General features: G+C 63.2%; 36 protein-coding genes and 1 pseudogene. 23 read left to right on the plus strand and 14 right to left on the minus strand.

The annotated features are described in order from the left end of the window. The first annotated feature begins 215 nt into the window (after nucleotides 1-215). The gene (locus tag IAE39_RS14280; protein ID WP_201203422.1) at nucleotides 216-1,427 is read left to right on the plus strand and encodes a nitrate/nitrite transporter; all 1,212 of its coding nucleotides are present in this window, start codon (nucleotides 216-218) and stop codon (nucleotides 1,425-1,427) included. Nucleotides 1,428-1,436: 9 nt separating this feature from the next. Further along, nucleotides 1,437-3,107 (plus strand): bifunctional protein-serine/threonine kinase/phosphatase, encoded by a 1,671-nt coding sequence (locus IAE39_RS14285; RefSeq protein ID WP_201203423.1) that lies wholly within the window; start codon nucleotides 1,437-1,439, stop codon nucleotides 3,105-3,107. Between the two features lie 283 nt (nucleotides 3,108-3,390). On the opposite strand, the gene IAE39_RS14290 is transcribed toward IAE39_RS14285, so the two are convergent. The 8 genes from IAE39_RS14290 to ppsA all read right to left on the minus strand — a co-directional run bounded on the left by IAE39_RS14290 (nucleotide 3,391) and on the right by ppsA (nucleotide 11,700). Beyond that, nucleotides 3,391-4,425 (minus strand): OmpA family protein, encoded by a 1,035-nt coding sequence (locus IAE39_RS14290; protein ID WP_201203424.1) that lies wholly within the window; start codon nucleotides 4,423-4,425, stop codon nucleotides 3,391-3,393. Nucleotides 4,426-4,536: 111 nt separating this feature from the next. Continuing rightward, nucleotides 4,537-5,103 carry an RNA polymerase sigma factor SigX gene (sigX, locus tag IAE39_RS14295; protein ID WP_016500791.1) on the minus strand — a complete coding sequence of 189 codons (567 nt, stop codon included), beginning with the start codon at nucleotides 5,101-5,103 and terminating at the stop codon, nucleotides 4,537-4,539. A gap of 113 nt (nucleotides 5,104-5,216) precedes the next feature. Further along, nucleotides 5,217-6,041 carry a mechanosensitive ion channel family protein gene (locus tag IAE39_RS14300; RefSeq protein WP_051098801.1) on the minus strand — a complete coding sequence of 275 codons (825 nt, stop codon included), beginning with the start codon at nucleotides 6,039-6,041 and terminating at the stop codon, nucleotides 5,217-5,219. Between the two features lie 2 nt (nucleotides 6,042-6,043). After that, nucleotides 6,044-6,316 (minus strand): hypothetical protein, encoded by a 273-nt coding sequence (locus tag IAE39_RS14305; protein WP_028697557.1) that lies wholly within the window; start codon nucleotides 6,314-6,316, stop codon nucleotides 6,044-6,046. A 204-nt stretch (nucleotides 6,317-6,520) separates the two neighbouring features. Further along, complete coding sequence (locus tag IAE39_RS14310; protein WP_201203426.1) at nucleotides 6,521-7,516, minus strand: zinc transporter ZntB; 996 nt, start codon at nucleotides 7,514-7,516, stop codon at nucleotides 6,521-6,523. 27 nt (nucleotides 7,517-7,543) lie between these two features. Then, on the minus strand, nucleotides 7,544-8,035 hold the full coding sequence (gene rraA, locus IAE39_RS14315; protein ID WP_021785500.1) for a ribonuclease E activity regulator RraA: 492 nt from the start codon (nucleotides 8,033-8,035) through the stop codon (nucleotides 7,544-7,546). 193 nt (nucleotides 8,036-8,228) lie between these two features. Continuing rightward, complete coding sequence (locus IAE39_RS14320) at nucleotides 8,229-9,221, minus strand: alpha/beta fold hydrolase (protein WP_236548576.1); 993 nt, start codon at nucleotides 9,219-9,221, stop codon at nucleotides 8,229-8,231. A 103-nt stretch (nucleotides 9,222-9,324) separates the two neighbouring features. Continuing rightward, nucleotides 9,325-11,700 (minus strand): phosphoenolpyruvate synthase, encoded by a 2,376-nt coding sequence (gene ppsA, locus IAE39_RS14325; RefSeq protein ID WP_201203430.1) that lies wholly within the window; start codon nucleotides 11,698-11,700, stop codon nucleotides 9,325-9,327. Nucleotides 11,701-11,891: 191 nt separating this feature from the next. Between ppsA and ppsR the strand changes: the two genes are divergently transcribed. After that, a complete protein-coding gene (gene ppsR, locus IAE39_RS14330; protein WP_201203432.1) occupies nucleotides 11,892-12,710 on the plus strand; it encodes a posphoenolpyruvate synthetase regulatory kinase/phosphorylase PpsR in 819 nt (272 codons plus the stop codon). 164 nt (nucleotides 12,711-12,874) lie between these two features. On the opposite strand, the gene IAE39_RS14335 is transcribed toward ppsR, so the two are convergent. Then, entirely contained in the window at nucleotides 12,875-17,740 is a 4,866-nt protein-coding gene (locus tag IAE39_RS14335) for an NAD-glutamate dehydrogenase (RefSeq protein ID WP_201203434.1), read from the minus strand. 274 nt (nucleotides 17,741-18,014) lie between these two features. Between IAE39_RS14335 and IAE39_RS14340 the strand changes: the two genes are divergently transcribed. Then, a complete protein-coding gene (locus IAE39_RS14340) occupies nucleotides 18,015-18,368 on the plus strand; it encodes a hypothetical protein (protein ID WP_108481445.1) in 354 nt (117 codons plus the stop codon). A gap of 131 nt (nucleotides 18,369-18,499) precedes the next feature. Here the strand turns inward: IAE39_RS14340 and IAE39_RS14345 are convergent, their stop codons facing one another. Then, nucleotides 18,500-19,405, minus strand: coding sequence for a LysR family transcriptional regulator (locus IAE39_RS14345; RefSeq protein WP_201203436.1), 906 nt, complete (start codon nucleotides 19,403-19,405; stop codon nucleotides 18,500-18,502). 132 nt (nucleotides 19,406-19,537) lie between these two features. Between IAE39_RS14345 and lysA the strand changes: the two genes are divergently transcribed. From lysA to IAE39_RS14400, 11 genes and pseudogenes are all read left to right on the plus strand, one after another. Further along, nucleotides 19,538-20,770 carry a diaminopimelate decarboxylase gene (lysA, locus tag IAE39_RS14350; RefSeq protein WP_201203438.1) on the plus strand — a complete coding sequence of 411 codons (1,233 nt, stop codon included), beginning with the start codon at nucleotides 19,538-19,540 and terminating at the stop codon, nucleotides 20,768-20,770. Between the two features lie 214 nt (nucleotides 20,771-20,984). Further along, nucleotides 20,985-21,485, plus strand: a complete 501-nt coding sequence (locus IAE39_RS14355; protein ID WP_201203440.1) for a sigma-70 family RNA polymerase sigma factor — start codon at nucleotides 20,985-20,987, stop codon at nucleotides 21,483-21,485. A 4-nt stretch (nucleotides 21,486-21,489) separates the two neighbouring features. Further along, a complete protein-coding gene (locus IAE39_RS14360; protein ID WP_201203442.1) occupies nucleotides 21,490-22,425 on the plus strand; it encodes a FecR domain-containing protein in 936 nt (311 codons plus the stop codon). Nucleotides 22,426-22,536: 111 nt separating this feature from the next. Continuing rightward, the gene (locus tag IAE39_RS14365; RefSeq protein ID WP_201203443.1) at nucleotides 22,537-25,053 is read left to right on the plus strand and encodes a TonB-dependent siderophore receptor; all 2,517 of its coding nucleotides are present in this window, start codon (nucleotides 22,537-22,539) and stop codon (nucleotides 25,051-25,053) included. 230 nt (nucleotides 25,054-25,283) lie between these two features. Then, nucleotides 25,284-25,802, plus strand: coding sequence for a sigma-70 family RNA polymerase sigma factor (locus IAE39_RS14370; RefSeq protein WP_201203444.1), 519 nt, complete (start codon nucleotides 25,284-25,286; stop codon nucleotides 25,800-25,802). Next, nucleotides 25,799-26,752 carry a FecR domain-containing protein gene (locus IAE39_RS14375; protein ID WP_201203445.1) on the plus strand — a complete coding sequence of 318 codons (954 nt, stop codon included), beginning with the start codon at nucleotides 25,799-25,801 and terminating at the stop codon, nucleotides 26,750-26,752. The genes IAE39_RS14370 and IAE39_RS14375 overlap by 4 nt, the downstream gene beginning before the upstream one ends. Nucleotides 26,753-26,862: 110 nt before the next feature. Further along, nucleotides 26,863-29,319 carry a TonB-dependent siderophore receptor gene (locus IAE39_RS14380; protein WP_201203450.1) on the plus strand — a complete coding sequence of 819 codons (2,457 nt, stop codon included), beginning with the start codon at nucleotides 26,863-26,865 and terminating at the stop codon, nucleotides 29,317-29,319. A gap of 67 nt (nucleotides 29,320-29,386) precedes the next feature. Further along, nucleotides 29,387-30,523 (plus strand): annotated as a pseudogene (locus tag IAE39_RS14385) (PepSY-associated TM helix domain-containing protein); the annotation flags it as partial. A 624-nt stretch (nucleotides 30,524-31,147) separates the two neighbouring features. After that, nucleotides 31,148-31,813, plus strand: coding sequence for an SMI1/KNR4 family protein (locus IAE39_RS14390; protein ID WP_201203456.1), 666 nt, complete (start codon nucleotides 31,148-31,150; stop codon nucleotides 31,811-31,813). A gap of 3 nt (nucleotides 31,814-31,816) precedes the next feature. Beyond that, nucleotides 31,817-32,305, plus strand: coding sequence for an HIT family protein (locus IAE39_RS14395; protein WP_201203457.1), 489 nt, complete (start codon nucleotides 31,817-31,819; stop codon nucleotides 32,303-32,305). Between the two features lie 194 nt (nucleotides 32,306-32,499). After that, nucleotides 32,500-32,916 carry an NUDIX hydrolase gene (locus tag IAE39_RS14400; protein ID WP_201203458.1) on the plus strand — a complete coding sequence of 139 codons (417 nt, stop codon included), beginning with the start codon at nucleotides 32,500-32,502 and terminating at the stop codon, nucleotides 32,914-32,916. On the opposite strand, the gene IAE39_RS14405 is transcribed toward IAE39_RS14400, so the two are convergent. Next, nucleotides 32,913-33,968 carry an NAD(P)-dependent alcohol dehydrogenase gene (locus IAE39_RS14405; protein WP_201203460.1) on the minus strand — a complete coding sequence of 352 codons (1,056 nt, stop codon included), beginning with the start codon at nucleotides 33,966-33,968 and terminating at the stop codon, nucleotides 32,913-32,915. The two genes, IAE39_RS14400 and IAE39_RS14405, sit on opposite strands and share 4 nt — an antisense overlap. Nucleotides 33,969-34,063: 95 nt before the next feature. Next, nucleotides 34,064-34,987, minus strand: a complete 924-nt coding sequence (locus IAE39_RS14410) for a LysR substrate-binding domain-containing protein (RefSeq protein ID WP_201203469.1) — start codon at nucleotides 34,985-34,987, stop codon at nucleotides 34,064-34,066. A 389-nt stretch (nucleotides 34,988-35,376) separates the two neighbouring features. Between IAE39_RS14410 and IAE39_RS14415 the strand changes: the two genes are divergently transcribed. The 7 genes from IAE39_RS14415 (at nucleotide 35,377) to IAE39_RS14445 (ending at nucleotide 42,410) form a co-directional block, all read left to right on the plus strand. Continuing rightward, nucleotides 35,377-35,820 (plus strand): acetyltransferase, encoded by a 444-nt coding sequence (locus IAE39_RS14415; RefSeq protein ID WP_201203471.1) that lies wholly within the window; start codon nucleotides 35,377-35,379, stop codon nucleotides 35,818-35,820. Nucleotides 35,821-35,839: 19 nt separating this feature from the next. Continuing rightward, complete coding sequence (locus tag IAE39_RS14420) at nucleotides 35,840-36,664, plus strand: AraC family transcriptional regulator (protein WP_201203473.1); 825 nt, start codon at nucleotides 35,840-35,842, stop codon at nucleotides 36,662-36,664. A gap of 72 nt (nucleotides 36,665-36,736) precedes the next feature. Next, nucleotides 36,737-37,117: a cupin domain-containing protein gene (locus tag IAE39_RS14425; RefSeq protein WP_201203475.1), complete on the plus strand. Its 381-nt coding sequence runs from the start codon at nucleotides 36,737-36,739 to the stop codon at nucleotides 37,115-37,117. A 169-nt stretch (nucleotides 37,118-37,286) separates the two neighbouring features. Next, a complete protein-coding gene (locus IAE39_RS14430) occupies nucleotides 37,287-37,997 on the plus strand; it encodes an AraC family transcriptional regulator (RefSeq protein ID WP_201203477.1) in 711 nt (236 codons plus the stop codon). A gap of 103 nt (nucleotides 37,998-38,100) precedes the next feature. Beyond that, entirely contained in the window at nucleotides 38,101-39,519 is a 1,419-nt protein-coding gene (locus tag IAE39_RS14435; protein ID WP_201203479.1) for an efflux transporter outer membrane subunit, read from the plus strand. A gap of 238 nt (nucleotides 39,520-39,757) precedes the next feature. Beyond that, a complete protein-coding gene (locus IAE39_RS14440; protein ID WP_201203481.1) occupies nucleotides 39,758-40,903 on the plus strand; it encodes an HlyD family secretion protein in 1,146 nt (381 codons plus the stop codon). Next, nucleotides 40,893-42,410 (plus strand): DHA2 family efflux MFS transporter permease subunit, encoded by a 1,518-nt coding sequence (locus IAE39_RS14445; protein WP_201203484.1) that lies wholly within the window; start codon nucleotides 40,893-40,895, stop codon nucleotides 42,408-42,410. Before IAE39_RS14440 ends, IAE39_RS14445 begins: the two co-directional genes overlap by 11 nt. Nucleotides 42,411-42,529: 119 nt before the next feature. Here the strand turns inward: IAE39_RS14445 and IAE39_RS14450 are convergent, their stop codons facing one another. Next, nucleotides 42,530-43,831 (minus strand): cation:dicarboxylate symporter family transporter, encoded by a 1,302-nt coding sequence (locus IAE39_RS14450; RefSeq protein WP_201203486.1) that lies wholly within the window; start codon nucleotides 43,829-43,831, stop codon nucleotides 42,530-42,532. A gap of 69 nt (nucleotides 43,832-43,900) precedes the next feature. Continuing rightward, nucleotides 43,901-45,256: a class-II fumarase/aspartase family protein gene (locus tag IAE39_RS14455; protein WP_201203488.1), complete on the minus strand. Its 1,356-nt coding sequence runs from the start codon at nucleotides 45,254-45,256 to the stop codon at nucleotides 43,901-43,903. Between the two features lie 117 nt (nucleotides 45,257-45,373). Between IAE39_RS14455 and IAE39_RS14460 the strand changes: the two genes are divergently transcribed. Continuing rightward, nucleotides 45,374-46,111, plus strand: a complete 738-nt coding sequence (locus IAE39_RS14460; protein ID WP_201203490.1) for a GntR family transcriptional regulator — start codon at nucleotides 45,374-45,376, stop codon at nucleotides 46,109-46,111. The last annotated feature ends 69 nt before the right edge of the window (nucleotides 46,112-46,180 follow it).

Genomic DNA, 46,180 nt, shown 5'->3' on the forward strand with positions numbered 1-46,180 from the left:
GGCTGCTGCGCAGCCCATCGCGACGCAAGGCCGCTCCTACAGGGGACCGCGTCACATGTGAAAGTTGGCCCGGCTCTTGCTGAACTGATTGCACCGGTAGCCAACGGCGGTTGCCCCACTTAATCCCGACAAAGACGTCGCTCTCCCCCTCCACCTTCCGTGGAGCGGGTGGCGGCGTCTTTTTCGTTCCGTTGCTTTGCCGAGTGAGGTGTTCGATGAGTACCAGCTTCTGGAAATCCGGGCATGTGCCCACGCTGTTCGCCGCGTTCCTGTACTTCGACCTCAGCTTCATGGTCTGGTACCTGCTGGGCCCGCTGGCGGTGCAGATTGCCGCCGACCTGCAACTGAGCGCACAACAACGGGGCCTGATGGTGGCGATGCCGATCCTGGCGGGGGCGATCCTGCGCTTTGCCATGGGCGTGCTGGTCGACCGCCTGTCACCCAAAACCGCCGGGCTGATCGGCCAGGTGGTGGTTATCGTTGCACTGGCCGCTGCCTGGCACCTGGGCGTACACAGCTATGAACAAGCGCTGCTGCTGGGCGTATTTCTCGGCTTTGCCGGCGCCTCGTTCGCCGTATCGCTGCCGCTGGCCTCGCAATGGTACCCGCCTCAGCACCAGGGCAAGGCCATGGGCATCGCCGGCGCCGGGAACTCCGGCACGGTGTTCGCCGCCTTGCTGGCGCCGGCACTGGCAGCCGGCTTTGGCTGGAACAATGTGTTCGGCTTCGCGCTGATCCCGCTGACGCTGGCACTTGTGGTGTTCGCCCTGCTGGCGCGCAATGCCCCGCAACGGCCCAAGCCAAAGGCCATGGCCGATTACCTCAAGGCCCTGGGCGACCGCGACAGCTGGTGGTTCATGTTCTTCTACAGCGTCACGTTCGGCGGCTTCATTGGCCTGGCCAGCGCCCTGCCTGGCTACTTCAGCGACCAGTACGGCCTGAGCCCGGTCACCGCCGGTTACTACACCGCAGCCTGCGTGTTCGCCGGCAGCCTGATGCGCCCGATCGGCGGCGCCCTGGCCGACCGCTTTGGCGGCATCCGCACCCTGCTGGGCATGTACAGCGTGGCAGCCATCTGCATTGCCGCAGTCGGCTTCAACCTGCCGTCTGCAGCCGCTGCCCTGGCACTTTTCGTCAGTGCCATGCTCGGCCTGGGGGCCGGTAATGGCGCGGTGTTCCAGCTGGTACCGCAGCGCTTCCGCCAGGAGATCGGCGTAATGACCGGGCTGATCGGCATGGCCGGCGGCATCGGCGGCTTCCTGCTGGCGGCCGGGCTGGGCACCATCAAGCAGCACAGCGGCGATTACCAGCTCGGGCTGTGGCTGTTTGCCAGCCTGGGCCTGCTGGCCTGGTTCGGTCTGCATGGCGTGAAGCAGCGCTGGCGCACCACCTGGGGCTCGGCTGCAGTCACTGCAGCACGGGTCTGAGGCACGCCGATGAGCCTGCAACTGAGCTTCGCCCAAGCCAGCGCCACCGGGCCGCGCACGGAAAACCAGGACGCCATGCGCCTGGTCACCCCGGCGCCGGAGCTGGCCGCCAGCAAAGGCTACCTGTTCGCCCTGGCCGACGGTGTCAGCCAGTGTGCCGACGGTGGCCTGGCGGCGCGGGCCAGCCTGCAGGCGCTGGCGCTTGACTACTACGCCACCCCGGCCACCTGGAGCGTGGCCCAGGCCCTCGACCGCCTGCTGCTGGCGCAGAACCGCTGGCTGCGCGCCCAGGGCAGCGGCCAACCGTTGTTGACCACGCTCAGCGCACTGGTGCTGCGCGGCCGGCGCTTTACCCTGGCCCACGTCGGCGACTGCCGGGTGTACCGCTGGCACGCCGGGCGCCTGCAATGTCTGAGCGAAGACCATGTGTGGGACCAACCGGGCATGCAGCATGTGCTGAAACGCGCATTGGGCTTGGACCAGCACCTGCTGGTGGATTACCTGGAAGGCGAGCTGCAGCCAGGTGAATGCTATCTGCTGCTCAGCGACGGCGTGTGGGCCAGCCTGGGTGACCGGCATATCCAGGCGGTGCTGCGCGAGCAACCGGATCTGCAACTGGCTGCCGACACCCTGGTTGCCAGCGCCCACCTCAATGGCAGCCAGGACAACGCCAGCGCATTGCTGGTGCAGGTCGAGCAACTGGGCACGAGCAACCTCGGCGACACCCTGGCACAACTGCAGCACTGGCCGGTGCCCGAGCCACTGAGGGAAGGCCAGGTGATCGACGGCTGGCAGGTGGAAAAACTGCATGCACACAGCCGCCAGTCCCTGCTGTACCGGGTGCGCGATGAACAAGGCCAGGCATGGTTGCTCAAGACCCTACCACCTGCCCGCGAGCAGGAGCCTGGCGCGGCACAAGGGCTGTTGCTGGAAGAGTGGTTCCTGCGCCGTGTCGCCGGCCGGCACTTCCCCGAGCTGCACGCCTGCAGCCAGCGCCAGCAGTTGTACTACGTGATGCGAGAATACCCCGGCAAAAGCCTGGCGGTGATGCTGGCCGAAAACGGCCCGTTGCCGCTGCCGCAATGGCTGGAAATCGCCCGCCAGTTGCTGCAGGCAGTCGGGGTGTTGCACCGGCGCAACCTGCTGCACCGCGACATCAAGCCAGACAACCTGCACCTGGGCCGCGATGGCCAGTTGCGCGTGCTGGATTTTGGTGTGGCCTACTGCCCTGGCCTGTCCGAAGACCCGCTGCACGACCTGCCTGGCACACCTTCGTATATTGCCCCTGAAGCGTTCGACGGCCACCCGCCCTGCCCGCGCCAGGACCTGTATGCCGTGGGCGTGACGCTGTACCAGCTGCTGACCGGGCACTACCCGTATGGCGAAGTGGAGCCCTTCCAGCGCCCGCGCTTCGGCCAGCCGGTCAACGCCGCGCGCTACCGGCCCGACCTGCCGGAATGGTTGCAGCACAACCTGCAACAGGCGGTGGCCGCCGACCCGGCGCAGCGCTTCGAAACGGCCGAACACTGGTTGCTGCTGATCGAGCGCGGCGACCGCCAGGAACTGCCCGGCCGACCGCGGCCATTGCTGGAGCGCGAGCCGCTGAAGGTGTGGCGCACGATGGCCCTGCTGTCGTTGCTGCTCAACCTGATTCTCCTGCTTAGCCTGCTCAAAGGCTGAATGCAGCTTGTGGGCGAGCAAGCCCTGATGAATGCAAAGTGGTTGGGGAGCAGGTGGTTCAGGAATGGGTGGCAGTAGCTGGATGATGTGCTGCTTGTACTGGCCTCTTCGCGGGTAAACCCGCTCCCACAGGTATTGCACCAGACTCAGCCATGGTGCAGGACCTGTGGGAGCGGGTTTATCGGGGCGCCGAACCGCCGCGAAGAGGCCGGCACAGCCAACACAAATCCCAGGCAAAGAAAAACCCGGCCTAGGCCGGGTTTTTCGTGAAGCTTAAGACCAATTACTTGGACTGAGCTTCAACCTGCGCTTCAACGCGACGGTTAACAGCGCGACCTTCTTCGGTGGCGTTGTCAGCAACCGGACGGGTTTCGCCGTAGCCAACCGAATCAACACGGCTGGATTCTACGCCGTACTGCTGGGTCAGGACTTGCTTGACAGCGTTGGCACGACGCTCGGACAGCTTCTGGTTGTAAGCGTCTGGACCCACGGAGTCAGTGTGACCTTCAACCACGGTGGTGGTTTGTGGGTACTGCTTCATGAAGTCAGCCAGGTTCTTGATGTCGCCGTAGCTGTTTGGCTTGACGACCGACTTGTCGAAGTCGAACTTGACGTCCAGCTCAACACGAACGACTTCGGCAACAGCCGGGCAGCCGTCGGCGTCAACGGTAACGTTGGCCGGGGTGTCTGGGCACTTGTCGACGTTGTCGCACACGCCATCGTTGTCGGAGTCGGAGCAGACTTCAGCAACTGGAGCCGGAGCGGCTGCGGCTTGCTTCGGGCTACCGCCGAAGTTCAGGCCAACACCAACGCTCGGGGCCCACTCGGTGTCGCCCTGGTCGATGTTGTACTGGGCTTCTACGCCGGCACGGGCGTAGAACATGTCGGTGATGTACCACTTGGCGCCAGCGCCAACGTTGGCGAAGGTGGAGTGGTCACGACCGCCACGGCCGGTCTGGCCCAGCGACTGGTGCGAGAAACCAGCGGAAACGTACGGACGGATGGCGTCATACGGGTTGTTGAAGTGGTAAACGGCGTCCAGGGCGGTGTTCGAGCCCTTGATGTTTTTGCCGTCGTCGCCACGAGCGTTGTGCACTTCGTCGTAGCCCAGACGCAGTTCAACGTCGTCGGTCAGGAAGTAACCGATCGAACCGCCGAACAGGTTGCCGTCGTTCTTGAAGTCGCGCTGGCTGTCGAAGAATTCCTTCTTGTAGAAGATTTCAGTCTCGACGGCGCCTTGACCTTGTGCCATAGCGCCAATCGAAGTGGCGGCTACAAGCGAACCAATGGCCAAGCCCAAGGTGTTTTTCAATTTCATCCGTTAAATCCCCATCTGGTGATAGTTAAGCAGTCCCACCACAAACAAGGGGGACAACTCGACGGCAAGTCTAGCAGAACTCGCCGATCCGTTAGAGATATTTGCACGCCACTAAGTTTCATCCAGGCCTGCAAATTTCTCCCGAAGCTTGTCTAGCGCGCGCTTGTAACGCATTTTCGTCGCGCTCAGGCCCATGTGCATGATGTCGGCAATTTCCTGAAATTCCAGTTCTGCGACAAAACGCAGCACCAGGATTTCCCGGTCAATCGGGTTCACATGCACCAGCCATTTGTCCAGCCCGCCTTTTTCTTCCGGCTTCGGGGCCTTGTCTTCGGACGCCTCTTCTATAGGGTCCAGACTCAAGGCATCCATCAACCGGCGTTTACGGCGCTCCTTGCGGTACTGGGTAATGCACTCGTTGTAGGTGATGCTGTAGAGCCAGGTCTTGAACTTGGATTTACCCTCGAAGTTCTTCAGCCCGTACAGCACTTTCAGCATCACTTCCTGACAGACATCATCCGCGTCACGGTCGTTCCCCAGATAACGCGCACAGACGTTGAACAGGGTCCGCTGGTAACGCCGCATGAGCTCCTCATAGGCGCGGGTAACGTGGTACAGCTCCTCATGCGAACGCGCCACCAACTCTTCGTCGGTGAGCTCGCGGGGGTCATAACGCATGGGCGGCGAATGAACTTTATTCAAAACGGATCTGGCCGACAGTCAGGTCAATGTCGCCGCGCGACCCCGTGGGTCGAATTTCGCGGCGGCATACATTAACAGCTTTTGTGCGGTTAGCGGCTATTGACACGCTGCTCAAGCAACTCGCGGTTGGACAGCGACACCAGTTCGCCATCATCGGTCAGCAGTGTAGTCTTCACCGTTCCGATCTCTTCGATCTGCCCTTCAACCTCTCCAATCCGCACCTGCTGGCCGACCTGATACAGCTCGCGCACATAGATGCCGGCCAGGATCTGCCCGGCGATTTCGCGGCTACCCAGGCCCATGGCCAGGGCAACGGCCAGACCAACGGTAATCAGCCCGATCACGATCACGTGGTTCAGCAGGTCGGTTTTCACCTCCAGCTGGCTGATGGCGACCGAGATACTGATGATGATCACCAGGCCCTGGGTGATACGCCCGAGGCCCGCCGAATATTCCAGGCCGATACCTTCGGCAGCACCGCGCACCAGGCCGTTGGCCACCTGCGCCAGCAGCACGCCGGCCAACAGCACCAGTGCTGCGCCGAACACCTTGGGCAGGTACAGGGCGAGCATGTCGAGGGTCGCCGATACCCGCTCCAGGCCCAGCGATTCCGCCGCCGAAACCAGGAAGATGAGCAGCACGAACCAGTAGACGATCTTGCCGATCAGGGTCGAGATCGGCACCTGGATGCCGACCCGGCCGAGCATCTTGGTCAGGCCGGTGCCGGCCATGAGGCGGTCCAGGCCAAACTTGGCCAACAGCTTGGACAACAGCGTGTCGAGCAGCTTGGCCACCACGAAACCGAGCAGCACCACGACCAGCGCGCCGAACAGGTTAGGGATGAAGTTCGCCACTTTGGTCCAAAGGGCGGTCATCGCGGTGACCAGGCTCTGGGTCCAGAGATCGAGTTCCATATTCAATCGGCCTTATCTGCTTTGCTGCCGCTGGCAGCGTTGCGGGAAGAGTGTCGACGCACCGGCGCAACATGCGCCGAGCCATTATTCACGGCGATCAGCAGCGCCTGGCACCAGCGGCCAAGCAGGCTGAACAGATCACCTGCACCCACCTGGCGGTTGGCGGTTTTCAGTACACGACCCAAGCAAGCGGCGTCGTCCCGGTCGTCCCGGTCGTTGCCGGAGGGTGACGCCTTGAGCAGGTCGCGCAGGGATTCTTCAAACGGATCGTGCATGGGCACCTCGCGCAGTGTCAGTCAGAGACGAGATGGCCGGGCAATGGGTCACACATCGCATTGGGACGAATGTTTCAAATTGAGTGCGCGCTGGCTTCTTCGCGGGCACGCCCGCTCCCACAGGGGTCCCACAGGACCTGAAAGCTGTGACGCACCTGTGGGAGCGGGCAAGCCCGCGAAGAGGCCAGTGCAGGCAATACACGCCTATACCCACCGCAACCGCCGGAACAGCCACCACTGCCCCACCGCCAGCCCCAGCACGACGATGCAGGCAAACAGGAAGCCCAAGGGGTTTTCCGCCCCGGGGATGCCGCCGACATTGATGCCCAGCAGCCCGGTGATGAAGCTCATCGGCAAGAAGATGCAGGTAATGATGCCAAAGCGGTACATGGTGCGGTTCATCCGTTCGCTGCGGCGGCGGTCTTCGCTTTCCAGTACCAGCGCAGCGCGCTCACGGGTCAGTTCCAGCTCTTCGAGGTAGCGGATCAAGCTGTTGTTCAATTCGTTCCAGTAATCGGCGTCGGCATTGGCAAACCAGCTCCATTTGCTGCGCGACAACTGGGCGTAGATTTCCCGCTGCGGGGCCAGGAAGCGGCGCAAGCCGGCGGCGCGACGGCGGATCTGCTGCAGGCTGCCGTGCTCCGGGGTATACCGTTCGTCGGATTCGACTTTTTCTTCTTCCAGGTCAACCAGCTCGGCCAGGTCACTGACCAGGCCCTGGACCTTTTCGGTCAGCAGTTCGCCCATCAGCAGCAACAGCTCGGACGCCGATTTCGGCCCCCTGCCCTGCTCCAGTTGCTGGAGAACTTCGTCACTGGCGCGCAACGGCCGCAGGCGCAGCGAGATCACCCGCTGCGCCTCGGCGAAGATACGCACCGAAACCATGTCTTCGGGCTCGGCGCCCGGGTTGAGGTTGACCCCGCGCAGGAACAGCAACAGCTGCTCCTCGGCCATGGGCAGCAGGCGCGGACGGGTGTTTTCTTCCAGCAGCAGCTCGCAGGCGAACTCGCTCAGGCCGCTGTCGTGCAGCAGCCAGGTGCGGGTTTGCGGATGGCTGCGGTCCCAGTGCAGCCACAGGCTCTGCTCCGGTTGCAGTTGCAGGTCGTCCAGTTCGGTACGGGCAATCGAGCGCGCGCCACCTTTGCCATCGAGCACCAGGGCATGCACCAGCCCCCACTGCGCGTTGTCTTCCTCGAACATCAAAGCTCCATCAGCGCGTGCGGCGCATCACTCCGGCATTTTCAGCGGGCTTGGCGAAACCAGTACGCCATTGTTGTCGGCATACACATATTCGCCCGGGCGGAAGGTGACGCCAGCGAAGGTCACGGCCACGTTGAGGTCGCCGATGCCGCGTTTGTCGGTCTTCATCGGGTGGCTGGCCAAGGCCTGCACGCCGACGTCGGTCTGGATCAGCACATCGACGTCACGCACACAGCCGTAGATCACCAGGCCTTCCCAGCCATTTTTGGCAGCCTTTTCGGCGAGCATGTCGCCAAGCAAGGCACGGCGCAGCGAACCACCGCCATCGACCACCAGCACCTTGCCCTTGCCATCGAGTTCGACCTGCTCCTTGACCAGCGAGTTGTCTTCAAAGCACTTGATGGTGACGATCTGGCCGCCGAACGAATCGCGGCCACCGAAGTTGCTGAACATCGGCTCCAGCACTTGAACCAGGTCCGGGTAGGCGTCACACAGGTCGGGCGTTACGTAATGCTGCATGGGAAGCTCCTGTCAGTCACAACGAAAGCGGGTATCGGCCAAGGCTACACCTTGGAGGCCGTTGCAGTCATCCGGGACCGGGTGGTCATAGGTGTTTTGTCTGTGCGGGCCTCTTCGCGGGTAAACCCGCTCCTACACAGATCGTTGTAGGAGCGGGTTTACCCGCGAAGAGGCCCGCACAGGCGCCGCAGAATCAGCTGGCGGGCACAGCTTCCACAGCCACGGTGGACGCATGCACCGGCAACAACGGGTTACGCAGCCAACGCTCCACCAGCGGCCACACCTGCACCTGCGCAGCCTTGCTGACCAGCATGTCGACATGACCGAACGCCTCGAACCCTTCCTCTCGCCCCAGCCGCAGGAACTGCTTGCGCTCGCCCCCCAACTGTTCGAACAACTTGCGACAGGCCCACACCGGGTCCTGGAAGTCGCCCGCGCCAGCCACCGCCAACAGCGGTACATCGACTTCGGCCAACCCCGCCCACCAGTCGTGCTTCTTGTCGCCAAAGCGCCCGAACAAGCCATGCCAGCGCAGGCTTTCAAGGGCCAGGCCAATTGGCTCGTCCTCCGGCCCACGCTTGAACCGCGGCCCGGAAATCTGCCCCCAGCGTTTGAGCACCAGCTTCGCGCCCCAGGCCAGTGGCGGTACTTTCAGCGGCCAGTACACACGGCTGATCTGCGTACCGAAAAGCGCCACACTGGCGACTTGATCCGCCTCGAGAAAGCCACCGCCCAGCGCCGCAGCCAGGGTCGTGCCACCCAACGAGTGGCCAACCCAGTGCGGCGCCTGGCCCGACTGCTCGCGCACGAAGGCATTGATCAGGGGCAGGTCCTCCCGGGCGTAGGCGGCCACGCTGTTGTGCTTCCAGGCCAGGTTGCGCGGCGACAGGCCGTGACCGCGCATTTCAGGGATCCACACATCGAAACCGGCGCGCGCCAGGTAGGCGCCAAGGCCGACGCCTTTGGGCGAATACCAGAACCGCCGGTTGGAAAAACTGCCGTGCAGAAGAATGACCGGCACGCCATGGGGCTGGCTTTGGTCAGCCAGCCCCAGGCGCGTCACGGCCAGCTCGACGCTGGGGTCAGGGCTGTTGCCGGCCTTGATCCGGTACACGTCTTCGCTGAGGTCTCCGCGGCGCTCGGCACTGAGCAGGGCCACGGGAAATAAAGTGCTGCTGCTTTGCATAAGGTTGCTTGGTGCACAAAAAAGGGCGGGATCCATTGCTGGAACTCGCCCTGGAAAAAACCAGGCGGGGGTACGCCAGACGTCCCCCCGCATTTTTACTGCGTCAGGCCGCGCCTTGGCCTTCGGCCAGGAAGAACCAGGTTTCGAGTACCGAGTCCGGGTTCAGCGACACGCTTTCGATGCCCTGCTCCATCAGCCACTTGGCCAGGTCCGGATGGTCCGATGGGCCTTGGCCGCAGATGCCGATGTACTTGCCGGCCTTGTTGCAGGCGGCAATGGCGTTGGCCAGCAGCTTTTTCACCGCAGGATTTCGCTCGTCGAACAGGTGGGCGATGATGCCCGAGTCACGGTCCAGGCCCAGGGTCAGCTGGGTCAGGTCGTTGGAGCCGATCGAGAAGCCGTCGAAGTACTCCAGGAACTCTTCGGCCAGAATGGCGTTGGACGGCAGCTCGCACATCATGATCACACGCAGGCCGTTGTCGCCGCGGGCCAGGCCGTTCTCGGCCAGCAGGTCGACAACCTGGCTGGCTTCGCCCAGGGTGCGCACGAACGGCACCATGATCTCGACGTTGGTCAGGCCCATCTCGTTGCGCACGCGCTTCAGGGCACGGCATTCGAGCTCGAAGCAGTCACGGAACGATTCGCTGATGTAGCGCGAAGCGCCGCGGAAGCCCAGCATCGGGTTTTCTTCTTCCGGCTCGTACAGCTTGCCGCCGATCAGGTTGGCGTACTCGTTGGACTTGAAGTCCGACAGGCGCACGATGACCTTTTTCGGGTAGAAGGCCGCTGCCAGGGTGCTGATGCCTTCGACCAGTTTCTCGACGTAGAAGCCGACCGGGTCGTTGTAGCCGGCAATGCGCTTGTCGACGCTGTCTTTCAGGTCGGCTGGCAGGCCGGCGTAATTCAGCAGCGCCTTGGGGTGCACGCCGATCATGCGGTTGATGATGAATTCCAGGCGCGCCAGGCCAACACCTTCGTTCGGCAACTGGGCAAAGTCGAAGGCGCGGTCCGGGTTGCCGACGTTCATCATGATCTTGAACGGCAGCTCGGGCATGGCATCGACCGAGTTCTGCTTGATGTCGAAGCCCAGTTCACCTTCGAAGATGAAGCCGGTGTCGCCTTCGGCGCAGGACACGGTCACGCCCTGGCCGTCTTTCAGTACCTGGGTGGCGTTGCCGCAACCGACCACGGCCGGGATGCCCAGCTCACGGGCGATGATCGCCGCGTGGCAGGTACGCCCGCCACGGTTGGTGACGATGGCGCTGGCGCGCTTCATGACCGGTTCCCAGTCCGGGTCGGTCATGTCGGACACCAGCACGTCGCCCGGCTGGACCTTGTCCATTTCCGATACGTCGTTGATCACGCGGACCTTGCCGGCGCCGATGCGCTGGCCGATGGCACGGCCTTCGACCAGCACGGTGCCCTTTTCCTTCAGCAGGTAGCGTTCCATGACATTGGCGCTGGAACGGCTCTTCACGGTCTCAGGGCGGGCCTGGACGATGTACAGCTTGCCGTCGTCACCGTCCTTGGCCCACTCGATGTCCATCGGCCGCTGGTAGTGCTGCTCGATGATCATCGCCTGCTTGGCCAGCTCGCTGACCTCGGCATCGCTGAGGCAGAAGCGCGCGCGCTCGGCGCGGTCGACTTCGACGGTCTTGACCGAACGGCCGGCCTTGGCTTCGTCGCCGTAGACCATCTTGATCGCCTTGCTGCCCAGGTTGCGGCGCAGGATGGCCGGGCGGCCGGCCTGCAGGGTGTTCTTGTGCACGTAGAATTCGTCAGGGTTGACCGCACCCTGCACCACGGTTTCGCCCAGGCCATAGGCGCCGGTGATGAACACCACGTCGCGGAAGCCCGACTCGGTGTCGAGGGTGAACATGACGCCGGCGGTGCCGGTTTCCGAGCGTACCATGCGTTGCACGCCGGCAGACAGGGCGACCAGCTTGTGGTCGAAGCCCTGGTGCACGCGGTAGGCGATGGCGCGGTCGTTGAACAGCGAGGCGAACACTTCCTTGGCCGCGCGGATCACGTTATCGACGCCACGGATGTTGAGGAAGGTTTCCTGCTGACCGGCGAACGAGGCGTCCGGCAGGTCTTCGGCGGTAGCCGAGGAGCGCACGGCAACGGCCATGTTGTCGTTGCCGGCGGCCATGGCGGCGAAGGCCGTACGGATTTCCGAATCCAGACGTGCCGGGAATTCGGCTTCCATGACCCACTGGCGGATCTGCGCGCCGGTCTTGGTCAGGGCATTGATGTCATCCACGTCCAGCGCGTCGAGCGCGGCGTGAATCTTGTCGTTCAGGCCACTCTGCTCGAGAAAGTCACGGTACGCCTGCGCCGTGGTGGCAAAGCCGCCCGGCACGGACACCCCGGCACCTGCGAGGTTACTGATCATCTCGCCCAGGGATGCGTTCTTGCCCCCCACATGCTCCACATCATGGACGCCGAGCTTATCGAGGGAAACTACGTACTCTACCAAGGTGATCTCTCCACTAACTGTGTTGGAAAAGCTCAAAAGGCGCCCGCCTGTCTTCTATGACTTGGCCGGGCGTTTGTGGCCTGTACCTGGAAAATAGGCTTTGCAAATGTGGCAGAATGACGACAGCCGCATTCGGCAAACCGAACTTATCATATCCAAGAATCTTCATCAGCTTAAGGCCCAGATCGCAAATGAAACGAACCGCGTTCTTCATCTCCGACGGCACCGGTATCACTGCCGAAACCCTGGGCCAGAGTCTGCTCGCGCAATTCGAGAGCATTCCGTTCAACAAATTCACCCGTCCGTACATCGATTCGCCCGACAAGGCGCGGACCATGGTCCAGCAAATCAACACGGCGGCCGAGCGCGACGGGGTGCGCCCGATCATCTTCGACACCATCGTCAACCAGGACATCCGCGAGATCCTGGCCACGTCCAATGGCTTCATGATCGACATCTTTTCTTCGTTTTTATCCCCGCTCGAGCAGGAATTGACCGCCCATTCGTCGTATTCCGTTGGTAAGTCGCACTCGATTGGCGGCAATTCCAACTACATGGAGCGCATCGAGGCGGTGAACTTCGCCCTGGACAACGACGATGGCGCGCGCACCCACTACTACGACAAAGCCGACCTGATCCTGGTGGGCGTGTCGCGCTGCGGCAAGACCCCAACCTGCCTGTACATGGCCATGCAGTTCGGCATCCGCGCCGCCAACTACCCGCTGACCGAGGACGACATGGAGCGCCTGCAGCTGCCGGCGGTGCTGAAAAAGCACCATAACAAGCTGTTCGGGCTGACCATCGACCCCGACCGGCTGACGGCTATTCGCCACGAGCGCAAGCCCAACAGCCGCTATTCCAGCTTTGCCCAGTGCGAGTTCGAAGTGCGCGAGGTGGAAAGCCTGTTCCGCCGGGAGAACATTCCCAACATCAACTCCACGCATTTTTCGGTGGAGGAGATTTCGGCGAAGATTCTGGTGGAGAAAGGGGTGGAGCGCAGGTTCAAGTAAACCTGCACCGGCCTCTTCGCGGGTAAACCCGCTCCCACAGGTACCTCACAGCACTCACGCCTTGTGATAATCCTGTGGGAGCGGGTTCACCCGCGAAGAGGCCGGTACAGGTGTACAAAAAAGCCCCGGCATCGCTGCCGGGGCTTTTTCATTTCAGCTCAAGCTCAGGACGGCACCACCGCCGCCTGCCCGCTCATGGCCAGGTCGACCAGCTCGCGGTTGGCCACCGCGTACATCGCATAGTCGGTACCGGTGGCATTGCGCAGGTCGTCAAGCATGGCGCGCCAGCGCTCCACCATCACCCGGTGCTGCTCGGCCCACAGCGCCACACGGGCGTCCATGTCTTCCGGGGCATCGGCCATCTGCAGTACCGAGATGGTGATGGCCCGCTGCTGCAGGTCGATGTCATCACGGAACGCTTCGCGGGCCAGCGCCTGCCAGTTGTTTTCCACTGGCAGGTTGCTGATTTCCTGCAGGTACCAGGTCAGGTCCAGCGCGCTGCCCACGGCGAAGAACGCCTTGGCCACCTGCGCCGGGTCATGCCCGGTCACGTCGGCCGCTTCGATGATCGGCAGCAGGGTGTACAGGTGGCTGGTGCCGGCCACCATGCGCGCCAGCAACTCCGGCACACCGGCCTCGACAAAGCCCTGGTAGCGCACCATCCAGCGTTCGCGGGTCGGCCCTTCAAGCAGTTCGTCAAGCTTAAGCCCCAGCTGCGCGATCTTCGGCCCGAAGTGCGCCGTGTCACGCCCGGCATCCTGCTCGTTGCGGCGGCTGCGCAGGAACCAGCGGGTAGCCCGGCGGCCCAGGCGCATCAGCTCGTCCATCAGGGTCAGCTGGATTTCGGCCGGCACCTGGTAGTCGAGCGCCTCGATCTGGCGGAACCAGTGCGGCAGATGGAAGATGTCACGCACGATCACGTAGGCCCCGGCCACATTGGCCGGGCTCATGCCCGTCGACTCTTTCAGGCGCTGGACGAAGGTGATGCCCATGTTGTTGACCAGGTCGTTGGCGATCTGGGTGCTGACGATTTCACGCTTCAGGCGGTGGCGGCGCATGGCCTCGGCGAACTTGCTGACCAGCGACGGCGGGAAGGCGGTTTCCATGTCGCGGGTCAGGTAGTCGTCGTCCGGTACCAACGATTTGAGCAACTGCTCCTTGAGGTCGATCTTGCTGTACGAGATCAGCACCGACAATTCGGCGCGGGTCAGGCCCTGGCCGGCAGCCAGGCGTTCGGCCAGTTGCTCTTCGGAGGGCAGGAACTCGATGGCGCGGTCCAGCTTGCCACGCGCCTCCAGGTCGGCCATCAGGCGCTTGTACTCGGCAATCCGCTCGCGGGCGCGGCGGGCGGCCAGCGACAGCGCCTGGGTCTGCTTGTAGTTATTGCCCAGCACCAGGCCGCCCACTTCATCGGTCATGCTGCCGAGCAGCTGGTTGCGCTGCTTCTCGGTCATGTCGCCACCCTGCACCACTTCGTTGAGCAGGATCTTGATGTTGACCTCGTGGTCGGAGCAGTCCACGCCGCCGGCGTTGTCGATGAAGTCGGTGTTGGTGGCGCCGCCGTTGAGGCCGAACTCCACCCGGCCAAGCTGGGTCATGCCCAGGTTGCCGCCCTCGCCCACCACCTTGCAGCGCAGTTCGTTGCCGTTGACCCGCAGCGCATCGTTGGCCTTGTCGCCGACATCGGCGTGGCTTTCGGTGCTGGCCTTGACGTAGGTACCGATGCCGCCGTTCCACAGCAGGTCTACCGGCGCCTTGAGCAGGGCATTGAGCAGCTCGGTCGGGGTCAGGCGGTCGGCTTCGATAGCGAAGCGTTCTTGCATCTGCGGGCTGATGGCGATGCTCTTGGCACTGCGCGGGAAGATCCCGCCGCCTTCGGACATGATGCTGGTGTCGTAGTCGCTCCAGGCCGAACGCGGCAGATCGAACAGGCGCTTGCGCTCGGCAAAGCTTGCGGCCGGCTCCGGGTTCGGGTCGATGAAGATGTGCAGGTGGTTGAACGCCGCCACCAATTGCAGCTTATCGGACATCAGCAGGCCGTTGCCAAACACGTCGCCGGCCATGTCGCCCACGCCAATGACGGTGATCGGGTCTTGCTGCACGTTGATGCCGCGCTCGCGGAAGTGGCGCTGCACGCCCACCCAGGCGCCACGCGCGGTAATGCCCATCTTCTTGTGGTCGTAACCGGCCGAGCCGCCCGAGGCAAACGCATCGCCCAGCCAGAAACCGTAGTCGATGGCGATGCCGTTGGCGATGTCGGAGAACGTCGCGGTGCCTTTGTCGGCCGCCACCACCAGGTACGGGTCGTCTTCGTCGTGGCGCACCACGTTGGCCGGCGGCACCACGCCACCGTCCTTGAGGTTGTCGGTGATGTCGAGCAGGCCGGAAATGAAGATGCGGTAGCACGCCACGCCTTCGGCGGCGATCTCGTCACGGCTGCCGCCCAGTGGCAGGCGGCGCGGCAGGAAGCCGCCCTTGGCGCCAACCGGCACGATCACCGAGTTCTTCACCTGTTGGGCCTTGACCAGGCCGAGCACTTCGGTGCGGAAGTCTTCTTCGCGGTCGGACCAGCGCAGGCCGCCGCGGGCAACGTTGCCGAAGCGCAGGTGCACGCCCTCGACCCTTGGCGAGTAGACGAAGATCTCGAACTTGGGTACCGGTTTGGGCAGCTCAGGGATCAGTTTGGGGTTGAACTTGAAGCTGAAGTACGACTTGTTCTGGCCGTTGGCGTCCGGCTGGTAGAAGTTGGTGCGCAGGGTGGCCTTGATCAGGTCCAGGTAGCGGCGCAGGATGCGGTCTTCGTTAAGCACCTGCACGTCGTCCAGCGCGGTCAGGATGGCCTGTTCCAGGCGCTGCTGCTTGTCGTCCAGGTCGTCCTGGGTGAGCTTGCGCGCCAGGTAGAAGCGGGTTTTGAACAACCGGGTCAGCTCACGGGCAATGTCGGTGTGGTTGTTCAGGGTGCTGGCGATGTAGCCCAGGTCGAAGCCCAGGCGGATTTGCTTCAGGTAACGGGCGTAGGCGCGTAGCAGCGCCACGTCGCGCCATGGCAGGCCGGCCGTCAGCACCAGGCGGTTGAACGCGTCGTTTTCGGCATCGCCGCGGACGATGTGGATGAAGGCATCCTGCAGGGTGTCGTTGAGTTGCTGGATATCCAGGCTCAGGCCTTCGCTGTAGGTGAAGGCGAAGTCGTGGATCCAGTACTCGCGGCCGCTGGCATGGCGCACCCGGTAGGGGAACTCGCCGAGTACGCGCAGGCCGAGGTTTTCCAGGATCGGCAGCACGTCGGACAGCGCCAGCGGGGTATCGGCGTGGTACAGCTTGCAGTGCAGGATGCGCTCGCCGGCCTGGGTCAGCGGTTGATAGAAGCTCATCGCCAGCGGCTTGCTTTCCGACAGGCCCAGCACATGCTGCAGGTCGACCACTGCCGAGTGCGCGGCAAAGCGCTCGCGGTAGCCGGCGGGGAAGCCTTTGGGGAAGTCGGCGAGGATATTGGTGCCCTGGGCTTCACCGAAGTTCTCGATAACCAGTGCCGAGTAGTCGTCATGCCAGGAGCGGCAGGCCTGGACCACTTCGCGTTCCAGCTGCTGCGGGTCGATGTCGATGCGGTTCTTCGGGTCTACCCGCAGAATCAGTTGCACACGAGCCAGCACCGATTCGGAGAAGAAGGTCCAGAACTCGCAGTCGCTGGCCTTCAGGCGCTCCATCAGCACTTGCTGGATCTTCTGCCGTACTTCGGTGGAGTAGATTTCCCGCGGCACATAGGCCAGGCAGTAGCAGAAGCGGCCGTACGGGTCCTTGCGCAGGAACACGCGGATCTTGTTGCGCTCCTGGATCTGCACGATGGCCATGACGGTGCTGAACAATTCGTCGACCGGCGTCTGGAACAGGTCGTCGCGCGGCAGCACTTCCAGCACCTGGGCCAGTTCCTTGCCCAGGTGGGCCTTGGGATCGAAGCCCGAGCGGCGCTCGACTTCAGTGACCTTCACGCGGATATACGGAATGGCATGCACGCTTTCGCCATACACCGACGAGGTGTACAGGCCCATGAAGCGGTGTTCCTTGATGACCTTGCCATCGGCGTCCAGCTGGCGGATCGAAACGTAGTCCGGGTAGGCCGGGCGGTGCACGCGGCTGGGCAGTGCGGCCTTGGCGAACGACAGCAGCAGCGGCTCGTTGAGGTAGGCCACGGCGTAGTCTTCGATACGCAGCTCTTCGGCGGTCAGGCCCACGCGCAGGCGGCGCGGCAGGCCGAGGAACGACTGCTCGTCGTAAACCATCTGGCCACCGTCGGCATCGCCCTTGACGGTGAATTCCTCATAACCCAGGAAGGTGAAGTGGTTGTCCAGCAACCATTCGAGGAAGGCCTTGACCTCGCCCTTCTCATTTTGCGCCGGGCCGAAGGCGGTCTGTTCCACCTCCGCCACCACTTCACGCAGCTTGGCTTTCATCGGATCGAAGTCGGCGACCACCACGCGCACTTCGGCCAGCACCTGCTCGATCTCGCGGGCCAGCACCGTCAGCTCGGCAGCGTTGGCGCAACGGTCGATCTCCAGGTACATCAGCGACTCATGGCGCACACCCTCGCCCTGGGTGCCCTTGGGCAGCAGTTCCAGCAGTTCGCCCTTGGCGCCACGGCGCACGCTGAGCACGGTGGTTTGCAGGGTATGGATGCTGTAGCCGCGGCGGTTGAGCTCGGTGCGTACCGAGTCGACCAGGAACGGCAGGTCGTGGTGCAGCACTTCGACCACGGTGTGGGTCGACTGCCAGCCATTGCGTTCGTAATCAGGGTTGTACACCCGTACTTGCGGGTATTCGGGGTCGAAACGTTCGATGATGCGCCAGGCTGACAGGGTGCAGCCGGCCAGGTCGGAAAGCCTGCGCTGGGTGAGTTCGTCCAGAGAGATGATGCCGAAGAACTGCTCGGCGAATAGCGCCACTTGTGGCAGGGACTGTTCGCTGATGTGCTGCGCCAGGGCCGCTTGCAGTTGATGCTGGAAGTCGGCTTTGCTGGCTGCGGTGAAGAACGCCATCTGTGGTACTCCGCTTGGGCTTTGTAATAGTTGAAGCGTCGCTGCGTGCGCCATGTACGGATCAACGATAGCCAACCCGTGGCAAGGCGGACGGTAAAAACCAGGCGTTGAACGTGCGCAGGCACGCCCAGGGCTGGGCGAAGCTTAACGACTGATCGGTCATCAAGGCTTGCAGCGCTGCGACAATTTCGGTCAAGGGGCGGTAACTTTACGTTTATGCATGTAGCCAAGACTGTCAGAATTCCCTTCCGTTTCCTTTGATCCGAGCCTGATCATGCAAATCAACACTGCCCTGCTGTTCGCCACCCCTTGCGATGACGAGGAAGACAACATGGCGACCCTGTGCTGCCACAGCGACAAGGGTCAGATGTTTCTGCTTACCCGCTACCCGGACGAAGACACCGTCGACCTGACCCTGGATGACGAGCCGTCGACGCTGGACGGGCTGAAAGTGACCTTGAGTGCCAAGCGCCTGCTGATCGAAGTGGCAGCCGGTGACCGCGATGCGCTGAAGGGCGATGAGGTGCTGGAGATCAACCTGACCAGCGAGCTGAGTGACCTGGATGAGGTGAAGGAGACGCTGGAGAACATCCTGGCCGGGACTGGCACCTTCGTTTGCGAGCTTTGAACCGACGCGGTGGATGGCACCGGCGTTGCCGGTGTTCGCGGCTAAAGCCGCTCCCACAGGTTATTGCGTAAGCCTGAAACCCGCGCGATCCCTGTGGGAGCGGGTTTACCCGCGAAGCAGACGCCGCGGAATCAGATCAACGCCGCCTGCATTTCTTGCGCCTGCGCCCGCAACGCCTCACAAAACGGCTCCACCGCCGCCGAAGCCGGCCGATGATCCGGCCGTATCAGCATCACCTGGTACGGCACCGACACCCGCAACCGGCGAATCGGCAGCCCGCCCTGCGCGGCCTCCAGCCCGCTCAGCGGGTTGATGATCGCCACCCCCAGGCCTTGGCGCACCATCGCACACACCGACGCAGCACTGGTGGTCTCGATCACCGTGCGACGGTTCACCCCCGCCGCGCGAAAGTGCTGGTCCAGGCGCTGGCGGTAGGTGTCCAGGCTGGCCAGGTTGATGAAGTCGACTTCGTGGAAATCGCTCAACTCCAGCTCGGCCTTGGCCTGCAACGGGTGGTGTTCGGGCAGCACGCAGACCATGTTGGCGCTGAACAGCAGTTCGCCATACGCCCCGCGCGGTATCTGCTCGACCTCGGTCAGGCCCAGGTCATGCTGCTGGGCCACCAGCGACTCCTCCAGCAACGGCGACTCCTGCGCCAGAATGCTCACACTCACCCCGCGGTGCTGCTGGTGAAAGCGCTGGCAGGCCTTGGGCAGCAAGGTTTGCGAGAACAGCGGCAGGCAGGTGATGGCCAGCCGGCCCTGCTCGAAATTACGAATCGCCTGGGCAAAGCGGTCGATCCGCTCCAGCCCGACGTAGGCACGCTCGACCTCCTCGATCAACAGCAGCGCCTGGGCCGTCGCCACCAGGCGGCCACCTTCGCGCTCGAACAGGTTCAGCCCTGTCACCTGCTCCAGCCGGGCCAGCTCGCGGCTGACAGTAGGCTGCGAGGTAAACAGCAGGCGCGCAGCACCGGTGACACTGCCCGCCGCCATGATGGCGCGGAACACTTCGATATGGCGGACAGACAGCTTCACGGCAAGGCCCTGCGAAATCACGTTAGCCATATCAAATATGAATAGCTGACAGAAAAATAGCTATTTTTCTGAATTCCTGCGTTGGCGCATGCTCCTGGTAATCCTTGTATGACTTGAACGAGTAACGCCACCATGACTGCACCTTTCACCCTCCTGGCCGAGGCGGTCCGCCAGCACGGCTCGCCGCTGTGGGCCTACGACGCCAGCACCATCGCCGAACGCGTGGCACAGCTGAAGGTGTTCGACACCGTACGTTTCGCCCAGAAGGCCAACCCCAACCTGCACGTGCTGCGCCTGATGCGCGCCCACGGCCTGGTGCTGGACGCGGTATCGCTGGGTGAAATGGAGCGTGCCTTCGCTGCCGGTGCCAGCGTCGAGGGCGACCCGGCCGGTGTGGTGCTGACCTGCGATGCGCTGGACCGGCCCACCCTGGAGCGGGTGGTGGCCGAAAAGATCGAAGTCAACGCCGGCTCCATCGACATGCTGCGCCAGTTGGGTGAGCGTTCCCCGGGCCACCGCGTGTGGGTCCGCATCAACCCGGGCTTCGGCCATGGCCACAGCCGCAAGACCAATACCGGCGGCGAAAACAGCAAGCACGGTATCTGGCATGAAGAGCTGGACGAGGCGCTGGCGGTGATCAAGGCCCATGGCCTGCACCTGGTGGGCGTGCACATGCACATCGGCTCCGGGGTCGATTACCAGCACCTGGAGCAGGTGGCCCGCTCGATGATCGAGCTGATCGGTCGCCTGGGCGTGGACATCGAGGCGTTCTCCATCGGCGGCGGGCTGTCTACCCCGTACCGCAGCACCGACAAGCCGGTCGACCTGCAGCGCTATGCCCGGACCTGGGCGGTGGCACGCAAGGAAATCGAAGCGATGCTCGGCCACCCGGTGCGCATGGAGATCGAGCCTGGCCGCTTCCTGGTCGCCGAGTCCGGCTACCTGGTGGCCGAGGTGCGTGCGGTGAAACAGGTGGGCCGCAATACCTTCGTCATGATCGACGCCGGCTTCAACGACCTGATGCGCCCGGCCATGTACGGTGCCTACCACGGCATGACCCTGCTCGATGCCAACGGCCAGCCGGTGGACCGCCCACGCCAGCCGACCGTGGTGGCCGGGCCGCTGTGCGAATCGGGTGACGTGTTCACCCAGGATGATCAGGAACTGACCCCGCAAGACCTGCCCCAGGCCCAAGTGGGCGACCTGCTGGTCATTCATGACGCCGGCGCCTATGGCGCGTCGATGTCGTCGAACTACAACAGCCGGCCGCTGCTGCCGGAGTTCCTGATCGAGAACGGCGCCCTGCGCATGATCCGCCGGCGGCAGACGGTGCAGGACCTGCTGGGCCTGGAGGCGGGTTTCTAAACTCGCTTTCAAGGCGCATACAAGCCCCTGTGGGAGCGGGTTTACCCGCGAACCAAGCGACGCGGTAGTTGGCACCGGCTTCGCCGGTGTTCGCGGGTGAACCCGCTCCCACAGGGGCACGCGGTAGCCAGGCCTCTTGAGAATGATCCTTGCATTAACCCCACCCTCTCGCGACAATGCGATCAATTCCCATTAATAGTGCAGTCTTGACGCCATGTCGACGCTCGATCCCCAGGCCCTGCACCAGCTGTACAGCGAGAACAACAGCTGGCTGAAGGGCTGGCTGCGTGCCCGCCTGGGCAATGCCGCCGATGCCTCCGACCTGGCCCACGACACCTTTTTGCGGGTGATGACTGCCCGTAATCAGTTGCCGATCCGCGAGCCACGCAGCTACCTCAGCGCCATCGCCCGCTCGCTGCTGATCGACAAGGGCCGCCGTCGCACCATCGAACAGGCCTACCTGCAGGCCCTGGCGCTGCGCCCGGAACCGGTGGAAGTCTCGCCTGAGGTGCGCCTGTCCATCATCGAAATGCTGGTAGCAGTAGACAGCCTGCTCGACGAACTGGGCGCCAAGACCCGCGCCATCTTCCTGGCCGTGCAGCTCGAAGGCCTGACTTACGGGGCGGCCGCCGAGCGCTTCGGCGTGTCGGTCACCACCGTGAAGAATCACCTGATCAAGGCCATGACCCGCTGCCTGCTGGCAGTCGAAGGCTGAGTACATGGAACTCAAAACGCTCGAAGCCGCCGTAACCTGGTATGTGCAGCTGAACGACGGTGCCAGCGACGAGGCCCGCACTCAGGCCTGGCGCCAGTGGCTGCAGGCCAGCCCGCAACATGCCGCCGCCTGGGCACGGGTGGAAAAGCTCCAGCAGCAATGGGCCCTGGTGCCGGCGCAGGCGGCGCTGTCCAGCCTGGGGGCAGCCCAGGCACAGCGCCGTGACGTACTGAAAGTGCTGAGCCTGCTGCTGGCCATGGGTGGCGGCGGCTGGCTGGCAGCTGAGCAGGTGCCCTACCACGCCCTGTTGGCCCAGCAACGTACCGGCACCGGCGAACGGCGCACCCTGCAATTGGCAGACGGCTCGCAACTGGAGCTGAACGTGGGTACCGCGCTGGACGTGCGCTATGACGCCAAGGTGCGGGCGATCCAGCTGTACCAGGGGGAAATCCTGGTGAAACCGGTCAGCGACCGGCAGCAGCGCCCGTTCATCGTGCACACCGAGGATGGCAGCATCCTTGCCCGCAGTACCGCGTTCAGCATTCGCAAACTGGCGCAGCAGACGCGGGTGGGCGTACTCCAGGCCTCGGTCGAGGTGCGCCCGCAACGCCATCTGGACCGGGTACTGCAACTGCAAGCCGGGCAGCAGGTGAACTTCGGCCCCGACGACTTCACCCGCCCCCATGCCCTGCCCGCCGACTCCACGGCGTGGCTGCAAGGCATGCTGAGCGTGAACGACTGGCGCCTGGGCGACTTCATCGAAGAGCTGGGGCGCTACCGGCCAGGGGTACTGCGCTGCGCCTCGTCGATCCAGGCCATGAGCATTTCCGGCGCGTTCCGCATCGACGACACCGATATCGCCCTGGCCAACCTGCCGAAAACCCTGCCGGTTAAGGTGCGTTACCTCAGCCGCTACTGGGTCAGCGTGGAGCCTGCCTGAACACCCGTTGAAAAAACTTTCAGTGAAATCTTGCTGATTTCGATTCTCGTCCGTCCCTGACACAAGCCGCGACGACAGCGGCTTTCTGCCATGACTCGGAAGGATCACGTAATGCCCCACCTGCACCCCACCCCTGCAACCACGCTGAGCCAGGCTGTGCGCCTGGTGTTGTTCGGTATGTCCCTGGCCAGCGCACCGGCCGCGCTGCTGATGCCTGCCCAGGCCATGGCCCAGAGCCAGACCGCCTACCATATCGCCGCTGGCCCGTTGGGCAATGCCATCACCCAGTTCGGCGTGCAGGCGGGGGTGACCATTTCGTTCGACACCGCACAAACGCGCAACCTGACCAGCACTGGCCTGGAGGGCAGCTACAGTGTCGAGGAAGGGCTGGTACGGCTGCTGGGCAACAGTGGCTTGCAGGCGCAGCGCCAGGGCAACGGCGGTTATGTGCTGGTGCCTGCCGACACTGGCACGGCCATGGAACTGGGGCCGTTGAACATCGACGCCAACCGGCTGGATGCGACCAGCGAGGGTACCCAGTCGTACGCTGCCCGTGCAGTGACCATCGGTAAAGGCACACACACCCTGCGCGAGACGCCCCAGGCAGCGACCGTCCTGACCCGCAAGTACATGGACGACCAGAACATCACCACCATCGAACAAGCCATGGAGAAAACCCCAGGCATCGCCGTTTACGAATCGCCAATGGGCGGCAAGTATTTCTACTCCCGCGGCTTCATGATGCAAGGGCAGTATCAATATGATGGTGTACCGCTGGACGTAGGTGGCGAATATGTTCAGGCCAACAGCTTTTCCGGCGACATGGCGTTTTACGACCGCGTCGAGGTCCTGAAGGGTGCCGCAGGCATGATGAAAGGCTCGGGCAGCTCTACTGGCGGGGTCAATTTCGTGCGCAAGCGTGGCCAGAGCAAACCTGCCACCAGCGTGACGCTTTCGGCAGGTTCATGGGACAACTACCGTGGCCAGGTCGATACCGGCGGCCCGCTCAACGCATCAGGCACCCTGCGTGGACGCGCCGTGGTCGCGCTACAAGACCGACAGTACTTCTATGACATAGGCAAACGCGATGACCAGATTCTCTACGGTGCCCTGGACTACGACCTGACACCGGACACCACCCTCGGCGTAGGCGTGGCATATGAACGTCTGAACGCCACCCCTTGCTGGCATGGCCTGCCGCGCTACAGCGACGGCAAGGACTTGAAGCTAAGCCGTTCCACGTGCCTTGGCGCCTCCTGGAACCGCTGGGAGAGCGAGCGCACAACGGTCTTTGCCGACCTCTCGCACCAGCTGAACGAAGACTGGGCCTTCAAGTTCGCCGGCGTCTGGACCCACAACGATCAGGATATCAAGTACGCCCTGTCAGAAACCCCGGGTGGGGTGAGCCATGGCGCCACTACGGCACCTTCGTCGGTCTATTCCGGCCTGTTTGATTATGACCAGACCGACTATGGCTTCGATGCGTACCTGGACGGCAAATTCGATGCCTTCGGCCTGCAGCATGAACTGGTGGTAGGCACAAACGCCAGCCGCGCCAAGACGCGCGATCATTGGGCTCTGATCAACATGACCGAACTGCTCGGCGCCACTCAGGATCCATTCAACCCCAGCTCGCATATTGTCGAACCGCCAGATGACTTCTATGCGCCCAATTCATACCGGGGCGGTTCGATACCGACCGAATCGGACACCCGCCAATTCGGCACCTACGCCACCCTTCGGCTGAAACTTGCCGAACCTTTGACAGCCGTGCTCGGCACACGCGTCAGCTGGTACCGCAATAGCCGCGACTCCTATACACAGGCCTGGAACTACCACCAGCCCGACCGGAGCCAGGAGAACGGCCAGGTCACGCCGTTCGCGGCACTCATTTATGACCTGAACGACAACTGGTCCGTCTACACCAGCTATGCGGACATCTTCCAGCCGCAAAGCACCTACACCGACGAGTCCGGCAGCCCGATACAACCCAAGACCGGGGCCAGCTACGAGCTTGGCATCAAAGGCGAGTTGATGGACGGCCGGGTCAACACCGCCTTCAACCTGTTCCGCACGGTTGAGGAACATCGGGCCGAGGCCAACTACAACTCGTCCTGCCCAAGTTCATCGGACGGCTTCTGCTACAGCGATGTGGGCAAAGTCAGAGCGCAAGGGTTCGAGGCGGAAATCAGTGGTGAAGTCATCGACAGGCTGCAAGTGCTGGCAGGCTACACCTACACCCAGACCAAGTACCTGGACAGCAGAAACGACAACCCGCAAGAACCCGCAGTAGGGCTCACGTACTTCCCGCGCCACCTGCTGCGCGCCTGGGCTGACTATCAACTGAGCGGCGAGCTGGATCGCTGGAGTGTAGGTGCCGGCGTAACCGCCCAGAGCGACGTATCATTCCGCGATGCCAACGTCAGGCCAGCCGTGAAGTCCGTACAGGCCGGATATGCCATCTGGAGTGGTCGCATCGGATATCGTATCGACGATCACTGGTCCGTTGCGCTGAACGGCAACAACCTGTTCGACAAGAAGTACTACCAGAGCGTTGGCGCCGTGTCCTGGGGCAACTTCTACGGTGAACCGCGCAACTTCATGGTCACCCTCAAAGGCACGTTCTGAACAAAAGCACGGCCTCTTGTAGGAGCGGCCTTGTGTCGCGATCGGGCCGCAAAGCGACCCCGGCGATTCTGCATGGGTACGAAGCCCATGGGGGGCTGCTTCGCAGCCCGATCGCGACGCAAGGCCGCTCCTACACCGGCCGTGCAAACCTTCACGGATGTATCGTCACCTGTTGCCATCCCCTCGGCCGCCAAATAATAATAAGAGCAATTCCTATTTGAGATGCCATCATGTCGGCCGAGTCGCCTGCATCATCCGCCGCTGTCGGCGTGCTCTATGTCGAACACAGCACCTGGCTGCATGGCTGGCTACGCAAGCGCATGGGTAGCCACTGTGATGCGGCAGACCTGGTGCAGGACACCTTCGTCAAGGTGCTCAAGGCCCGCACGGCCGAACAGATTCGCGAACCCCGCCACTACCTGTCGAAGGTCGCCAAGGGCCTGATGATCGACCTGTTCCGCCGTCGCTCGCTGGAACAGGCCTACCTCGAAACCCTGGCCAGCCTGCCGGCCGAATACATGCCCAGCGCCGAAGCACAGGTGACAGTGTTCGAAACCCTGGTGGAGCTGGACCGCCTGCTCGCAGGGCTAGGCAGCAAGGTGCGCGAGGTGTTCGTGCTGGCGCAACTGGACGGCCTGCCCTATTCGCAAATCGCCACACGTCTGGGCATTTCCTTGCGCACGGTGAACAACCACATGGCCAAGGCCATGGAACACGTGTGCCTGATGCAGTGGGAACACGTTGAGTGAGCGGCACGCCCAACGCAGCACAGCGCCAGGCCATTCGTGAAGCAGCGCGCTGGTACGCGCAATTGTCTTCGGGCACGGCCAGCGCCGAGCAGCAGGCCCGCTGGCAGGCCTGGCACGACAGCGACCCCTTGCACCGCATTGCCTGGCAACGCATGGAAGCGGTCAGTGACAGCCTCGCCGGCCTGCCGGCACGGCTGGCCTCCTCAACCCTTCTGGGTGCAGGGCATACCCGTCGGCAGGTGCTGTACGGGCTGGCCGTGCTGCTGGGTGGCGGCCTGTTCGGCACCCTGGGCTGGCGCAGCGAAACCCGCCATGCCTGGGCCGCCGACTACCGCTCCGCCATCGGCGAACGGCGCACCGTGGTGCTGGCAGATGGCAGCCAACTGATGCTGGACACCGACTCTGCCGTGGATGTGGCCTACACGGCCGGGCAACGACGGCTGACCCTGCACCGTGGCCAGGTGCTGGTGACCACGGCCCACGATGCCACTGCGCGACCGTTCATGGTGGATACCCGTGACGGGCGGGTACTGGCGCTGGGGACCCGCTTCACCGTCAGCATCGATGACCACGGCAGTGAAGTGGCGGTGCTGGAAAAGGCCGTGCAAGTCACGACTGGAAATGCCCGGACCCTGCGCCTTGACGCCGGCCAGCGGGTAACGTTCGGACTGCACGGGATCGGCCCGTTGCGCAGCAACGACGCATCTGTCGCGGCCTGGGAGCACGGCAGCGTAGTCGCCATCGACACGCCATTGGCCGAGTTGCTGGCCCAGCTCTCCCGCTATCGCCCCGGGTTGCTTCACTGTGACCCGGCAGTGGCACGGATGAAAATTTCCGGTGCGTTTCCGATTACCGACACAGAACTGGCGTTGACCGCGCTGGAGAGTGCCTTCCCGTTGCACGTACAGCGGCGTACGCGTTACTGGGTGACCGTGCTACCCCGCCCCTGATCCTTTCCGGGCAGGTCCGGGAAAATATTTTTGCACGCCTTGCACTTTTACCAAGGCTCGTTCGGCTTTCCCTTCCACACGCTCAATTCAATGTTCCTGGGGAGGGAAACATGAACACCACGCAACGTTCGCACACGGCATTGGCCCTGGCCGTTCACCTGGCGCTGGGCGCCCTGTGCATCGGCACTGGCGCTGCTGTCGCCGGACCTGCCGCCAGCGCTCAGCCCCGTGCCTACGACATTGCACCTGGCCCGCTGACTGAAACCCTGGGGCGCTTCGCCAATGCCGCCGGGGTGGCGCTGTCGTTCGACGGGGTCAGCACTCAAGGGCGCCGCTCTGCGGGGCTGCAGGGCAGCTACAGTGTCGACGCCGGCTTTGCCACCTTGCTGGCAGGCAGCGGCCTGCAGGCGGTTCGCCAGGCCAACGGCGTGTACCTGCTGGTTGGCAGTGGACAAGCTGATGGTGCAGTGGTGCTTGGAGCTACCAGTATCACTGGCAAAACCCTTGGCACCACCACCGAAGGCACAGGCTCCTACACCACTGGGGCGGTTACCATTGGCAAAAGCGAACACAAGCTCAAGGATATCCCGCAAAGCGTCACGGTCATGACCCGCCAGCGCATGGATGACCAGAACATCACCAACCTGCCGGAACTGTTCGCCAACGCCCCCGGGATGACGTTCGCCAAAAGCCCGGGCACCGGTGGTTTTATCACTTCACGTGGCTTTGAGATCGAGTCGTTGCAGTACGACGGCGTACCCATGACCCGTGGCATCTACGCCTTGGGCAGCTACCTGACCGAGTCCACCGCATTCTACGACCGTGTAGAGCTGTTACGTGGCGGCGCCGCCTTACTGCAAGGTGCCAACAGCCCAGGTGGTGCGGTCAATCTGGTACGCAAGCGCGGGCAGGCGAAGCCGACCGTAACCCTGACTGCCCAGGCAGGCACTTGGGACCACTATGCAACCCAGGCGGATGTCGGTGGGCCACTGAATGAGGCAGGCACGGTCCGTGGTCGCGCTGTAGTCGACTACGACACCCGTGACTCGTTCATCGACTACGCTGGCGGCTGGGAACAAAAGGTCTACGGTGCACTGGACTTCGACCTGTCGGAGGACACCACCCTCGGTGTCGGAATCAGCGACCGTAAAACACGCTTTCGGCCCATGGTCGCTGGCTTGCCACGCTATAGCGATGGACGCGATATCGACCTTGGACGTTCCACCTTTACAGGTTCCGACTGGAATCGTGGGATGACCGAGCAGCTGGCGTTGTACCTTGACCTGGAACACCGCTTCAACAACCACTGGAAGCTGAAAACGGCTGCCGTAGCGATTAACGAACGTAATGAGATGACCTACGCGTACATCGTTGCACCTACCGGGGTAGCCAACGACGGCAGTGGAGTCGCCGACTGGCGCTACGCCACCGACTTCAACTCACACAGTCGGGGGCTGGACTTGTTCGTCGACGGCGACTTCAATGGCTGGGGTTTCGACCAGGAAATCGTCCTCGGCGGTAACTATTCGCGCTATACCAGCAACAACACCATGGCAGTAGTGCGCAGCAACGGCGCCAACGTCTTCGACCTGAACAACCATCTGCCATACGAAAACTACGAAAGCCTTGCAGCTCGTGGCACCCGTACCGATAGCCAGTACAAGATCGAGCAAAAAGGCATTTACGGGACTTGGCGCGTCAAATTGATCGAGCCGCTGACACTGATCCTGGGCGGGCGCACCAGCTGGTATGCGTATGAATACGACTCTCAGGTGTACCAGAGCAATGTATTCGACTACGACAGCAACAGCAGTAAAGCCAATAATGGCGTGGTCACCCCTTATGCTGGCCTGGTCTATGCCTTGAACCCGCAATGGTCGGCGTATGCCAGCTATGCCGATGTGTTCATCCCACAGAGCGCCATCGGCGTTGGTGGCTCGACCATCGAGCCGATCACCGGCAGCAATTATGAGCTGGGCCTGAAGGGGGAACTCAATGACGGGCAACTGAATACCTCTGTCGCGTTGTTCCGATACGACCACGAGAACCGCGCGGTGGCCATTCTCAACACCGAGTCGCTATGCGGCGGTTCTAACTGCTCAGAAGCCTCCGGCAAGGTACGTAGTCAGGGGCTGGAAGCGGAAATCAATGGTGAGCTGCTGCCCGGTCTGCAGGCTTCCGCCAGCTATGTCTACAACACCACCAAGTTCCTCAAGGACAACACTTATGAGGACAAGATCTTTTCCACCTGGACACCCAAGCACACCGTGCGTGTATGGGCAGACTACACATTGCCAGGTGACTACAGCCGTTTCAGCGTAGGGGGTGGATTCAACAGCCAGAGCAGCGCGGTGGCGTATGACCGCAAGTTCGACACCCCAGGTTTCACAATCTGGAATGCCCGACTGAGCTACAAGGTCAGCGACGAGATCGGCCTGGCCGTCAACCTCAACAACCTGTTCGACAAGGTCTACTACGTGCCCTCCTACGCGGCAGTGGCCTCGAACAACTACTACGGCGACCCACGCAACGTGATGTTCACCGTCAAGTACACCCCGCAGTTCTGAGCCCGTCCGCTCCACTCGGCGCACGCGACCACAGCGACCGTGCGCTCGCATCAAGGCTACTGATTCCATGACCAAGAAATCCCGATCCCGGCTATGGTTCCTCGCGCACAGTTGGCTGGCCCTGCCAATCTGGTTCTTCCTTCTGGCTGTCTGCGCCACCGGTACTTTGGCGGTGGTCAGCCAGGAACTGGTGTGGCTGGGTAACCCGGAAATACGTGCGAACAAACCTTCGCCCAAAGCTCACCTGCTCGACTTTGACCAGGTGCTCGCCGCCATTCGGCAGGCCCGTCCCGAACTGGACGTGCAGTATATCCAGCGCCCCGAGGAAGCCCACTTCGCCTTGCAAGTGCAAGTGGTCCAGCCAGACCACAGCACCCAGAACCTCTACGTGAACCCCTACACCGGCGAAATTCAGGGTAACAGCGCAGCCTTCGACTTCCGTGGTTTTACCCGCGCATTGCATGGCTGGTGGCTGGTGCCCTTCAGTAATGGCTACCCATGGGGGTGGTATCTGGTATCCGCCCTCTCTGTGCCCATGCTGGCCTCGCTGATAACCGGACTGGTGGTGTACAAGCGTTTTTGGAAAGCCTTCTTCAGGCCCACCTTACGCCTGAAGCAGGGTGCGCGAATATTCTGGGGCGATTTCCACCGTTTGAGCGGAGTGTGGTCCATCTGGTTCATCGCCATCATCTCGATCACCGGGCTGTGGTTCCTGATCCAGGCCGTGCTCGCGGACAACCATATATCCTTCTCCAGCCGCAGTGCCGTCGCCAGCCTGTCCCGGGATGAGGTGCCGCTGGCCCGCGGCGGTGTGCAGCCGCCCAATGTCAGCCTGACGCAGGCGATCGCAGGCTTCACTGCGCAGGAAGCAGGTTTTCAGGCATCTTTCGTACGATTGCCGGGCAACGCCTACGACACCCTGAGTATTCGCGGCCGTGGCGACTATCCGCTGATGTACCTGAATGCGAACATCAGCCCATACGATGGACGTATCGTCACTTCGCACACTCTTGCGGACCGCCATGCCCTGGAATTCTTCAGCGAATCCATGCGCCCATTGCATACCGGCGATTTTGGCGGGCTGACGCTGAAACTGGTGTGGTTTGTCTTTGGCCTGTTGTTGAGCGTGATGGTGTTCAGTGGCCTGCTGATCTGGAGCAAGCGCACCGTACAAGCGACGGCAGCGGCACTCAAGCGCGGCAAGGCTGGCGCCATCAGTGACCCGCCCATACGCCGCTACTGGCTGCGATGGCGGTTTCACTTGAATGTGTTACTGGTGGCCATACCCCTACTGTTCTTGCCAAAGTACTTCGCCGATCAGGCACTATTCAAAGGCGAAGCCGGGCTCGGTGAGCGTGATGCAGGCGTGATCAAGGTCGGCCCCTGGTGCGTGCACCTGGCGGAGTTTCGCGCACAACCGCCCCGCAACGAAGGACCTGCTGGGCACATCAAGAGCTTTAGCGCAGCACTATGCGAAAACAGCGTCAGCGAAGTGAAAGCAACCTACCTTAGAGTGGGCAAGCCGCGCAGCTTGCGAGCTGCTGGTGGAATCTTCTTTGGCTCACCATACAGCATGGGCGTTTCAATACCGGTGCCGATGAAAACAACCACTGACACGTTGCTCTGGGTGACAATGGAAGGATGGGATGGCGCGGTACACCAAGGCACGATTTCATTACAGGAAGCATCACCGGCGACTGTGGCGTGGTTGTCCCGGCAGCACGAGAAGCCACTCCCGTGATGACCGGCATGCACAAGATGACTGTGTGACATGCAGGCAACTTCATTGCTGTTGTAGTCTTCCTGAATTAGCCAGAGGGAACCTGAAATGCAATCAACGATGGAACGGCTGGAAAAGTGGCTGCAAGCCAACCTTGCAGAAGTGCATGCCGACCTGGCTCCCGGCTGCCCGGAAGCCGCCATAAGCGCTTTCGAACATCAGGTGGGCAGGGCATTTCCCGAAAGCCTGAAAATGCTCTACCGGCTGCATGATGGCCAACATGGGGCCGTGAACACCGGTCCGTTCTTCGGGCTCACCTTTCTGCCGCTAGCCGACGCGCGCAAGCATTGGGCCTCATGGCAGGAAACCCTCGAAGGTTTCGCTGCCGACGATTTGTCGGCAGCCAATGACCTGTGCTCATCGGCCACCCCCGGTGCCGTCAAGACCGAGTACGCCAACCGTTACTGGGTTCCGTTTGCCTACGACTATGGCGGCAACCACCTGGGCGTCGACCTGGACCCGGCCGAGCGCGGTACGGCCGGGCAGGTGATCAACTTTGGCCGCGATGAAGAAGAGAAATTCGTCGTGGCCAATTCCGTGAGCAGCTTCCTTGAGTGGCTGGTCGATCAGCTCGAGGCCGGCAACGCCGCGATCCGTGAAGAAGACGATGGCGGGCGCAGCCTGAACACCCGCGAGCCTGAGAAATTTCACTTTCTCGACTCGGTCAGGGTGATGTTCGCTTCGCAAACTCTGCCGGCATCAACCGGCGAGTGACAGGTGAATATCCCTGACCGCTTCATCATTCACCAAACCAGGCACTGGGTGCTGAACCAGCGCATCAACAGTGCCCTGCCCGGCTACCTGATGCTCAGTGCACGCGAGCCGGTCAGTTCGCTGGCGCAGTTGCCCGTGGACGCACAGGCCGAACTGGGCATCCTGATGGCGCGCACGCAGCAGGTCATCGAGGCGCAACTGCAACCGGCGCGGTTGTACATCAGCCGTTATGGGCATGACACGGGCTATGCCATCCACTTTCATTTCATCCCTGTTTACCCTTGGGTCGAAACCTTGTTCTGGGCGGATGAACGCTACCGGGCACTGCAGGCGTTTGGCTGGACGGAGGGTGTGCAAGCACAGACAGATGGCGCCGAGTTGACGTTGTTCATCTGGCGCGAGTTCTGCGAGCGGCCGGATCCTCCGGCAATTCAAGGGGACTCTGTTGAAGCGGTCATTGCGCAGTTGCGCAACGCATTTTCGAGCGGATAGGCGCCGCACGGTGCACGAAGCTGTGGGAGCGGCTTTAGCCGCGAAGAATCCAACGCGGTGCCTGGCACCGGCTGCGCCGGTGTTCGCGGCTAAAGCCGCTCCCACAGGGATTTCGCTGAATCGGTCAGTTATGTGATAACCCATGGCGCAGCCGCGCCAACCTGAACTGTTGGCAACTGATATGGAAATCACCCATGCGCCCCAACAAGGCCTGCCCCGTCATCCTCTCATCCACGCTCCCGCCGAAAATCCTGCTGTTTCGCCATCCACTGGCTGGCGTACAACTGGTGAAAGGCACAATCGAACACGGCGAAACCCCAACCGAAGCGGCCTTGCGTGAGTTGCACGAGGAGTCCGGTATCAGCAGCGCCGAGGTCCGTCAGGACCTGGGCTGCTGGGATGCCGGACACCTCGGCCAGATCTGGTCGTTTCAGCTGTGCGAGGTGCCGGGCGACCTGCCCGAACACTGGTCACACCAGACACTGGATGACCATGGCCATCAGTTCGATTTCTTCTGGGCACCACTCGACGACCTGCCCCATGCCGAGTGCCATCCGGTCTTTCAGCGGGCATTGGCTTATTTGCACAACGCCCTGACGTTTGTGCACTAGCCCACAGTAGCCAGGCTGGCGTTGTCGATGACGAAGCGGTACTTCACCTCACCGCGCAGCATGCGCTCGTAGGCATCGTTGATATCTCCCGCCTGTACCAATTCGATGTCGGCAACAATGCCGTGCTCGGCACAGAAGTCGAGCATTTCCTGGGTTTCTGGAATACCGCCAATCATCGAGCCGGCCAGGGTGCGGCGTTTCATGATCAGGTTGAACACATTGGGCGCGTCATGCGGTGTGGCCGGCGCGCCGACCAGGGTCATGGCGCCGTCGCGCTTGAGCAGCACCAGGAAGGCATCCAGGTCATGCGGGGCGGCGACAGTGTTGAGGATGAAGTCGAAGCTCTTCAGGTGCGCAGCCATCGCCTGCGGATCACGCGACACCACCACTTCATCGGCACCCAGCTCCAGGGCCGCTTCACGCTTGGCCTGCGAGGTGGTGAACGCCACCACATGCGCACCCATGGCATGTGCCAGCTTGATGCCCATATGGCCCAGCCCACCAATGCCGACCACACCCACCTTCTTGCCAGGGCCGACCTGCCAGTGGCGCAACGGCGAGTACGTGGTGATACCCGCACACAGCAGCGGCGCGACAGCCGCCAGTTGCGCTTCGGGGTGAGCGATGCGCAGCACGTAACGTTCGTGCACGACGATCGCCTGCGAGTATCCACCCTGCGTCCAGCCGGGGGCATCGGCAGTCGGGAAGTTGTAGGTACCGATCATGCCGTCGCAATAGTTTTCCAGGCCGTCGTCGCAGTCGGCGCAGTGCTTGCAGCTGTCGACGATACAGCCAACGCCCACCAGGTCACCGGTGTTGAAGCGGCTGACATGTTCACCCACCGCCGTTACCCGGCCGACGATTTCGTGCCCGGGTACGCACGGGTACTGCGTGCCTTCCCACTCCGAACGCACCTGGTGCAGGTCCGAGTGGCAAATGCCGCAATAGGCGATTTCGATTTGCACATCGTGCGCACCGGGCGCGCGGCGGCTGATGCGCAGTGGTTGCAAAGGCTGGTTGCCGGCGTGTGCGCCGTAGGCATTGACGAGCATGGTTCGACCCTCCTGCATGTGGTGAGGGTGATTCTGCCCAGCGATGTGCGACAGGCAGTAGTGCGATCCCATGCGATCCTTGCCTGATCCTGCAATCAGCCCATTGCCGCCTCGCGAACACCGCCCATGTAGTGCTCCAGGCGGCTGCGCAGCCAGCGCTCGGCGGGGTCGCTGTCGGTGGTACTCAACCAGACCATGGCCAGCTCCAGGGCAGCGGTTTCGAATGGCAGGTGTTCGGCCTGCAGATTGCCCCACCGCTCCATGCCCTGCGCAGCATAGTCCGGGCAACAGGCCAGCAGGTCGGTACCGGCCAGAATCGCCGGCAATGAACTGAACTGCGGCACCGACAACACGACCTTGCGCTCACGGCCGATTTCCTTCAGCCAGTCATCGACCACTCCCTGGGTATTGGCAGTCGGCGAAACCTGTACGTGTGGCCGACTGCAAAATTCGTCCAGCGTCAACGGGGTGGCTGACTTGTCGGCACGCACCACCCTGCCTTGCATCGTGCGCAGCACCTTGCGCTTGGCGTTGGCCGGCAGCCCCCGGGTCTGGCTGATGCCCACCGTCACATCGCCGGTCGCCAGCAGGTCGGGGATGCGCCAGTAATCGACATGCTGCACGACCACGACCACATTCGGCGCCTCGACCCGCAGCGCGCGCAACAGCGGCGGCAACAGCCCGGACTCGACATCATCGGACAAGCCGATACGGAACGTCATCTTGCTGGTCAGCGGGTCGAAATCATGGGTCAGGCTGAGGGCAACGGACATCGCATCCAGCGCCGGCGTGAGGTGCTTGATCACCTCCTCGGCGCGGGCTGACGGTTCCATGCGGTTGCCCACCCGCACCAGCAACGGGTCGTTGAACATCGCCCGCAACCGGGCCAACGCAGCGCTGACCGTGGGCTGGGCCACGAACAGTTTTTCTGCAGCGCGGGTGAGGTTGCGCTCCTGCATCAGGGCTTCGAACACCACCATCAGGTTGATATCGGCTTTGCGCAGTTCATTGCGGTTCATGGGTGCTCCCGGCCCGGGTTCTAGTTGTGCAGGTTCAATTGCAGCATCGACAAGCATCCTGATCGAGTCAACACCTGCAGATCTGCAGACATGTAGCCTGCACCTGCCCTTTCGCGGGTAAACCCGCTCCCACAGGTTCGGCATGAGGCTTGAAGACAACGTACTACCTGTTGGAGCGGGTTTACCCGCGAAAGGGCAGGCACAGGCTGAGTGTGTAGCTTGCCCCACCCGATCCAATGCAGTTAGCATTCCCCTATCTTCCCTCCCGGCCTCCTCTGCCGTGCACCGCCCAGGCGTTGACTCGCGAAGCGGTCATTCACGATGCCGACCCCGCATGGCCGCCACTTACCGGCGTGCCCATCCGCCATCAATGCATTCAGGATGACCCCATGATCATTCGCCAAGGCATCGCTGCAGACTACCCGCTGCTGCTCGACATCTGGCTGCGCGCCGTGCGCGCAACGCACCACTTTCTGCAACCCTGCGACATCGACGCGCTGCTGCCGCAACTGCGCGATGCGTACTTCCCGGCCGTCGAGCTGTGGGTTGCAGTGGATACCAACGACCTGCCGCTGGGCTTTATCGGCTTCAACGAAAACCACGTGGAAATGCTGTTCGTCGACCCCGATCGCCACGGCCAGGGCATTGGCCGCGCACTGCTGGATTTCGGCCGCCAGTCGCGCAGCACGATCAGCGTCGACGTCAACGAGCAGAACCCGCAGGCAGTCGGGTTCTACCAGCACTATGGCTTCGCCCAGACCGGCCGCTCACCGCTGGATGGCGAAGGCCGACCGTTCCCCTTGCTGCACATGTGCCTGCCCGCCGGGGCGTAGGCAACAGGCGCACACAGCCATGGAGCGTAACGCCAACTCGCCGCCGCCCTCCGACTGGGTGATCCGCAGTGCCCAGCCAGGCGGTATCGAGCGTATCGAGGCCTGGTTCGGCAGCCACGGCTACGACCCGCATCGCCACGATACCTACTCGATCGGCCGAACCTTGGCCGGTGTGCAAAGCTTCCACTACAAGGGCTCGCTGCGCCACGGCATACCCGGTAATACCCTGGTGCTGCACCCGGACGAGCTGCATGACGGCATGGCCGGCACCGACGCAGGCTTTCGCTACCGCATGGCCTACGTCGACCCGGCACTGATCCAGAACGTGCTGGGTGGCCAGCCGCTGCCTTTCATCGCGGGCGGGCTGTCCAGCGACCCCCGCCTGTACCATGCCAGCGAGGCATTGGTGCAGGCCGTGGACCACCCGCTGGAGCCGCTGGAGGAACAGGACGCCCTGTACGACCTGGCCATGGCCTTGCTGGCCGTCGGCGGCAAACCTCGCGGGCGCAAGCGCCTGGACTACCAGGCCGCCGAACGTGCCCGCGCGTTCATCATGGAGCACCTGCACCAGGGCATTACCCTGGACATGCTCGAACAGGCCAGCGGCCGCGAGCGCTGGAGCCTGTCACGCGACTTCCGCACGCTGTACGGCACCAGCCCTTATCGCTTTGTCACCTTGCGCCGCCTGGACTGCTTGCGGCGCATGATCTTCGACGGTTTCAGCCTGGTCGATGCCGCCCTCGCCGCCGGCTTTCATGACCAGAGCCACATGACCCGGCATTTCACCCGCTGCTACGGCGTATCGCCCTTGCGCTGGCTGGAGCGCCTGCGCCCTACCCGCTGACTTGCAGGATCGTACAAGAACCCGGCTACTGCTGACCGTTAGGCTGACCACTCCACTCATCGAGGAAGTGTCATGCCTGAAGTTCATCCCCCATCCCAGCCTGTAAACCTGCTGCACAAAGCGTCGCTGATCGAGCAGCAATGGAGCCCCAGGGTCGTTGCCGAAATGAACGACTACCAGTTCAAGGTGGTGCGTATCGAAGGCGAGTTCATCTGGCACGCGCACCCGGAAACCGACGAAGCATTTCTGGTACTGGAAGGCACTCTGCGCATCGACCTGCCGGATGGCTGCGTGCACATAAACCCCGGGGAGCTCTATGTCGTACCACGCGGAGTCGAACACCGCACCGCGGCACAGGGCGAAGCAAAGCTGATGATGATCGAGCCACGGGGCATTCTGAACACCGGGCATGAAGGGGGGCAGCGCACGGCGGTGAATGATGTCTGGATCTGAACTTAATACGACAGCATAAGCCACCAGCGCGTCTTATCTTGCAATAATTCTCCATATAAAACCGCCATAAAGCCATTTTCCTTCATGAATGTCCATTCCTGGGCCACCCTTCGCAATCTCGGCAGCGCTTCACCGCCGTATAATCGGATCCAATATCGAGGATGCCCGCATGCAAGCACTGGGAATGGACTATGGCCACGGCGATGAGGTACCCAGCCACTGCCACACTGAAGACCAGCTGATCTACGCTGCCAGCGGCGTGATGCGGGTCAGCAGCGAGGAAGGCAACTGGGTGATCCCCGGCGGGCATGCGTTATGGGTGCCGGCCGGGGTCAGCCATGCCATCCGCATGCAGGGCGTGGTGTGCATGCGCACCTTGCTGCTCGATGCGCACATCGAGCGCTGCCAGGTGATCGTGGTGTCCGGATTGCTGCGTGAACTGGTCCTGGCTGCGTCACGCATGCTCGACCGGCGTGACGGCGAGCACGCACGGGCGTTGATACTGGGCGAACTGGCCACCGCCCGGCGCATCGATGCCTTCGTGCCGACGCCGCAGCACCCGCGCTTGCGCGGCTGGTGCGAGCGCTTCTTGCGGGACCCGGCCCAGGACCTGACCCTGGAGCAATGCGGCGCGCAACTGAACATGAGTGCGCGCAGCGTGGCGCGGCTGTTCCAGCGCGAGGTGGGCATGTCGTATGGCGAGTGGCGCGCCCGGGCCCGGGTGATGCTCAGCCAGCAATGCCTGGCCGCCGGCCAGCCGATCCTCAACGTGGCGCTGGAGCACGGTTACCAGAGCGCCAGCGCCTTTGCCGCGATGTTCAAGCGCATCCTCGGCTACGCGCCAAGCGATTGGCAAAACAGCACGGCACGCAGCTGCTGAACCACAGGTTGTCCCACTTGCGCGCGTGGTTGTCCCGCTCGCGACAGCGTCATTCACCCCGACCTCGTTAACCTCGCATCACCACTTTCGAGCGACCTGTGTGATGCCTTTACTGCACCCCTTCCCCTTACCCGCCCGGCTGGGCGCCGCGCTCGGCATGCTCGGCGTGCTGGCCGCGTGCGCCCGGCAGCCGGTACCCACCCCGCCACCCGCAGCGCTGCAGGCAGACCCGTTGACGAGCATGCCGGCTGGCATCAGCCGGCAACCCTTGCCCGAACGATGGTGGGCGCTGTTCCAGGACCCGCAACTCAATCGCTGGGTAGAGCAAGCCCTGGCGCACAATCAGGACCTGGCACAGGCCGAGGCCAATGTGCAGGCCATGCTGGCCGGTATCGGAGAGTTCGACGCGCGACGCTGGCCTTCGACGGAGGTGGGCATTGCCGCCACCTACGGCAAGAGCGCCGATGACCAGACCCTGGCCGAGGCAACCGACAGCCACGCGCCGTCGCAATGGCAGTTCAGCCCGGGCATCGAGCTGGCCTACCAGGTCGATGTCTGGGGCCAGGTGCGCGCCGCCATCGAGCGCGCCCGGGCACAAGCCGACGCCAGTGCTGCGGCACGGGACCTGGTGCGCCTGCAGGTGGTCACCCAGACCAGCCGCGCCTACCTCGACCAATGCGTCTACGCGGCGCGCCTGGACGCGGCAAGGCAGTCGCTGCAAACCCTCGAGCGCAGCGTGCAGCTTAGCGCGCGCCAGCACCAGGCCGGCGTGGCCACCGCGCTCGACAGCGAGCGCCTGCTGGGCTTGCGCGAGCAGGTACGGGCACAACTGCCGATACTCGCCGCCCGGCGGCAGATGGCGCTTTACGAGCTGAGCATGCTCAGCGGCCAGGTCTCGGTTGCCGAGGCAACGACCTGTCCCGACATCCCCACATTGTCGGTGCCGTTGCCCGTTGGCGATGGCTGGCATTTGCTGGAGCGCCGGCCAGACCTGCGCCAGGCCGAGCGAGAACTGCAGGCGGCTGCGCTGGAAACCGAAATCGTCCGGGCAGACCTGTATCCGAAGGTCAGCTTCGGCGCCTCGTTGACGGCGTCGGACCATCGCCTTGACAACCTCGGCGACAGCCGTGCGGTGGTGTTCGGTATCGGCCCCTTGGTGCAGTGGCAATTCCCCAACATCAAGGCCAACCGCGCACGGGTCGGCAAGGCCCTGGCCTTGCAGCAGGCGCAGGTCGCCCATTACCACGGCGTGGCGCTGAACGCGCTCAACGATGTGCGCCAGGCGCTGGCGCGTTACGACGGTGAGCGACAACGCCTGCAGGCACTGGATGCGGCCCTGGCGCACAGCCAACGGGGGTTTGCCCTGGCCCAGGGCAACTACCGCGCCGGCACGGTGGACGGGCTGGCCCTGCTCGACAGCGAGCGCGAGCTGATTCGCCTGCGGGCCAGCCATGTGCAGGCCCGAGGGCGCCTGGCGCAGGCGCAGGTCAACCTGTTCCGCGCGTTGGGTGGGCGGTGGTAGCCGATAAGCCACTGCAACGGGTTCACCGGCCTGTGTAGGAGCGGCTTTAGCCGCGAACACCGGCGCAGCCGGTGCCATGCACCGCGTTGGATTCTTCGCGGCTAAAGCCGCTCCCACAGGGTATGTGGACCGCTTGCGAACTCAGTTCTCTGCGCGACAGCGCAGCGCAAAGGGCTGGGCGATCTCCTACATCTGACCGCGTCAGCCATCAGTCGCATTTCAATAATGGAAACCAAACATGAATGTCGCCGTAGAGCAAACCGCCCCTGCCGAAGCTGAACAGTTGGCCAAAGCCAGATCCCGTCGCCGCCTGGCCTGCATCGCCGGCGTCAGCCTGGCAGCTATCACCCTGCTGGCCTTCAGCAGCTACTGGCTCACCATCGGCCGCTACCTGGAAACCACCGACGATGCCTACGTCCGCGCCGACTGGGTGGCCATCAGCCCACGCGTGGCCGGCTATGTCGCCAAGGTTGAAGTGGCTGACGACCAACCGGTAAAGGCCGGCGACATACTGGTGCGCCTGCAGGGCCGCGATTACCGCGCCCGCCTCGACCAGGCCCGGGCAGGCGTGGCCGAGGCGCAGGCAGCACTGGCCGCCGCCCGGGCCAGCCAGCAGGTGGCAGACGAGCGCATCAACCAGCGACAGCAGGCCATTCAGCAGGCTGAAGCGGCCGTGAGCAGCGCCACCGCCGAACAACAGCGCAGTGCGCTGGACGTGCGGCGCTACCGTGGTCTGGTACGCGATGACGCGGCGACCGCGCAACGCCTGGAAGCGGCCAGCGCCCAAGCCACCCAGGCGCAAGCGGCGCTGCAAGGCGCCCAGGCCGCGTTGCGCGAACAACGCTCACAGCTGGCCATGGCCAAGGCCCGTTCAGCCCAGGCGGATGCCGAACTGCAACAGCACGCAGCAGCCCTGAGCCACGCCCAGGCCCGCCAACAACTGGCCGAGCAGGACGAACAGGACACCGTCATCCGTGCCCCCATCACTGGTGTAATCGGCCAACGCCGGGTGCGCGCCGGCCAGTACGTGGTGCCGGGCCAGCCGCTGCTGGCTGTGGTGCCGGTGCAACAGGCCTACGTGGTGGCCAACTACAAGGAAACCCAACTGGCCCGCATGCGCCCGGGGCAAACGGTGGAAATCCGCGTCGACAGCTTCGCCGGCCAGCCACTGCATGGCCGGGTGGCCAGTTTCTCGCCGGCCTCGGGCAATGTCTTCGCCCTGCTGCCGTCGGACAATGCCACCGGCAACTTCACCAAGATCGTCCAGCGCTTCCCGGTGCGCATCCTGCTCGAAACGCCGCTGGACGGCCCGCAGGTGCTGCCCGGCATGTCGGTCGTCAGCACGGTCGACACCCGCACTGCCGAGGTTGCCGATGGCCACTGAGCAAGCCGTCTCGCTGCGCGCCTGGGTGGCAGTACTGGGCGGCCTGTTCGGCTGCTTCATGGCCGGCATGAACGTGCATGTGACCAGCGCCGCCCTGCCAGAGATTCGCGGCTCGCTGGGCGCCAGCTTCGAGGAAGGCTCGTGGATCTCCACCGCCTACCTGGTGGCAGAGATCGTGATGATTCCACTGACCGCCTGGCTGGTCGAAGTTTTCTCGCTGCGCCGGGTGATGTGGACCGGCTCGCTGATCTTTCTGGTGGCCTCGGTGGCCTGCTCCTGGGCGCCGAACCTGGAGGCGATGATTGCCATCCGGGTCATCCAGGGCGCTGCGGGCGCCGTGCTGATCCCGTTGTCGTTCCAGCTGATCATCACCGAACTGCCGGCCAGCAAGATGGCCATGGGCATGGCGCTGTTCAGCCTGGCCAACAGCGTGGCACAGGCGGCCGGGCCGTCGATTGGCGGCTGGCTGACCGATGCGTATTCATGGCGCTGGATCTTCTACCTGCAGCTGTTCCCCGGTATTGCGCTGCTGTTCGCCATCGCCTGGTCGATCGAGGCCAGGCCGATGAAGCTTGAGTTGCTGCGCAAGGGTGACTGGCTGGGGATTGCCGCCATGGTCATCGGCCTGGGTGGCCTGCAGATCGTGCTGGAAGAAGGCGGCCGGCTGGACTGGTTCGGCTCGCCGTTCATCGTCGGCATGAGCGTGGTCGCAGGCATTGCCCTGGTGGTGTTCGTGGTCACGCAATTGTTCGGCCGGCGCGCATTCATCAACTTGCACTTGCTCGGCCGCTACAACTTCGGCGTCGCCAGCGTGGCCATGTTCATCTTTGGCGCGGCCACGTTCGGCCTGGTGTTCCTGGTGCCCAATTACCTGTCGCAACTGCAGGGCTTCAGCGCGCACGACGTCGGCGTGGCGCTGATTGCCTACGGCGTGGTGCAGTTGCTGCTGGCGCCGTTGATGCCCAGGCTGATGGGCTGGACCAGTGCCAAGTTCATGGTTGCCAGCGGTTTTTTGATCATGGCCCTGGGTTGCTGGCTGGGGGCGAGCCTGAGCGCCGACAGTGCCGACAACGTGATCATCCCGTCGACGGTGGTACGGGGTATTGGCCAGCCGTTCATCATGGTGGCGTTGTCGGTGCTGGCGGTGGCCGGGCTGGACAAGCGCGAGGCGGGTTCCGCTTCGGCGGTGTTCTCGATGCTGCGCAACCTTGGCGGTGCAATCGGCACAGCCGGGCTGACACAACTGGTGGCGACCCGTGAGCGCTTTCATAGTGAGCGCATTCACGAGCAGGTGACCGTGTTTGAGCCGGGTGTGCAAGAGCGGATCAACCAGACCGTGCAGGGCTGGTTGCCGCATCAGCAGCAGGTGCTGGAAGGGTTGGCGGGGACCATTCGCCGCGAGGCTTACCTGATGGCTTACAGTGATGCGTTCTACCTGGCGTGCCTGGCTTTGCTGGGGTGTGCGCTGGCGGCATTGCTGTTACGGTCAAAACAGAAAATTCGATAGCGATATCCTACCCTGTGGGAGCGGGTTCACCCGCGAATGCGATGTAAAATTTAGCGCCGCATTCGCGGGTGAACCCGCTCCCACAGGTTATGTATTGCGTCTACAGACGCGCTAGTAGCTCAGAGCGCCGCCCCTGGCGCCCTGCCCAGCACCCGTGAATACTCCTCACGCGCGCTCTGCTCGGTAAACTCCCCCGCCCACTTGGCCACCACCACGGTCGCCACGCTGTTGCCGATGGTGTTGCAGGCAGCCATGGCCATGGACATGAAGCGGTACACGCCAAACAGCAGCGCCAGCCCTTCCACCGGCAGCACGCCAATGGCAGTCACCGTGGCGGCAAATACCACGAAGCTGCCACCGGACACCGCCGCCGCGCCCTTGGAGGTCACCAGCATGATCGCCAGGATACCCAGTTGTTGTTCCCAGCCCAGCGGTACGCCGTAGGCGTTGGCGATGAACAGCACGCACATCGACATGTAGATCGAGGTGCCATCCAGGTTGAAGGCATAACCGGTCGGCAGCACCAGGCCCACGCTCTGCTTCGAGCAGCCAAAGCGCTCAAGCTTCTGCAGCAACCGTGGCAGGGCACTTTCCGACGATGCGGTACCGAGCACGATGAAAATCTCGTCCTTGATGTACTTGAGGAAGCGCAACAGGCTGAAGCCCGACAAGCGGCACACCGCCCCCAGCACCACGAACAGGAAGAAGGCCACCGCCAGGTAGAACATCAGCACCAGGTTGGCCAGCGACATCAGCACTGCCGAACCGTTGCTGCCCACCGCGTAGGCCACCGAACCGAATGCGCCCAGCGGGGCGAACTTCATTATCAGGTTGATGAACTCGAAAAAGCATTCCGACACCCGGTTCAGGCCATCTTCAACCACCGCCCGACGCTCGTGCTTAAGCGCCAGCAGGGCAAAGCCGAACAGCACGGCGATCACCAGCACCTGCAACAGTTGCCCGCCGGCAAAGGCACCGACGAAGTTGTCGGGGAAAATGTTGTAGATGAAGTCCATGGTCGAAGTCGGCGCATGGCCTTTGGCAACGGCAGCACTGGCAGCCGCCGATGCGGCGCTGCTGGCGTGAGCGCCGTGCATGCCCGAACCGATGCTGATCAGGTTGCCCCACAGCAGGCCCAGGGCCAGGGCGAGGGTCGACAGCAGCTCGAAGTACACCAGCGCACGCCAGCCCACCTTGCCGACCCGTTTGATGTCGCCAGCCGAGGCAATGCCGTGGACCACGGTGAAAAACACCAGCGGTGCAACGGCGGTCTTGATCAGTTTGAGAAAGATGTCGCCGAGGATCTTGAACTTGGCAGCAAGCTCCGGCGCAAGGAAACCGAAGGCGATGCCGATCAGCATCGCCGCGATGACCTGGAAGGTCAGGTCCTTGTACAGCGGCTTTTTAGCAGTGGAAGACATGGCTGTGTTCTCATTGTTCTTGTCGAAAAGCAAAGGACCGGGCCCGGCGCAAACCGAGCCCCGGGCGGATCAGCGGGCGACGGCACCCGGGCGCGCCAGCGCCTGGTCGACCATCTGCGGGGCCAGCCCCAGGTAGTTGGTCGGGTCGCACAGTTTTTCCAGCGTGGCCAGCTCGACGTGAGCGCTGGCTTCGCCTTGGGCCTTGAGCGCATCGAGCAGGCTGATGCCCTGGTCGTTGGCCATGCGGCAGGCGGCATACACCACATCGTGCGCCACTTGGCGGCCCAGTGCCGGGGCCAGGCCCATCATCACGGCTTCGGCGACGATCAGGCCCTGGGTCATGTCGAGGTTCTTGCGCATGCGCTCGGTGCGCACATCCAGGCCAGCGAGCATGAAGCGCGCCTGCGCCAGCGAGGCGCCGGTCAGGGCGAAGGCTTCAGGAATGGCAATCCATTCGGCCTGCCATGGGCCGGTGGAACGCTCGAAGTCCTGGATCATCGCATCGAGCATCAGCCCGGCCTGCTGGCGCACGCCCTTGGCGGCGGCGTACATCAGCTCGCAGGAAATCGGGTTACGCTTCTGCGGCATGGTGCTGCTGGCGCCACGGCCTTTTACGAATGGCTCGTAGGCTTCGCCCAGCTCGCTGGTCATCATCATCATGATGTCCAGCGCCACCTTGCCCAGCGAGGCGCTGACCAGGCCGAGGAAGTTCAGGGTTTCGGCCAGGCCGTCGCGGGCCACGTGCCAGGTGGCCTGCGGTACGCCCAGGCCCAGTTCGGCCATCAGTGCCGCCTGCACTTCCAGGCCCTTGTCGCCCAGCGAGGCCAGGGTGCCGGCAGCACCGGCAAACTGCCCCACTTCCACCCGCGGGCGCAGCTCTACCAGGCGCTCGGCGTGGCGATCGAACATGCTCAACCATACCGCGCACTTGTAGCCGAAGGTGATCGGCAGTGCGTGCTGCAGGTGGGTGCGGCCAGCCATTGGCGTGTCGCGGTAGCGTTGCGCCAGCTCGGCCAGCAGGCCGCGCACGGCCTGGATGTCGCGCTCGACGATGGCCAGTGCGGCACGCACCTGCAGGACCACGGCGGTGTCCATGATGTCCTGGGTGGTGGCGCCCCAGTGTACGTAGCGGCCGGCTTCGCCACACAGCTTCGACAGCTGCTCGACCAGCGGCAGGATCGGGTAGCCGACAATTTCGGTTTCGTGCTGCATCAGCGCCAGGTCCAGCGCCTCGTAGCGCGACAGCTCGGCGATCTGCACCGCAGCCTCGCCAGGGATGACGCCGCAACGCGCTTCAGCCTTGGCCAGGGCCACTTCGACTTCGATGTAACGCTCGATCAGCGATTTGTCGGAGAACACCGCACGCATTTCGGCGGTGCCGAACATGTCGCGGAACAGGGTGGAATCGAAAACGGTGGTGGACATGGCAGGGATCCTGAAATGTTATTTTTTGACCGGACATATTTGTTATGTCCGTACATAATTCTTGCCCTGTCGCTGATACACTGTCAACCGATGAAATTTGCGAGACAGACCAAAGGTATGAACCCGACGCGCTATACCACCGTGGCCAAGGACTTGATGGAGGGCATCGCCAATGGCCGCTACCCGGTGGGCAGCCTGCTGCCGACCGAGTTCGAGCTGTGCGACCTGTACGGTGTAAGCCGACACACGGTGCGTGCCGCCATCGACCAGTTGCTCAACCAGGGGTTGGTGTCGCGGCGCAAGCGCGTCGGCACCCGGGTCGAGGCCAGCAGCCCGCGCGGCGGCTATTCGCAGTCGCTGGCCAGCGTGGCCGACCTGGCCCACCTGGCAGAAACCCAGCAGCGGGAAATCCAGGGCGTGCGCCACTTCGTCGCCGACCTGAGCGAGGCAGCGCGCCTGGGGTTGGTGCCGGGGGAGCATTACTTCTGCGTGTCGAGTATCCGCGTTGATCGTGCACACCATGCTGCGCCGCTGTGCTGGACCGACGTGTATGCACAGCGCGACTACGCCGAGGTCATCGAACGGGCCCGCGAACACCCCGACCAGTTGATTGCCGGGTTGATCGAGCAGCACTACGGCCGGGCGATCGCGGTCGTCGACCAACAGGTGCGGGCGGTGTTGCTGACAGCGGACTTGGCCCGGGCGCTGAAGGCCGAGGCGGGTTCACCGGGGTTGAAGATCATCCGCCATTACCGCGAGGAGAATGGTGATTTGATGGCGGTGTCCGAGACCGTGCACCCGGATGACCGGTTTACCCTGGTGACCCAGATGCGCAGGGATCGCTCGGCGGGCTAAACCATTTCAGTACTTTACGCGACCCCTGTAGGAGCGGCCTTGTGTCGCGATCGGGCTGCAAAGCAGCCC

The sequence above is a fragment of the Pseudomonas sp. S37 genome (assembly GCF_016658545.1).
GTDB lineage: Bacteria > Pseudomonadota > Gammaproteobacteria > Pseudomonadales > Pseudomonadaceae > Aquipseudomonas.

Bases quoted from the DNA above. Each gene is read 5' to 3' on its own strand.
- IAE39_RS14280 (WP_201203422.1), top strand. From the start codon at position 216: ATGAGTACCAGCTTCTGGAAATCCGGGCATGTGCCCACGCTGTTCGCC.
- IAE39_RS14285 (WP_201203423.1), top strand. From the start codon at position 1,437: ATGAGCCTGCAACTGAGCTTCGCCCAAGCCAGCGCCACCGGGCCGCGC.
- IAE39_RS14290 (WP_201203424.1), bottom strand. From the start codon at position 4,425: ATGAAATTGAAAAACACCTTGGGCTTGGCCATTGGTTCGCTTGTAGCC.
- sigX (WP_016500791.1), bottom strand. From the start codon at position 5,103: ATGCGTTATGACCCCCGCGAGCTCACCGACGAAGAGTTGGTGGCGCGT.
- IAE39_RS14300 (WP_051098801.1), bottom strand. From the start codon at position 6,041: ATGGAACTCGATCTCTGGACCCAGAGCCTGGTCACCGCGATGACCGCC.
- IAE39_RS14305 (WP_028697557.1), bottom strand. From the start codon at position 6,316: ATGCACGATCCGTTTGAAGAATCCCTGCGCGACCTGCTCAAGGCGTCA.
- IAE39_RS14310 (WP_201203426.1), bottom strand. From the start codon at position 7,516: ATGTTCGAGGAAGACAACGCGCAGTGGGGGCTGGTGCATGCCCTGGTG.
- rraA (WP_021785500.1), bottom strand. From the start codon at position 8,035: ATGCAGCATTACGTAACGCCCGACCTGTGTGACGCCTACCCGGACCTG.
- IAE39_RS14320 (WP_236548576.1), bottom strand. From the start codon at position 9,221: ATGCAAAGCAGCAGCACTTTATTTCCCGTGGCCCTGCTCAGTGCCGAG.
- ppsR (WP_201203432.1), top strand. From the start codon at position 11,892: ATGAAACGAACCGCGTTCTTCATCTCCGACGGCACCGGTATCACTGCC.
- IAE39_RS14335 (WP_201203434.1), bottom strand. From the start codon at position 17,740: ATGGCGTTCTTCACCGCAGCCAGCAAAGCCGACTTCCAGCATCAACTG.
- IAE39_RS14340 (WP_108481445.1), top strand. From the start codon at position 18,015: ATGCAAATCAACACTGCCCTGCTGTTCGCCACCCCTTGCGATGACGAG.
- lysA (WP_201203438.1), top strand. From the start codon at position 19,538: ATGACTGCACCTTTCACCCTCCTGGCCGAGGCGGTCCGCCAGCACGGC.
- IAE39_RS14355 (WP_201203440.1), top strand. From the start codon at position 20,985: ATGTCGACGCTCGATCCCCAGGCCCTGCACCAGCTGTACAGCGAGAAC.
- IAE39_RS14360 (WP_201203442.1), top strand. From the start codon at position 21,490: ATGGAACTCAAAACGCTCGAAGCCGCCGTAACCTGGTATGTGCAGCTG.
- IAE39_RS14365 (WP_201203443.1), top strand. From the start codon at position 22,537: ATGCCCCACCTGCACCCCACCCCTGCAACCACGCTGAGCCAGGCTGTG.
- IAE39_RS14370 (WP_201203444.1), top strand. From the start codon at position 25,284: ATGTCGGCCGAGTCGCCTGCATCATCCGCCGCTGTCGGCGTGCTCTAT.
- IAE39_RS14380 (WP_201203450.1), top strand. From the start codon at position 26,863: ATGAACACCACGCAACGTTCGCACACGGCATTGGCCCTGGCCGTTCAC.
- IAE39_RS14390 (WP_201203456.1), top strand. From the start codon at position 31,148: ATGCAATCAACGATGGAACGGCTGGAAAAGTGGCTGCAAGCCAACCTT.
- IAE39_RS14400 (WP_201203458.1), top strand. From the start codon at position 32,500: ATGCGCCCCAACAAGGCCTGCCCCGTCATCCTCTCATCCACGCTCCCG.
- IAE39_RS14405 (WP_201203460.1), bottom strand. From the start codon at position 33,968: ATGCTCGTCAATGCCTACGGCGCACACGCCGGCAACCAGCCTTTGCAA.
- IAE39_RS14410 (WP_201203469.1), bottom strand. From the start codon at position 34,987: ATGAACCGCAATGAACTGCGCAAAGCCGATATCAACCTGATGGTGGTG.
- IAE39_RS14415 (WP_201203471.1), top strand. From the start codon at position 35,377: ATGATCATTCGCCAAGGCATCGCTGCAGACTACCCGCTGCTGCTCGAC.
- IAE39_RS14420 (WP_201203473.1), top strand. From the start codon at position 35,840: ATGGAGCGTAACGCCAACTCGCCGCCGCCCTCCGACTGGGTGATCCGC.
- IAE39_RS14425 (WP_201203475.1), top strand. From the start codon at position 36,737: ATGCCTGAAGTTCATCCCCCATCCCAGCCTGTAAACCTGCTGCACAAA.
- IAE39_RS14430 (WP_201203477.1), top strand. From the start codon at position 37,287: ATGCAAGCACTGGGAATGGACTATGGCCACGGCGATGAGGTACCCAGC.
- IAE39_RS14435 (WP_201203479.1), top strand. From the start codon at position 38,101: ATGCCTTTACTGCACCCCTTCCCCTTACCCGCCCGGCTGGGCGCCGCG.
- IAE39_RS14440 (WP_201203481.1), top strand. From the start codon at position 39,758: ATGAATGTCGCCGTAGAGCAAACCGCCCCTGCCGAAGCTGAACAGTTG.
- IAE39_RS14445 (WP_201203484.1), top strand. From the start codon at position 40,893: ATGGCCACTGAGCAAGCCGTCTCGCTGCGCGCCTGGGTGGCAGTACTG.
- IAE39_RS14450 (WP_201203486.1), bottom strand. From the start codon at position 43,831: ATGTCTTCCACTGCTAAAAAGCCGCTGTACAAGGACCTGACCTTCCAG.
- IAE39_RS14455 (WP_201203488.1), bottom strand. From the start codon at position 45,256: ATGTCCACCACCGTTTTCGATTCCACCCTGTTCCGCGACATGTTCGGC.
- IAE39_RS14460 (WP_201203490.1), top strand. From the start codon at position 45,374: ATGAACCCGACGCGCTATACCACCGTGGCCAAGGACTTGATGGAGGGC.